General features: G+C 71.3%; 39 protein-coding genes, 1 tRNA gene and 4 pseudogenes (1 of these 44 running past the window's edge). 18 read left to right on the top strand and 26 right to left on the bottom strand.

Annotated features, from left to right (window positions below):
- Both ACFYXM_RS29510 and ACFYXM_RS29505 read right to left on the bottom strand, forming a co-directional pair.
- A protein-coding gene (locus tag ACFYXM_RS29510) for a GTPase (protein ID WP_389293913.1) crosses the window boundary here: on the bottom strand, positions 1 to 1,784 show its 5' portion. The gene continues 520 nt to the left of window position 1, outside the view; 1,784 of the gene's 2,304 nt are visible here — the first part of the coding sequence; its start codon is at positions 1,782 to 1,784; its stop codon lies off the left edge, out of view.
- Positions 1,781 to 3,472, bottom strand: a complete 1,692-nt coding sequence (locus tag ACFYXM_RS29505) for an ATP-binding protein (protein ID WP_389293912.1) — start codon at positions 3,470 to 3,472, stop codon at positions 1,781 to 1,783. Before ACFYXM_RS29505 ends, ACFYXM_RS29510 begins: the two co-directional genes overlap by 4 nt.
- 327 nt (positions 3,473 to 3,799) lie before the next feature.
- Between ACFYXM_RS29505 and ACFYXM_RS29500 the strand changes: the two genes are divergently transcribed.
- Positions 3,800 to 3,872, top strand: a tRNA-Arg gene (locus ACFYXM_RS29500).
- 183 nt (positions 3,873 to 4,055) lie between these two features.
- Here the strand turns inward: ACFYXM_RS29500 and ACFYXM_RS29495 are convergent.
- The 5 genes and pseudogenes from ACFYXM_RS29495 to ACFYXM_RS29475 form a co-directional block, all read right to left on the bottom strand.
- Positions 4,056 to 4,359: pseudogene (locus ACFYXM_RS29495) on the bottom strand (helix-turn-helix transcriptional regulator); the annotation flags it as partial.
- Between the two features lie 144 nt (positions 4,360 to 4,503).
- On the bottom strand, positions 4,504 to 6,018 hold the full coding sequence (locus ACFYXM_RS29490) for an FG-GAP repeat protein (protein ID WP_389293887.1): 1,515 nt from the start codon (positions 6,016 to 6,018) through the stop codon (positions 4,504 to 4,506).
- A gap of 101 nt (positions 6,019 to 6,119) precedes the next feature.
- Positions 6,120 to 6,323 carry a hypothetical protein gene (locus tag ACFYXM_RS29485; protein WP_389293886.1) on the bottom strand — a complete coding sequence of 68 codons (204 nt, stop codon included), beginning with the start codon at positions 6,321 to 6,323 and terminating at the stop codon, positions 6,120 to 6,122.
- Between the two features lie 79 nt (positions 6,324 to 6,402).
- Entirely contained in the window at positions 6,403 to 7,281 is an 879-nt protein-coding gene (locus ACFYXM_RS29480; RefSeq protein ID WP_389293884.1) for an ABC transporter permease, read from the bottom strand.
- A 104-nt stretch (positions 7,282 to 7,385) separates the two neighbouring features.
- The gene (locus ACFYXM_RS29475; RefSeq protein WP_389293883.1) at positions 7,386 to 10,187 is read right to left on the bottom strand and encodes an alpha/beta fold hydrolase; all 2,802 of its coding nucleotides are present in this window, start codon (positions 10,185 to 10,187) and stop codon (positions 7,386 to 7,388) included.
- 197 nt (positions 10,188 to 10,384) lie between these two features.
- Here ACFYXM_RS29475 and ACFYXM_RS29470 point away from each other — a divergent pair, with 197 nt between their 5' ends.
- The gene (locus ACFYXM_RS29470) at positions 10,385 to 10,939 is read left to right on the top strand and encodes a hypothetical protein (protein ID WP_389293881.1); all 555 of its coding nucleotides are present in this window, start codon (positions 10,385 to 10,387) and stop codon (positions 10,937 to 10,939) included.
- A 234-nt stretch (positions 10,940 to 11,173) separates the two neighbouring features.
- Here the strand turns inward: ACFYXM_RS29470 and ACFYXM_RS29465 are convergent, their stop codons facing one another.
- Both ACFYXM_RS29465 and ACFYXM_RS29460 read right to left on the bottom strand, forming a co-directional pair.
- The gene (locus ACFYXM_RS29465) at positions 11,174 to 11,818 is read right to left on the bottom strand and encodes a DUF4291 domain-containing protein (protein WP_389293880.1); all 645 of its coding nucleotides are present in this window, start codon (positions 11,816 to 11,818) and stop codon (positions 11,174 to 11,176) included.
- Between the two features lie 130 nt (positions 11,819 to 11,948).
- A complete protein-coding gene (locus ACFYXM_RS29460) occupies positions 11,949 to 12,440 on the bottom strand; it encodes a transglycosylase SLT domain-containing protein (protein ID WP_389293878.1) in 492 nt (163 codons plus the stop codon).
- Positions 12,441 to 12,883: 443 nt separating this feature from the next.
- Between ACFYXM_RS29460 and ACFYXM_RS29455 the strand changes: the two genes are divergently transcribed.
- Complete coding sequence (locus ACFYXM_RS29455; RefSeq protein WP_389293877.1) at positions 12,884 to 13,330, top strand: hypothetical protein; 447 nt, start codon at positions 12,884 to 12,886, stop codon at positions 13,328 to 13,330.
- A 177-nt stretch (positions 13,331 to 13,507) separates the two neighbouring features.
- Here the strand turns inward: ACFYXM_RS29455 and mmsA are convergent, their stop codons facing one another.
- The 4 genes from mmsA to iolC all read right to left on the bottom strand — a co-directional run bounded on the left by mmsA (position 13,508) and on the right by iolC (position 19,150).
- Positions 13,508 to 15,007 (bottom strand): CoA-acylating methylmalonate-semialdehyde dehydrogenase, encoded by a 1,500-nt coding sequence (mmsA, locus tag ACFYXM_RS29450; RefSeq protein ID WP_389293875.1) that lies wholly within the window; start codon positions 15,005 to 15,007, stop codon positions 13,508 to 13,510.
- Positions 15,008 to 15,125: 118 nt separating this feature from the next.
- Positions 15,126 to 17,015 carry a 3D-(3,5/4)-trihydroxycyclohexane-1,2-dione acylhydrolase (decyclizing) gene (gene iolD, locus ACFYXM_RS29445; protein ID WP_389293873.1) on the bottom strand — a complete coding sequence of 630 codons (1,890 nt, stop codon included), beginning with the start codon at positions 17,013 to 17,015 and terminating at the stop codon, positions 15,126 to 15,128.
- Entirely contained in the window at positions 17,012 to 17,896 is an 885-nt protein-coding gene (gene iolB, locus ACFYXM_RS29440; RefSeq protein WP_389293871.1) for a 5-deoxy-glucuronate isomerase, read from the bottom strand. The genes iolD and iolB overlap by 4 nt, the downstream gene beginning before the upstream one ends.
- Before the next feature lie 117 nt (positions 17,897 to 18,013).
- The gene (iolC, locus tag ACFYXM_RS29435; protein ID WP_389293869.1) at positions 18,014 to 19,150 is read right to left on the bottom strand and encodes a 5-dehydro-2-deoxygluconokinase; all 1,137 of its coding nucleotides are present in this window, start codon (positions 19,148 to 19,150) and stop codon (positions 18,014 to 18,016) included.
- 138 nt (positions 19,151 to 19,288) lie between these two features.
- Between iolC and ACFYXM_RS29430 the strand changes: the two genes are divergently transcribed.
- The 3 genes from ACFYXM_RS29430 to ACFYXM_RS29420 all read left to right on the top strand — a co-directional run bounded on the left by ACFYXM_RS29430 (position 19,289) and on the right by ACFYXM_RS29420 (position 23,318).
- Complete coding sequence (locus ACFYXM_RS29430) at positions 19,289 to 20,302, top strand: sugar phosphate isomerase/epimerase family protein (protein ID WP_389293867.1); 1,014 nt, start codon at positions 19,289 to 19,291, stop codon at positions 20,300 to 20,302.
- A gap of 226 nt (positions 20,303 to 20,528) precedes the next feature.
- Positions 20,529 to 20,840, top strand: coding sequence for a heavy-metal-associated domain-containing protein (locus tag ACFYXM_RS29425; protein ID WP_389293866.1), 312 nt, complete (start codon positions 20,529 to 20,531; stop codon positions 20,838 to 20,840).
- A gap of 123 nt (positions 20,841 to 20,963) precedes the next feature.
- Positions 20,964 to 23,318 (top strand): heavy metal translocating P-type ATPase, encoded by a 2,355-nt coding sequence (locus ACFYXM_RS29420; protein ID WP_389293864.1) that lies wholly within the window; start codon positions 20,964 to 20,966, stop codon positions 23,316 to 23,318.
- Between the two features lie 615 nt (positions 23,319 to 23,933).
- On the opposite strand, the gene ACFYXM_RS29415 is transcribed toward ACFYXM_RS29420, so the two are convergent.
- From ACFYXM_RS29415 to ACFYXM_RS29405, 3 genes and pseudogenes are all read right to left on the bottom strand, one after another.
- The gene (locus tag ACFYXM_RS29415) at positions 23,934 to 25,232 is read right to left on the bottom strand and encodes a citrate synthase (RefSeq protein WP_389293862.1); all 1,299 of its coding nucleotides are present in this window, start codon (positions 25,230 to 25,232) and stop codon (positions 23,934 to 23,936) included.
- A gap of 129 nt (positions 25,233 to 25,361) precedes the next feature.
- A complete protein-coding gene (locus ACFYXM_RS29410; RefSeq protein WP_389293861.1) occupies positions 25,362 to 27,662 on the bottom strand; it encodes an ATP-dependent RecD-like DNA helicase in 2,301 nt (766 codons plus the stop codon).
- Between the two features lie 247 nt (positions 27,663 to 27,909).
- Positions 27,910 to 28,797, bottom strand: a pseudogene (locus tag ACFYXM_RS29405) (RNA repair domain-containing protein); the annotation flags it as partial.
- Between the two features lie 234 nt (positions 28,798 to 29,031).
- On the opposite strand from ACFYXM_RS29405, the gene ACFYXM_RS29400 reads away from it, so the two are divergent.
- Entirely contained in the window at positions 29,032 to 29,331 is a 300-nt protein-coding gene (locus tag ACFYXM_RS29400) for a hypothetical protein (protein ID WP_389293860.1), read from the top strand.
- Positions 29,328 to 29,798 (top strand): hypothetical protein, encoded by a 471-nt coding sequence (locus ACFYXM_RS29395; RefSeq protein ID WP_389293858.1) that lies wholly within the window; start codon positions 29,328 to 29,330, stop codon positions 29,796 to 29,798. Before ACFYXM_RS29400 ends, ACFYXM_RS29395 begins: the two co-directional genes overlap by 4 nt.
- A 10-nt stretch (positions 29,799 to 29,808) precedes the next feature.
- Here ACFYXM_RS29395 and ACFYXM_RS29390 read toward each other — a convergent pair whose 3' ends face one another.
- Complete coding sequence (locus ACFYXM_RS29390) at positions 29,809 to 30,153, bottom strand: hypothetical protein (RefSeq protein WP_389293857.1); 345 nt, start codon at positions 30,151 to 30,153, stop codon at positions 29,809 to 29,811.
- A complete protein-coding gene (locus ACFYXM_RS29385; RefSeq protein ID WP_389293855.1) occupies positions 30,150 to 30,473 on the bottom strand; it encodes a hypothetical protein in 324 nt (107 codons plus the stop codon). Before ACFYXM_RS29385 ends, ACFYXM_RS29390 begins: the two co-directional genes overlap by 4 nt.
- Positions 30,474 to 30,623: 150 nt before the next feature.
- Between ACFYXM_RS29385 and ACFYXM_RS29380 the strand changes: the two genes are divergently transcribed.
- Together ACFYXM_RS29380 and ACFYXM_RS29375 are read left to right on the top strand one after the other, a co-directional pair.
- Positions 30,624 to 31,448, top strand: coding sequence for a Scr1 family TA system antitoxin-like transcriptional regulator (locus tag ACFYXM_RS29380; RefSeq protein WP_389293853.1), 825 nt, complete (start codon positions 30,624 to 30,626; stop codon positions 31,446 to 31,448).
- The gene (locus ACFYXM_RS29375; protein ID WP_389293851.1) at positions 31,435 to 31,659 is read left to right on the top strand and encodes a DUF397 domain-containing protein; all 225 of its coding nucleotides are present in this window, start codon (positions 31,435 to 31,437) and stop codon (positions 31,657 to 31,659) included. Before ACFYXM_RS29380 ends, ACFYXM_RS29375 begins: the two co-directional genes overlap by 14 nt.
- A gap of 770 nt (positions 31,660 to 32,429) precedes the next feature.
- Here the strand turns inward: ACFYXM_RS29375 and ACFYXM_RS29370 are convergent.
- The 5 genes and pseudogenes from ACFYXM_RS29370 to ACFYXM_RS29350 form a co-directional block, all read right to left on the bottom strand.
- On the bottom strand, positions 32,430 to 32,711 hold the full coding sequence (locus tag ACFYXM_RS29370) for a hypothetical protein (protein WP_389293849.1): 282 nt from the start codon (positions 32,709 to 32,711) through the stop codon (positions 32,430 to 32,432).
- Positions 32,712 to 32,737: 26 nt separating this feature from the next.
- Positions 32,738 to 37,423 (bottom strand): putative T7SS-secreted protein, encoded by a 4,686-nt coding sequence (locus ACFYXM_RS29365; RefSeq protein ID WP_389293847.1) that lies wholly within the window; start codon positions 37,421 to 37,423, stop codon positions 32,738 to 32,740.
- A 3-nt stretch (positions 37,424 to 37,426) separates the two neighbouring features.
- Positions 37,427 to 38,071 (bottom strand): hypothetical protein, encoded by a 645-nt coding sequence (locus tag ACFYXM_RS29360; RefSeq protein WP_389293846.1) that lies wholly within the window; start codon positions 38,069 to 38,071, stop codon positions 37,427 to 37,429.
- Positions 38,068 to 38,649: an SseB family protein gene (locus ACFYXM_RS29355; protein WP_389293844.1), complete on the bottom strand. Its 582-nt coding sequence runs from the start codon at positions 38,647 to 38,649 to the stop codon at positions 38,068 to 38,070. The genes ACFYXM_RS29360 and ACFYXM_RS29355 overlap by 4 nt, the downstream gene beginning before the upstream one ends.
- Before the next feature lie 382 nt (positions 38,650 to 39,031).
- A pseudogene (locus ACFYXM_RS29350) lies at positions 39,032 to 39,487 on the bottom strand (TIM barrel protein); the annotation flags it as partial.
- Between the two features lie 149 nt (positions 39,488 to 39,636).
- Here ACFYXM_RS29350 and ACFYXM_RS29345 point away from each other — a divergent pair.
- From ACFYXM_RS29345 to ACFYXM_RS29325, 5 genes are all read left to right on the top strand, one after another.
- On the top strand, positions 39,637 to 40,896 hold the full coding sequence (locus ACFYXM_RS29345) for a LacI family DNA-binding transcriptional regulator (protein WP_389293842.1): 1,260 nt from the start codon (positions 39,637 to 39,639) through the stop codon (positions 40,894 to 40,896).
- A gap of 357 nt (positions 40,897 to 41,253) precedes the next feature.
- Positions 41,254 to 44,331, top strand: a complete 3,078-nt coding sequence (locus ACFYXM_RS29340; RefSeq protein WP_389293841.1) for a type 2 lanthipeptide synthetase LanM family protein — start codon at positions 41,254 to 41,256, stop codon at positions 44,329 to 44,331.
- A 205-nt stretch (positions 44,332 to 44,536) separates the two neighbouring features.
- Positions 44,537 to 44,728 (top strand): hypothetical protein, encoded by a 192-nt coding sequence (locus ACFYXM_RS29335; protein WP_389293839.1) that lies wholly within the window; start codon positions 44,537 to 44,539, stop codon positions 44,726 to 44,728.
- A 75-nt stretch (positions 44,729 to 44,803) separates the two neighbouring features.
- Entirely contained in the window at positions 44,804 to 47,794 is a 2,991-nt protein-coding gene (locus ACFYXM_RS29330; RefSeq protein WP_389293838.1) for an AAA family ATPase, read from the top strand.
- Between the two features lie 311 nt (positions 47,795 to 48,105).
- Positions 48,106 to 50,214, top strand: a complete 2,109-nt coding sequence (locus ACFYXM_RS29325) for a BTAD domain-containing putative transcriptional regulator (RefSeq protein WP_389293836.1) — start codon at positions 48,106 to 48,108, stop codon at positions 50,212 to 50,214.
- A 64-nt stretch (positions 50,215 to 50,278) separates the two neighbouring features.
- Here the strand turns inward: ACFYXM_RS29325 and lanKC are convergent, their stop codons facing one another.
- The 3 genes and pseudogenes from lanKC to ACFYXM_RS29310 form a co-directional block, all read right to left on the bottom strand.
- Positions 50,279 to 52,885 (bottom strand): class III lanthionine synthetase LanKC, encoded by a 2,607-nt coding sequence (lanKC, locus tag ACFYXM_RS29320; RefSeq protein WP_389293834.1) that lies wholly within the window; start codon positions 52,883 to 52,885, stop codon positions 50,279 to 50,281.
- Between the two features lie 407 nt (positions 52,886 to 53,292).
- Positions 53,293 to 54,493 (bottom strand): annotated as a pseudogene (locus ACFYXM_RS29315) (MFS transporter); the annotation flags it as partial.
- Positions 54,494 to 54,713: 220 nt separating this feature from the next.
- Positions 54,714 to 54,905: a hypothetical protein gene (locus tag ACFYXM_RS29310; RefSeq protein ID WP_351521917.1), complete on the bottom strand. Its 192-nt coding sequence runs from the start codon at positions 54,903 to 54,905 to the stop codon at positions 54,714 to 54,716.
- Positions 54,906 to 55,390: 485 nt separating this feature from the next.
- Between ACFYXM_RS29310 and ACFYXM_RS29305 the strand changes: the two genes are divergently transcribed.
- Genes ACFYXM_RS29305 through ACFYXM_RS29295 form a run of 3 tightly spaced genes read left to right on the top strand, consistent with a single transcriptional unit; the run spans position 55,391 to position 57,581 of the window.
- Complete coding sequence (locus tag ACFYXM_RS29305) at positions 55,391 to 56,590, top strand: radical SAM/SPASM domain-containing protein (RefSeq protein WP_389293833.1); 1,200 nt, start codon at positions 55,391 to 55,393, stop codon at positions 56,588 to 56,590.
- Entirely contained in the window at positions 56,587 to 57,384 is a 798-nt protein-coding gene (locus tag ACFYXM_RS29300; protein ID WP_389293832.1) for an iron-containing redox enzyme family protein, read from the top strand. Before ACFYXM_RS29305 ends, ACFYXM_RS29300 begins: the two co-directional genes overlap by 4 nt.
- Positions 57,381 to 57,581 (top strand): aroma-sacti cluster domain-containing protein, encoded by a 201-nt coding sequence (locus ACFYXM_RS29295; RefSeq protein WP_073783162.1) that lies wholly within the window; start codon positions 57,381 to 57,383, stop codon positions 57,579 to 57,581. Before ACFYXM_RS29300 ends, ACFYXM_RS29295 begins: the two co-directional genes overlap by 4 nt.
- The last annotated feature ends 90 nt before the right edge of the window (positions 57,582 to 57,671 follow it).

The raw sequence follows: 57,671 nt of genomic DNA, 5'->3' as shown, positions 1-57,671 counted from the left end.
CTCCCCTCACCCACACGGCCGCCCCCGCTCGCACCGTCCGACGGATCACCCGGACCAGCAGATTCAGCCGAACCACCTCCATCGCCGCCACCTCCATCGCCGCCACCCCCATCGACGCGGCCCGCACCGTCCGTACCATCCACCCCGGCCACGCCACCAGAGCCGCCCAGCCTCTCCTCCCCCGTGACGCTCGTAATGCTCGTAACGCCCGTGACACTCGCGACACTCGTGACCAGTTCGTCCAGCGCCTCCGGCAGACCCTGCGCGCCGGTCACCGCCGCCTCGCGTACCGCCTGTGCCCAGGGGGCCGGAAGCCCGCGGGCGGCCTCGTCCGCCAGGATCCGTACCGCCTGCTCGACACCCTGCCGGGCGGTGAACCGCTCCTCCGGCGGGACGGGCCCCTCCGGGCGCTCCGGACGTCCCGGCCGCCGCGTGGACTCGTACCGGCGCCACAGCCGCAGCCACGGCGTGCCGCATGCCCGCCCCGCGTTCCCGCGCCACTCCCGCTCGGCCGCCTGGCCCGCCGCTGCCGCCCCGACGGCCTCCGCGAGCCGGTCGGCGAACTCCTCCCGCGCGCGTTCCCCGAGACCGGTCCGTCCCTCGGCGACATACAGCGGACGGAGTCTGGCCGCGGCGGCGTCCAGGTCCGCGGAGAGGCGGAGCGCCGCCGCCCTGCGCTCCTGGACGAACCGGCCGAGCAGGTCACGCAGTTCGCCCACGCCCTCGCCGGTGAGCGCGGACAGGGGCATGACGGTGGCACCCGGTTCACCGTGTTCGCCCAGTGCCATGCCGTCCTCGTCCAGCAGCCGGCGCAGATCGTCGAGGACCTGATCGGCGGCGTCGCCGGGCAGCCGGTCGATCTGGTTGAGGACCACGAAGGTGACCTCGGCGTGCCCGGCGAGCGGCCGCAGATAGCGCTCGTGCAGGGCCGCGTCCGCGTACTTCTCCGGATCGACCACCCAGATCACCGCGTCGACCAGGGCAAGCACCCGGTCGGCCTGTTCGCGGTGCCCGGCCGCTGCGGAGTCGTGGTCGGGCAGGTCGACGAGGACGAGTCCCTGAAGCGACTCGTCCGCGCCCGCGGCGCCCTGTTGCGGGCGCCGCCTGAGCCGGCCGGGAATGGCGAGCCGGTCGAGCAGTCCGGCGGCCCCGTCGGTCCAGGAGCAGGCAAGGGGGGCGGAGGTGGTCGGCCTGCGCAGCCCGGTTTCGGAGATCTGGGCGCCCGCGAGCGCGTTGAACAGGGTCGACTTGCCGCTGCCACTCGCCCCCGCCACGGCGACGACCGTGTGCCGGGAGGAGAGCCGACGCCGGGCCGCCGCCTCGTCGAGCACCCGCCCCGCTTCGGCGAGGGCGTCCGCGTCGATCCGGGCCCTGGACAGGCCGACGAGTTCGCGCAGCGCGTCGAGCCGTGGCCGCAGCGTCCCGCCGGACGGTACGTACGCCTCGACCTGAGGTGCCCGCATGCCGTCGTCCGGGCCGGTGCCGAGCTCGTCGGACACCGTCCTGACGACCGCGCGCCGGGCGATGAGCCCGTCGTTCCAGCCCGCCGTCGCCTCCGGGGCGTCCACGCGCCCCTCGACCGGACGGCCCGGACTCGACCGGTCCTGGTCGCCGCCCGGCTGGTCCTGGTCGCCGTACGGGCGCTCCCGATCAGGATCCGCGTCATGAGAACGGTCGGGACGGGGACGGCCGGGACAAGAACGGTCAGGGTGAGAACGCTCGTGGTCGTCGGGAGACACGGTACCGGCGCCCCGGCTCGCCCCCTCGTCGATGACGGCAGTCAACGCTGCCACCTCTCCTTCTGCAGTACGGACAGCGCGGCGATGAGTTCGGCCTGTGGGTCCGGGGCGACATCGAGGGCATCGAGCGGCGCGAGCCGCCGGTCGCGTTCCCCGTCGAGCACCCGGCCGAGGCAGTCGGTGAGCAGTGCGCTGCCCCTGTCGCGCAGCCGCAGTGCGCCCTGGGCTCCGATCCGCTCGGCGAGCCGCTCCCCGGCGGCTCTGGTGCGCCGACCGCCGAGGAGGGCGGCGGCCAGGAGCACCGCCACCGTCTCGGCGTCGGGTGCGGTGCTGCGTTCGAGCCGGCGCACCTCCTCCTCCGCCAGTTCCTCCAGCACGCGCCACCACCGCCGTACGGCCACGGCGATCCGGCCCTCGACGTCCTCGGCCGGCCCCCACCCCCCGGCCGCCCGGTCGGCGTCCCCGTGGCCGAACGCCCCGGCCGCGGGTTCGCGCAGCCAGGCCGTGCGGATCTGTTCGTCGGCGGCGGCGACGGCGCACCGCAGAAGCGCGCCGAGGCTTTCCACCAGCGATTCGAGGAGTTCCTCGGAGGTGCTGTACAGGGGGTATCCGCGCCACCGGGTGCGGGCCTCCCCGGCGAGCACGCCGCCGTTGCGCAGCCGTCGTTCGACCCGGTCCGCCTCGGCGCGGTACGCGTCCTCGACGACCGCGGTCAGTCGTACCGCCGCCGCGTACTGTGCCGCGACGGCCCCGGCCAGCGCGGGCAGCCGTACGTCCAGCGAGGCGATGACCCCGGCCGCGGTACGCCCGACAGCCTGCCGGCGGGCCGCCGGGTCCTGGGCGCGGTGGCTGAGCCAGGCCCGGAGCGGGGCGACGGCGGTGGTGGGCAGCAGCCCGCTGCCGCCGCCCGCCGATTCGGGCAGTTCCGGGATGGTGAAGCGCGGCACCTCGCCGAGGCCCGCCCGGGTGAGCAGCGCCCCGTACTGCCGCGACACCTCGGCGATCACCTGGTGCGGCACCCGGTCGAGGACGGTGACGAGCGCGGCGTCGTACTCCTTGGCGGTCCGCAACAGATGCCAGGGCACCGCGTCCGCGTAGCGCGAGGCCGTGGTGACCATCACCCACACGTCCGCGGCGCAGAGCAACTCGGCGGCCAGCACCCTGTTCCGTACGACGAGCGAGTCGATGTCGGGCGCGTCGAGCAGCGCCAGCCCGCGCGGCAGCCCGGTGGCGGTCTCGACACGCAGCGTGGTCCCGTCCTCCTCGTCATCCTCGTCGTCGAACCCGTCGAGGTCGTCGGCCCCGCCGAGACCGCCGAGTCCGCCGAGACGTTCGCGTCCGCCGATGCTCCGCGCCTCCTGGGGCGGCAGCCAGACCCTGGTGAGCTGTGGCAGCACGCGGGTCCCCGCGAACCAGTGGTGATCGTCCGGGTGGCAGACGAGCACGGGCGTGCGCGTGGTCGGCCGCAGCACCCCGGCCTCGCTGACCAGCCGCCCCACCAGCGAATTGACCAAGGTCGACTTCCCGGCCCCGGTGGACCCTCCGATCACGGCGAGCAGGGGCGCTTCGGGATCCTTGAGCCGGGGCAGCAGATAGTCGTCGAGCTGGGCCAGCAACTCGCTCCGGGTCCGGCGGGCACGAGCGGCCCCCGGCAGCGGAAGCGGAAGACGCACGGCGGCGACACGGTCGCGCAGGGCGGAGAGTGCGTCGATGAGCTGAGGCCGTACGTCCAAGGTCACCACATGCGAAGAATGCCCAATTTTGGAGCCTTTTTGAAGCGTATAGCGACCCCTGCGCGCCGGTTCCTCCACAGAATTACAAGTCAGGGCAGAGGGGGCGAGTGGGGCGCAGGCATAACGAGTGCACAACACCCGGGGCGCGAGGCGTAAAAAGCGATGCGCAAATCCGGTCCACCTGCGATTATCGGTTCGCTTCACCGAACCTCCACATCGTGCCACGCAGGTGAAGCAACCGGTACGAGGCGATCGGGGCCCTATCCTTGTTCCGGCAGGTCACTGACCGGCCCGGCCCAGGGCTCCAGGCCACCGAGGCCACCACCGGCCCCCGTAGCTCAGTGGATAGAGCAGGTGCCTTCTAAGCACTTGGCCGCAGGTTCGAGTCCTGCCGGGGGCGCACAGCGCGAGACCCTCCTTCGGGGGGGTCTTTTTTTTGTCGGTCAGGAGCGATTTTCGGTCGGGGACGGGGCCGGCGGGGCACGAGCCACGGGTGGCTGAAAACATACGGCTGAAACCGGTTGTGGACGGCCCTGGCAGGCCCCGGCGACCATTCGGCCCGAAAGCGGCCCGGCGGTGATCCGCGCCGGGGCGTGATGCCGATGGCACGGCGGAAGGCGGCGAGGAAGGCGCTGGGGCGCATAGCCGACGGCATGGGCCACTTGGGCGGCCGATCGGCCGTCGGCGAGCGGCGGCAGGGCGGCGCACAGTCTCAGCAGGGTGCGCCAGTGGTCGAAGCTCATCCCGGTGTCCTGGACGAAGAGCCGGCTCAGAGTCCGGCGGCTGGTTCCGACCGCACGCGCGAGCGCGTCCAGCGTGCGTGAGTCGGCAGGATCGTCCAGCAGCAGTGCGGCTACCGTCCGCGCACGGTCGTCGACGGGTTCGGGGCCATGCAGCTCAAGTCCGGCGTGGTCAAGAAGGCCTGATCGTGGTCAAGAAGGCCTGATCTCGATACGTGACCGGTCCCGCCGAGGAGTGGCGGGACCGGTCGCATCCAGGGGACGGGGCCGGTCACGTCGACGGGCGGTCGGTCAGCGGTTGAACGACGAGCCGAGCCCCGCTTTCGTCGGGGTGGTGCCCAGCGTCCCGTGGCCGAAGGTGAACGACCCCTTGGCGGTCGGGCCGGAGGCCGTGGTCGGAAAGACCCAGAGGGAGCCCGCGTCGGCGTTCTCGCCGGGGGCGCCGACAAGCAGTTCCGCGCGGCCGTCGCGGTTGGCGTCGACCAGGGTCGCGGCGGCGCCGAAGCGGTCGTCCGGCTCGGCGACGCCGGGAACGTCCGCCGCGTCCTGGTTGAAGCCCACCGTGCCCTTGCCGGTGGGGCCGGACGCGGTGCCGGGGAGGACCAGGACCGAGCCCGCGTTCTTCGTCGTGCCCAGGTCCTCACCGGGTACGCCGACGGCGATGTCGCCGTAGCCGTCGCCGTTGGCGTCCCCGACGGAGACGGAGGCCCCGAATCCGTCGGACCGTTCGGCGGCGCCCGGGACGCCGGGGCTGTCCTGGTTGAGGACCTGGGCCCGGTCCCCCCGCGGGCCGGTGGGACCGCCCGGCACGTAGGTGATCATGCCGCCCTTGGCGAGCGGGAGGTCCACGTCGCTGTCGTGGCCGTCGACCGGGCGGCCCACGACGAGGTCGGCGTACGTATCGCCGTTCACTCGGCCCGCAGTGATGGTCTCGCCGCCCTGGAGACGGAAGCCGTCCGCGCGGTTGACGACGGTGTACTCCTCGCTCGGGCCGGTGGCACCGCCGCTGCGGATCAGGATGCGCCGGGCGTCGTATTCGTCGCCGTCGTGGACCACGGCGGCCAGGTCGTCGCGGCCGTCGCCGTCGAAGTCGCCCGCGGTGATGTCGAGGTAGCGCAGGTCGTCCATGTCGCGGATCACCCTGACGGGGGCCGCCGGACTGCCGTCGCGCCCGAACGGGCCGGACAGGACGTGCGTGTCGCCCTGTCCCCTTCCGAGAGTGACGACGTCGACGGCCCCGTCGCCGTCGAAGTCGCCCACGGCGGCCCTGGTGCCCATCCCCTGATACTGCTCGTCGCCGGTCAGCAGCGTGGCACCGCCGGACAGACCCCGCGCGCCGCCCCAGATCACGGTGAGCGAGCCGGCCTCCTTCGTGGTGCCGGCCGACTCCCCGGGCGTGCCGATCACGAGGTCGTCGTACCCGTCCCGGTCCAGGTCGGCGGAGACCAGCGAACTGCCGAACGCGTCACCGGCCTCGGCCCCGTCCGGGACGCCGGGCGAGTTCTGGGTGAGGACCTGCTTGGTGGAGGTCGTCGGACCGCTCGCGGATCCGTACACCACGCCCACGTAACCGGCCCCGGCCTTGCCGTCGACGGTGGCACCGGGCGCGGTGAACGCCACGTCCGGGTAGCCGTCCCCGTTGAAGTCGTTCCGCCCCGGCGGTTGGGCGGGGGCGGACCCGCCGGGCGCGGATGCGACGGGTGCGGCAGGTGCGGCGGTCGCGGTGGTCGCGGCTGCCGCAGCCGTGACGGCGAGGACGACGGTGGTTCCGAGAACGGCGGCGGTTCCGAGGACGCGGGATGTCACGTGAATTCCTTTGTTCGGCGTGAATATCGGATGTGAATACCGGCACTCCACCAACTCGGACGGGCGGTCGGACGCGTTGGTTGCCCGGCCCGCCGTGACCGTCACAGCTCCTCCACCCGTACGCAGCACCTCGCCCACAGAACGGCCGTCCGAAAAGGCGGAACGGCCATCGCGGACAGTAGGACGAACGCCGCGAGGGAGAGTGCGGTCCGGATGCGGTGGAGGCCTTTCCAGCAGGCCGCGAACGCCGCGCGGGCCGCCCCGTCGTCGCCGTCGCCCTCGGATTCCGCGAGCGCCTTGTTCAACGGGATGTTCCCGGCTCCCGATCCCGGCTTCCGATGCCGGGTTCCGGCTCCCGAACCCTGTTGCGGTACCGGCGAGGGCTCAGGACACCACGTCCTTGCGGCCGAACCCCCTGAACGCGAGCGCGAACAGGACCAGCGCGTAGGCCACCGAGACCGACGTCCCCTTCAGCATGCCGCCCCATTCCAGTTCGGGATGGAGCGCGTCCGCCCACGCGAATTGCCAGTGCGCGGGCAGGAATTCGCGCCAGGAACCGAGTGCGGTGACGGCGTCCAGCACATTGCCGACGATCGTCAGCCCGACCGCCCCGCCGACGGCGCCCAGCGGGGCGTCGGTCCTCGTCGAAAGCCAGAACGCCAGCCCGGCGGTGACCAGTTGGGACACGAAGACGAACGCGACGGCGAGCGTCAGCCGTGACATCGCCGTCGTGGCGTCGAGCGCGCCGCCGGTGGGGAGCTGGAGCGGCCCCCACCCGTACGCGACGGTTCCCGCGGCCAGCGCGACGAGCGGCAGCAGCACCATCGCGGCCAGGCTGAAGCCGAGGGCCACGACGAGCTTGCTCCACAGCAGCCTGGCCCGGGGCACGGGCGCCGCCAGCAGATAGCGCAGCGAGGACCAACTGGCCTCGGACGCCACCGTGTCGCCGCAGAACAGTGCCACCGGGATCACGAGCAGGAACCCCGCGGACACGAACAGACAGGTCGCGGCGAAATTCGCGCCGGACGCGGTCGCGGTGTCCATCAGGGTGATCCGTCCGCCACCGCCGTCCCGCGAGGACGGCGTGCCGCCGATCGCGAACGCGGCGATCAGGACGAACGGCAGCAGGGCCAGCACCGCGCCCATGAACAGCGTGCGGCGCCTGCGCAGTTGGCGCACCGCCTCGACGCGCAGCGGAAGGGTGCGCCGGGCGCGGTAGCCGGGCGCACCCGCCCCGCCCCCGGCACCCCGCGCACCGGACACACCGGATGCACCGGATGCACCGGATGCACCGGATGCACCGGATGTTTCGGACGCGTCCGGCACGTCGATCGTCGCGCCGGTCTCTGTGGCATCGCCTGTGGCACTCATGCGGAGCCTCCGGAAATCAGGGTCAGGAACGCGTCCTCCAGGCGGCGGTGCGGCCCGACACCGGTCAACGGCACGTCGAGCCGGACCAGTTCGGCGATCAGACCGGACGTCGTGGTGCTGGTCCCGTCGAGGCGTACCAGCAGTCCCCGCCCGTCGTCCGTACGCGTGGCCGAGCCGATCCCCGGCAGTGCGGCGACCTTCTCCACGAGGGAGTCCGGCAGTTCGCATGCGGCGGTGACCAGCAGCACATCGCCGGAGCCGGTGATCTCGGCGACCGGGCCCGCCTGGACGAGCCGGCCCCGGTCCATGACCACGAGATGGGTGCAGGACTGTTCGACCTCGGAGAGGAGATGGCTGGAGACGATGACGGTACGGCCCCCGGCCGCGTACCGGATCATCACATTGCGCATCTCGCGGATCTGGGGCGGGTCGAGCCCGTTCGTCGGTTCGTCGAGGATGAGCAGGTCGGGCATTCCGAGCATGGCCTGGGCGATGGCCAGCCGCTGCCGCATGCCCTGCGAGTACGTGCGGACGGCGCGGGCGATGGGGTCTCCCCTGTTCGAGCGAAGTCGAGAACGCGGGGAAGCGTCGCCGAGCCCGGCGATCTCCAGGGCCTCGTCGATGCGGGAGTCCTCGGCGGGGCGGCCGGTGGCCGCCCAGTACAGCTCCAGATTGGCGCGCCCGGACAGGTGCGGCAGGAATCCGGGTCCCTCGACGAACGCCCCGACGCGCGACAGCACGGGCGCGCCCGGCCGGACGGTCTGCCCGAACACGCGGATCTCGCCGTCGTCCGGTGTGATCAGGCCCATGAGCATGCGCAGGGTGGTGGTCTTGCCCGCGCCGTTGGGGCCGAGGAGTCCGAGCACCTGCCCCTTCTCGACCTGGAAGGACAGGTCCTCCACGGCGAATGGGGGCTCCCCTGCTCGAACGAAGTTGAGAGCTCGGGGAATGACGGGCGACTCGGCGTACCTCTTCGAGAGGCCGGTGATATGGAGGGGGACGGCGGCGAGCGCCGGGTCGGGCGCGGCGCCGGGCGCCGGGTGCGCGGTACGCCGGGCGCCTGAGCCAGAGGTGCGGCGGGCGGTGAGCAGCAGGGCGGCGATCACCGCGGCGGCTGCCGGGAGCCCCCAGGTCCACCGGGGCAGCGCGGCCGCCGTCGTCCTCAGGGCGGGGGTGGTGGGGACGGTGAGCGGTCCGGTGGTGGTCGCGGTGTACGTCGCCGGTTCGGCCGGTGAGGCGTAACCGAGGTCGGTCGCGGAGAGGACCAGCCGGAGCCGGTGCCCCGCGTCGAACCGGTGGTCGATGGCGGGCAGGGTCAGCTCCACGTCCCGGCCCTGCCGGTCCGGGGTGATCCGGAAGGGGGCGACGAGCTGCGCGGGCAGCACCTGCTGCCTGCCGTCCGGCGATACGTCGTACACCTTGCCGAACAGCACGGCGTCGCCGTGGTCCGCCCTCACGTTCATCCGCACGGTCGGGGAGCCGGTGACGCGCACGGGCCCGTCCAGCGGCGCGGAGTCGAAGCGCGCGTACTGTCCGGGGAAGTCCATGGAGAGGCCGACACCGAGCGAGGACAGCCGGGTCAGCCCGCCGCCGACGCCCGGTACGGCGGAGATGCCGGGCGGGTTGGCCCCGGCAGGGTTGCGGAACGTCTGCGTCCGTCGTCCGAGGCCGATCGTCCTCTCCCCGTCGCCGACCAGTCCCGGGTACGTGGCGCTGCTCGCCCCGCGCGTACGGGCGACGCCGTCGGTGGAGTCGACGCCTCCGGTCCGGGTGACGCGGAAGGCGGGCCCGGTGTCGGCGTTCGTGTCGTCCTTGAGGTAGCGGTCGAACCAGTCGGTGATCCGGCCGTGGATCCGGTCGGCCTCCAGGTCGCCGCCGTCGTGCCCGCCCGCGATCCAGTCGACGGCGACCGGTGCGCCGTTGGCGCGGATCGCACGGGCCATGGCGTCCGCCTGGCCGAGCGGGAAGAGGGAGTCGGACTGGCCCTGCACGATGAGCGCGGGCACTTCGATCCGGTCGGCGACGGCGCTCGGGGACCGTTCGGTGAGCAGTGCGCGCGCGGCGGCGTCGGGTTTCCCGGTGACGGCGACCCGTTCGTACATCGCGCAGATCCGCTTCTCGAACTTCTGGCAGCCGCCGCCCATGGTGACGAAGATCCCGGCCCACAGCTTCTTGAAGACCCCGTCGGGGAAGAGCGCGTCGGCCAGGTTCCAGTACGTGATCTGCGGAGCGACGGCGTCGACGCGCCGGTCGTACCCGGCGGCGAGCAGCGACACCGCACCGCCGTAGGAGGCGCCGGTGACACCGACACGCGGGTCGCCCTCGGCGTCCAGCCGCACCTCGGGCCGGTCCGCGAGCCAGTCGATCAGGCGGGAGACGTCCTCGACCTCACGGTCGGCGGCGTTGAGCGAGATCTCCCCGCCCGACTTCCCGAACCCCCGGGCGGACCAGGTCAGCACGGCGTACCCGGCACCGGCCAGCCGCTCGGCCTGCGCCCGTACGTCGTCCTTGCTGCCGCCGAACCCGTGCCCGATCAGTACGGCCGGGCGGCGTTCCGTGCCGCCGGTGGTGAAGTACGAGGTGTCGAGGGACACCCCGTCGACACGCATCGTCCGGTCCTGGCGGTGCACGGCGGGGGTGCCGTCGTCGGCCATGGCGTTCCACGTCCCGGCGGCGGCCAGTACGGCGAGCGCCGCGAGGCCCGCGGCCCACCGGCCGCGCACGCCCCCGCGCCCTCGCCGGCGGGCCCGGGACAGCGGAAGCCGCCAACGGGGCGTTCGCGCTTCAGGGGTCTCCATGCTTCCCGACCCTAACGACCTGGGGGCAATAGGGAGCGGGCTCCCGACGCCCTGGTCGCAAGAGGTCGCGCGCATGGGTGGGGCGATACGCGGTGCGTGCCGGGGATGCGCGGCAGGTGCCGGTGCGAGGAATCGAAGGGACGCCCGACACGGACGGGCGTCTCGCGGTGGCCTTCGCCAACTGGCACCCTGCCGACATGAATCAGGCGGAGGTATTGCTCATCGGCGGGCGCGCGGGCGTGGGAAAGTCGACCGTGGCCTGGGAGGTGTCGGCGCTGTTGCGGGCGGCGGAGGTGGCGCACGCGGTGCTGGAGGGCGATCTGATGGGGCAGGTCCATCCGGCTCCGCCCGGCGATCCGCATCGGGCGGGAATCACCGAGCGCAATCTGGCGGCGGTCTGGTCGAACTTCGCGGAACTCGGATACCGGCGGCTCATCTACACCAACACGGTGAGCGTGCTGCCGGAGTCGACGGCGATGTTCGAGCGCGCGATGGGCTCGCATGTACGGATCGTCCGCGTTCTGCTCACCGCCACCGACACCACGACGTACGGCCGGCTCCTGGGCAGGGAGATCGGCTCGGAACTGGACCGCGAGGTGGCGAACAGCGTGCGCAGGGCCCGATTCCTGGACGAACACGCACCGGCGGACACGGTGCGCGTGGCGACGGACGGCCGGAAGGTCACGGATCTCGCACACGAGGTGGTGGCCGTGACGGGGTGGGCCGACGCGGTGGCCCCCGAGGCGCCGTAGCACGGAGCCGGTGCCGGGGACCGTGGTCGGGCCCCGGCCCTCGCGCCCTGGGCCCGGCGTCGCGGTCGACGCGGTTGGCGCTGTTGATGTCGGCACCGCGTTTCCAGAGGTGGAGGGCGGCGGCGAGAAGGACGACACCGAAGAGCACCGCCGGTTCGCCGAAGACGATGTCGTTCTGCGGAAAGCCGCCCCTCCCCCGCACCGGCGAACGGCAGCACGGGACTCAAGTGGAACTCAAGAGGCCGTGCGGCCCGTCGCCCCGGGGTAGGGCAGTTCCCTCGGCAGCAGTTGCGTCGCCTCGTCGAGCCGCCCCGCCGTCACGTGTTCGTGGATGCGCCGGGCCAGCGGCGTGACGTCACGGATCGAGACGGTCCACTCGTCCGCGTACCGTCGCGACGCCTCGCCGGACAGGCCGAGTTGCAGCGAACGGTACGGGAGCCGGTCCAGGCGCAGATCGCGTTCCGGGTCCCACTGGACGCGGGCCGGGCTCCGGCGCAGGCTGTCCTGCCAGGCGGCACGGTCGGCGTGAACTCCGCGCACGTAGTGGGAGAGTTCGGAGTGGGCCAGCGCCCAGTCGAATCCCTCGCGGTCGATCTCGACGGCCAGAACGGTCTCCTGGCCCTCCTTCATGGCCCAGCCGCAGCGGTACATCATCCACAGGAAGCTCGGCTTGATCCATGTCATGCGGTCGCGCTTCCACACCTCCGGGAACCGCCCGTCGCGCGCCGCCGGTTGTCCGATGAACGGGGCGTACGCCTGGTAGACGGTGATCGTCGTGTCCGTGTAGAGGGCGCGGATCTCGTGCTGCGGCCTGACCGGAGCGGCCGTGGCCGGGGGGATCGGGGTGGCCGAAGCGGCCGGGGTGATCGGGGCGGTCATGACCCCATCACAGCATCGGCGGGACGCGCGCCGCGAGCGATTTGCACCGTGCCGACGGCGTCGGCACCGAAAGCCGGGGCAGGGGAGCCATGACGGCTCCCCTGCCCCGGTCGTTCTTCGGCCTCCCCGCTCAGTAGGCGGAGTTGACGTTGTCGATGGAGCCGTAGCGGTGGGCGGCGTAGTTCGCGGCGGCGGTGATGTTGGCCACCGGGTCGTAGACGTTCTTGACCGTCCCGCTGACGTGGTAGGCGTTGAACGTCGGGTCGATGACCTGCAGCAGCCCCTTGGACGGAATGCCCTTGGCCGCGTTGGAGTCCCAGTTGTTGATGGCGTTCGGGTTGCCGCCGGACTCACGCATCAGGTTGCGGTGGATTCCCTCGTACGAGCCCGGGATGCCCTTCGCCCGCATGACCTCCAGCGCCTGCTTGATCCAGGCGTCGACGCTGCCGCCGCTCGCCTGGGTGGGGGCGGCGGGAGCCTGGGCCGGCGTGGCGGCCGAGGCGGCCGGGGCTCCGGCGACGGTACCGGCGACAACCGCCGCACCGGCCGCGAGCACGCCCAGAGAAGCCTTCTTGGTGCGGGTCATACGAGCGAAATTCTTGGGCATCGCAGTGATCTGCATTCAGCAATTCCTCTTCGATCGGGGGTGATGCCAAAAATTGTTATGCGAGGAGGAAATGCAAGTCAACGACACCCTTTTACTAAAACGAATCGTACGTGGCAGAGGAAATGATCCGAGAATTCCGTGCGAAGCAGGTGAAATGCGGGCACGCGAATCCGGTACCTTCTACTACTCGGCCTCATAGTGACCGCCGCCACATGACCCACCCCACACGGCAAACGCCCCAAATCGGGACAAGAGTGGCACATATCACGTGGCCCGCGTCACACAAGAGGCCCCTTTTTCACTCGCCGTCACAAGAGAAATGCGCGGCGCATTGACGCACATGACCTCCGAGGTAATTGAGCGGGTGCCGCGTGCGTCCGTACCTTCCTCGTGCGGCACACGCCTTCGCCGAGGGCACGACACGACAGACCGCGTGACAACGACAGGAGGACCCAGTGATGGCGTACCGGAACGCGAGTACGGCCCCGGCACCGGGAACGAAGGACACGGCGGGCACGACGGGCGTCGCCCGCACCGACGGACTGCTCCGGACGGCCCTCATGGCGGACGTGGTCCTCACCGGCGCCAACGGCATCGGCTATCTCGCGCTCGCCGCGGTCCTGGACTCGTTCCTCGGTGTGCCGCGCCCGGTGGAGTACGCGGTGGGCGTGTTCCTCACGGTGTACGCGGCGTGGCTGCTGTCCGTCTCCCGCCGGGCCGAGCTCCACCGGGGCGCGGTCGCCTTCGTCATCGCCCTGAACACCGCCTGGGCCGTGGCGAGTGTCGTCACCGTGCTCGTGGACGCGCTGACGGCGACGGGGATCGGCAACGGCTGGATCGTGTTCCAGGGGCTGACCGTGGCAGGCATGGGGGCGCTCCAGTACCTGGGGCTGCGGCGCATGTGAGCCCCTGGGACGCCATGCGGTCCGCCCGGGGCCCGTGGTCCGCCCGACCGCGGAAGAGGACGACGGCCCGCCCGGGCACGGAACGCGGCGACGGCCCGCCCGGACACGGAGGGGGTGTGTCCGGGCGGGCCGTCGGGTCGGGGCGGTGGATCGGGGCCCGCGGGCGGGGCAGCGGGATCAGTGGTTGCGGGGGAAGCCCAGGTCCACACCGGCCGGTGCGTCGGCCGGGTCCGGCCAGCGGGTGGTGACGACCTTGCCGCGGGTGTAGAAGTGCACGCCGTCGTTGCCGTAGATGTGGTGGTCGCCGAAGAGGGAGTCCTTCCAGCCACCGAAGGAGTGGTAGCCCACCGGCACCGGGATCGGCACGTTGACGCCGACCATGCCGGCCTCGATCTCCAGCTGGAAGCGGCGGGCGGCGCCGCCGTCACGGGTGAAGATCGCGGTGCCGTTGCCGAACGGCGAGGCGTTCATGAGGGCCACGCCCTCCTCGTAGGTCTCCGCGCGCAGCACGCACAGCACCGGGCCGAAGATCTCGTCCTTGTACGCGTCCGAGTCGGTGGACACGTGGTCGAGGAGGGAGAGGCCGATCCAGTGGCCGTTCTCGAAGCCCTCGACGGTGAAGCCGGTGCCGTCCAGGACGACCTCGGCTCCCTGGGCCGCCGCGCCCGTGACGTAGGAGGCGACCTTGTCGCGGTGGGCGGCGGTGATCAGCGGGCCCATCTCGGAGGACGGGTCGTCGCCCGGGCCGATCTTGATCTTCTCGGCGCGCTCCTTGATCTTGGCGACGAGTTCGTCGCCGACGGAGCCGACCGCGACGACCGCGGAGATCGCCATGCAGCGCTCACCGGCGGAGCCGTACGCGGCGGAGACGGCGGCGTCGGCGGCGGCGTCGAGGTCCGCGTCCGGCAGCACCAGCATGTGGTTCTTCGCCCCGCCGAGCGCCTGGACGCGCTTGCCGTTGGCGGAGGCGGTGGCGTGGATGTAGCGGGCGATCGGGGTGGAGCCCACGAAGGAGACCGCGGCCACGTCCGGGTGGTTCAGCAGACCGTCGACGGCGACCTTGTCACCGTGCAGGACGTTCAGCACACCGTCCGGGAGACCGGCCTCGGCGGCCAGCTCGGCCAGCAGGTTGGCGGCCGACGGGTCCTTCTCGCTGGGCTTGAGCACGAACGTGTTGCCGCACGCGACGGCGAGCGGGAACATCCACATCGGCACCATGGCCGGGAAGTTGAACGGGGTGATTCCGGCGACGACGCCGAGCGACTGGCGGATCGCGGCGACGTCGACCCGGCTGGACACCTGGGTGGACAGCTCGCCCTTGAGCTGGGTCGTGATGCCGCAGGCCAGCTCGACGATCTCCAGACCGCGGGCCACCTCGCCCAGGGCGTCCGAGTGCACCTTGCCGTGCTCGGCGGTGATCAGGCGGGCGATGTCCCCGCGGTGGGCGTCGAGCAGCGCGCGGTAACGGAACAGGATCGCGGTGCGGGTCGCCAGCGAGGACGTGCCCCAGGTGGCGTAGGCCTCCTTCGCGGCGGCGACCGCGGCGTCCACCTCGTCGGGGGAGGCGAGCGCGACCCGGGTGGTGACCTCGCCCGTGGCCGGGTCGGTGACCGGGCCGTAGTTGCCCGACGCACCCTCGACGGTCTTGCCACCGATCCAGTGGTCGACGGTCTTCATGACAGAGCTCCTTCGATGGCGTTCGGTGGGGGTTCGATGGGGTTCGGTGGCGTCTTCGGCCGGCTGGACGGTGCCTGCGGGAAGGGCGGTCTCCGCGCACCGAGCGGCGGTCGTCGCTTCAGAGGTGATGGCGTCGGGCGGCGGCATTCCGGTCGTACGTCTCGCGGGCTTTCACGGCCGACGGCCGGGTGGCCGTCTCGGCCACGGGAACATCCCACCACGCCTGCGCCGGAGGGGGGCCCGACACTGTGTCTGCCGTTTCGGTCTCGACGTAGACACAAGTGGGAACGTCCGAGGCCCGCGCCTCGGCGAGGGCTTCGCGCAGGTCGCGCACGGTCCTGGCACGCAGCACCCGCATGCCGAGCGAGGCCGCGTTGGCCGCGAGGTCGACGGGCAGCGGCGGGCCGGTGAAGGTGCCGTCGGCGGCGCGGCGCCGGTAGGCGGTGCCGAAGCGCTCGGCGCCGACCGTCTCGGAGAGGCCCCCGATGGACGCGTAGCCGTGGTTCTGGAGCACGACGAGCTTCACGGGCAGCTCCTGCTGCACGGCGGTGACGATCTCGGTGGGGTTCATCAGGTACGTGCCGTCGCCGACGAGCGCCCAGACGGGGCGGTCGGGGGCGGCCAGCCGGACCCCGACCGCGGCCGGGATCTCGTAGCCCATGCAGGAGTAGCCGTACTCGACGTGGTACTGGTGCGGGGAACGGGCCCGCCAGAGCTTGTGCAGGTCACCGGGGAGCGAACCGGCCGCGTTGATCAGTACGTCGTCCTCGGTGACGAGCGCGTCGAGGAGGCCGAGGACCTGGGCCTGGGTGGGGCGGGCGTGCGGGTCGTCGGCGGTGAACGCGGCCGTCACCCGTCGTTCCCACTCCTCCTTGGCCTCGGTGTACTGGGTCTCGTAGGCCGGGTCGACGCGATGGTGATGCGCGGCGAGCTCCGCGTCGAGCGCCTTCAGCGCGGTACGGGCGTCGGCGACGAGCGTGAGGGCGCCGAGCTTGTGCGCGTCGAAGCCGGTGATGTTGACGTTGAGGAAGCGGACCGCCGGGTTCTGGAAGAGGGTGGCGGAGGCGGTGGTGAAGTCGGAGTAACGGGTTCCGACCCCGATCACCAGGTCCGCGTCCCGGGCCAGCGCGTCGGCGGTCGCGGTGCCGGTGTGGCCGATCCCGCCGACGTCGGCGGGGTGGTCGTGGCGCAGGGACCCCTTGCCCGCCTGGGTGGAGGCGACGGGGATGCGGGTGGCGGAGGCGAACGCGGCGAGTGCCTCCCCGGCCCCGCTGTGGCGCACCCCGCCGCCCGCCACGATCAACGGCCTGCGGGCACCGCGCACGGCCCGTACCGCCCGCTGAAGTTCGCACGGGTCGGGGGCGGGGCGGCGCACGTACCAGACGCGCTCGGCGAAGAACTCCTCCGGCCAGTCGTGCGCCTGGGCCTGCACGTCCTGCGGCAGCGCCAGCGTGACCGCGCCGGTCTCCGCCGGGTCGGCGAGGGTCCGCATGGCCTGGAGGGCGGCCGGGATCAGGGCCTCGGGGCGGGTGATCCGGTCGAAGTAGCGGGAGACGGGGCGCAGGCAGTCGTTGACGGAGACATCGCCCGCGTACGGGACTTCGAGCTGCTGGAGCACGGGGTCGGCGGGCCGGGTCGCGAAGATGTCGCCGGGCAGGAGCAGGACGGGGAGGTGGTTGATGGTGGCGAGGGCGGCTCCGGTGACGAGGTTGGTGGCGCCGGGGCCGATGGACGTGGTGACGGCGTGCGCGGAGAGCCGGTCGGACTGGCGGGCGTAACCGACGGCGGCGTGCACCATGGCCTGTTCGTTGCGGCCCTGGACGTACGGCATGGACCGGCCGGACTCGACGAGCGCCTGACCGATCCCGGCGACGTTGCCGTGGCCGAAGATGCCCCAGGTGGCGCTGATCAGCCGCTGCCGGCGGCCGTCGCGCTCGGTGTACTGCCGGGTCAGGAAGGTCACCAGGGCCTGGGCGGTGGTGAGCCGGCGGGTGGCTGACGCGCTCACGAGGCCGCCTCCGGTCCGTACAGCGGAAGTCTCGGGTCCACGGGTTGTGAGGACCAGGTGTCGCGGATCCACGCGTGGTCGGGGTGGTCGGTGATCAGCCACTCCCGCTCCCCCTGGCCCGCCATGACGTTGAGGTAGTACAGCGTGCGGCCGGGCGGGGCGATGGACGGGCCGTGCCAGCCGTCGGGGATCAGGACCGCGTCGCCGCTGCGGACCTCGGCGAGGACGTCCGTACCGCCGGGCCGGGACGGCGACACCCGGTGGTAGCCGATGCCGTCGCGCTCCACCTCGAAGTAGTAGATCTCCTCCAGCACGGACTCGGCGCCGGGGCGGTGCTCGTCGTGCTTGTGCGGCGGGTACGACGACCAGTTGCCGCCGGGCGTGAGGACCTCGACGGCGATCAGCCGGTCGCACTCGAACGTGTCGGCGGCGGCGAAGTTGTTGACCTGCCGGGAGCAGTTCCCGGAGCCGCGCAGCTCCACGGGGACCTCCGGCGCGGGGCCGTAGCGAGCGGGGAGTCGTCGCTCGCACTTCGCTCCTGCCAGGGCGAAGCGGCCTCCTGCGCCGGAGGCGATCTGTGCGTGGGCGTCGCGCGGTAGGTAGGCGAAGTCGGATACCTCACTGAACACGCTTTCCCGGCCCAGCAGTTCAAAGATCTCACCTGAGGTATGCACCGTACAGCCACCGGTCAATGGCAGGACGATCCACTCGCTCTCCCCGGTGACGAGCGTGTGGATTCCACCCGGCTCCAATGCGAGCACGCGCAGGCGGGACCGGTCCCAGCCGGCGCGTTCCGGGGAGATGTCGAGGGTGTAGGAGCCGCTCGCCGTGCTGCCCGCTCCGAGGTGGTGGCGAGGTTCGCCGTCGTCATCCGTCGTCATGTCTCTTCCCTGCTCTTCCCTGCTCTTGCCTGCTCGTCCCTGCCCGTCGCTCGCCGACGTGCGGCCCGGTGCTCGGGCCGGTGCGTGACCCGACGCACGGGGTGGTGCGTGACCGCGTCATGGTGCGGCTCCGGTGCGGTGGGCGGTGACGGCCCCCTCGGTCAGGACCGCCTCGACCTCGTGCGGGAACGGCATGGCGGACGAGCAGGAGAGCCGGGAGGCGACGATGGCCCCGGCCGCGTTGGCGTACCGCATGACGCGGGCGGCGTCCCAGCCCGCGAGCAGCCCGTGGCAGAGCGCCCCGCCGAACGCGTCGCCCGCGCCGAGGCCGTTGACGACCTCGACGGGCAGCGGGGGCACGTCGGTGACGGTGCCGTCGCGGTGGACGGCGAGCACGCCCGCGGGGCCCCGTTTGACGACGGCCAGTTCGACACCGGCGGCGATCAGGGCGCGGGCGGCGGCGTACGGTTCGCTTTCCCCGGTCGCGATCGCGCACTCGTCGGGGTTGCCGACGGCGACGGTGGCGAGTGCGAGGGCCTCGCGGTAGCGGATGGCGGCATCCGTCACCCGGCCGGAGGTGTCCGGCACCCGAGCGGAGACGCCCGGCACCTGGTCGGAGGCGTCCGACGGCCGACCGTGAGCGTCCGGCACCCGGCCGAATTCGTTCGGCCGGGCGGCCGCGTCCGGTGGAGTGGCCGCATCCGCCGCGGCGTCGCCCCAGAACATCGGGCGCCAGTCGAGATCGAACACGGTGATGCCGGACCGGCCGCGGGCGCGCAGCGCGGCGAGGGTCGAGGTGCGGCTCGGCTCGGCGCACAGGCCGGATCCCGTCGCCCAGAAGACCCGCGCGGACCGGATCGCGTCGAGATCCAGTTCCTCGGTCCGGATCTCCAGGTCCGGGGCCTTGGGGCGGCGGTAGAAGTAGAGCGGGAAGTCGTCGGGCGGGAAGACCTCGCAGAACGTGATCGGCGTCGGATACGCGTCGATGGGCGTCGCCCACCGGTCGTCCACCCCGAACTCCCTCAACCGGTGGCGCAGATAGTCCCCGAAGGCGTCCCGCCCGGTGCGCGTCACCACCGCGGTCCGCCGGCCGAGCCGCGCCGCCGCGACGGCGACGTTGGAGGGCGAGCCGCCGAGGAACTTGCCGAACGTCTCGACCCGGGCCAACGGCACACCGATCTGCAGGGGGTAGAGATCGACACCGATCCGGCCCATGGTGATCACGTCGTACGGCTCGGACTTCGGCTCGGGCATGGGCGTGCACATCCCTTCGACCGGCGGCGCTGACGGCTGTTCAAGGTCTAACGGCCCCCTGACCCCCCTGTCAACGCTATGTCCGGACATAAGGACGAATGATTGACAGGGGTTCCGGGGGCCGGAAGTCTGGACCGCATGGTCTCTCCCTCCCGAGCACCTGCTCCGTCGCGCATCCGCATCGGTTCGGCACCCGACTCGTGGGGGGTCTGGTTCCCCGACGATCCGCGGCAAGTGCCCTGGCAGCGCTTCCTCGACGAGGTCTCCGAAGCGGGTTACGAGTGGATCGAGCTGGGCCCGTACGGCTATCTCCCGACCGATCCGGCCCGGCTCGCCGACGAGACCGGCCGCCGGGGGCTCAGGGTGTCGGCCGGGACGGTCTTCACCGGATTGCACCACGGGCCGGGCGTCTGGGACCGGACCTGGGCGCATGTCGCCGGCATCGCGGCACTCACGCGGGCGATGGGCGCCGGGCATCTGGTGGTCATCCCGGCGTTCTGGCGCGACGACCGGACGGGCGAGGTCCTGGAGGACCGGGAGCTGACCGCGGGGCAGTGGCGCGATCTCACCAGCCAGACGGAGCGGCTGGCCCGGGAGGTACGGGACCGGTACGGGCTGCGCGTCGTCGTCCACCCGCACGCCGACACCCACATCGACGGGGCGGAGAACGTCGGCCGCTTCCTCGACGCCACCGATCCCGACCTGGTCTCCCTCTGTCTCGACACCGGTCATTACGCGTACTGCGGCGGCGACAGCGTCGAACTGATCGAGACCTACGGCGAGCGGATCGGCTATCTGCACCTCAAGCAGGTCGATCCGGAGGTCCTGGCCCGGGTGGTGGCGGACGAGGTGCCGTTCGGGCCCGCCGTGGCGCGGGGCGTGATGTGCGAACCGCCGGGCGGGGTGCCCGCGCTGGAACCCGTGCTCGCCGCGGCCCGCGCCCTGGACGTCGACCTCTTCGCCATCGTCGAGCAGGACATGTATCCGTGCCCGCCCGACAAGCCGTTTCCGATCGCCCGCCGTACCCGGGACTACCTCCGCTCCTGCGGCGGCCCGCCCCGCCTCGGCGCACCGACCGGCCCGCACGGGAGTGACGGACCGGTCGGCCCGCCCGGGAACGGCGTACCGGCCGGACCACGCCGGGCCGGCTGACACGCCGACCGGCTCCGGGGGCGGCTCTCCCACCGGTGACACTCGCCCAGCGCCGCGGAAACTCGCATTCATACCCCCTAGGGGTATAAAGTGGCGAGTGTCGGAGCCCACCGGACCCGCCGGGTTCCCGACGCCATGCCGTTTCGCGCTCGCCGCGACCGGAAAGCCGTGGCCGGAGCGTCGCGGCCGAGGAGTGGCAGTCGAAGAGTCGAAGAGGAGAACACCCATGACCGTCGAGACCCAGCTTCCCCAGGCCACCGGCTCCTGCTGCTCGCCGAGCGGCTCCTGCCACGACAGCGCCGGCGGCGACTCCGCGTCGGGCGCGGTGACCACCGTCTACCAGGTGTCCGGCATGACCTGCGGACACTGCGAGGGGGCGGTCTCCGAGGAGATCTCCGGCATCAAGGGCGTCACCTCGGTGAAGGCGGTGGCCTCCACCGGCCGGGTGACCGTCGTCTCCGACGCCCCGCTGTCCGAGGAGGACGTGCGCGCCGCGGTCGACGAGGCGGGCTACGAGCTCGTCGGCGCCACGGCCTGACCCACGAGCCCGGGACGAAGCCGCTCCCCGGGCCGACCCGCATCACCCGCGTTGTCGCCGGGCCGGACCTGCCAGCAGATACTGGTGGGGTACGGCCCGGTCTGCGTTTCAGGAGTTTCGGACATGCACAGCGCGACGGAAGCCGGGGCACCGGCGACCGAAATCTCCCGGGCCGAACTCGCTATCGGCGGGATGACCTGTGCCTCCTGCGCGGCCCGGGTCGAGAAGAAGCTCAACCGCATGGACGGCGTCACCGCCACGGTCAACTACGCGACCGAGAAGGCCCGGGTGTCGTTCGGTCCGGGCACCGGGATCGCCGATCTGATCGCCACGGTCGAGAAGACCGGTTACACGGCACAGCCCGCATCCGGCCCCGCACCGGCCCCCTCCTTCCCTGCCCCGGCACGGACCCCCGCACGACCTCCCACGCCCCTGGCCGGCACCGAAGCCGACCAGTCCGCCGACGTCACCGAGCAGCCCGCGGACGCCGCCGAACGGGAAGCCGACGCCGCGCTCGCCGCACTGCGGCGGCGCCTGACCGTGTCGGCGGTCCTCGCCGCCCCCGTCGTCCTGCTCTCGATGGTCCCTGCCTTCCAGTTCGACAACTGGCAGTGGCTCTCCCTCGCTCTCGCCGCGCCCGTCGTCGTCTGGGGCGGGCTGCCCTTCCACCGCGCCACCTGGACCAATCTGCGGCACGGCGTGGCCACCATGGACACCCTGGTCTCGGTCGGCACCCTTGCCGCCTTCGGATGGTCCTTGTGGGCCCTGTTCCTCGGTGACGCGGGCGTGACCGGGATGCGGCACGGCTTCGACCTCATCGCCTCGCGCCACGGGGCCTCCTCCACCATCTATCTGGAGGTCGCGGCGGGCGTCATCACCTTCATCCTGCTCGGCCGCTACCTGGAGGCCCGCTCCAAGCGGAGGGCCGGTTCCGCCCTGCGTGCGCTGATGCACCTGGGGGCGAAGGACGTCTCCGTCCTCCGCGACGGTACGGAGGTGCGCGTTCCCGTGAGCCGTCTCGTCGTCGGCGACCGCTTCGTCGTACGGCCCGGCGAGAAGATCGCCACCGACGGCACGGTCGTCGAGGGCACCTCGGCCGTGGACGCCTCCATGCTCACCGGGGAGTCCGCCCCGGCCGACGTGGGCGTCGGCGACTCCGTCACGGGGGCCACCGTGAACGCCTCCGGCCGGCTGGTCGTCGAGGCGACCCGGATCGGCGCCGACACGCAGCTGGCCCGGATGGCCAGGCTCGTCGAGGACGCGCAGAACGGCAAGGCGGCCGCACAGCGCCTCGCGGACCGGATCTCGGCCGTCTTCGTCCCGGCCGTCATCGCGCTCGCCCTGGCCACACTGGTCGCGTGGCTGCTCGTCACGGACGACGTGACGGCTGCGTTCACGGCCGCCGTGGCCGTACTGATCATCGCCTGCCCGTGCGCCCTGGGCCTGGCCACCCCGACCGCCCTCATGGTCGGCACCGGCCGCGGCGCCCAGCTCGGCATCCTGATCAAGGGCCCCGAAGTCCTGGAGACCACCCGCCGCGTCGACACCATCGTCCTGGACAAGACCGGCACCGTCACCACCGGCCGCATGACCCTCCTCGACCTCCACACCACCACCGGCACCACCCGGACCGAAGTCCTGCGCCTCGCCGGCGCCCTGGAACACTCCTCCGAACACCCCATCGCCCAGGCCGTCGCCACCGGCGCCACCGAACGCACCGGCAGCCCCCTCCCCACCCCCGAGGACTTCACCAACGTCCCCGGACTCGGCGTCCAGGGCATCGTCGACGGCCACGCCGTCCTCGTCGGCCGCGAACAACTGCTCGCGAAGGCGGGCATCGGGATCCCCGCCGAACTGGCGGGCGCCGTGGCGCACGCGGCGGGCCGGGGCCGTAGCGCGATCGTGGTCGCCTGGGACGGCGAGGCGCGCGCGGTCCTGGAGGTCGCCGACGCCGTCAAGAGCTCCAGCGCCAAGGCCGTCGCCGAACTGCGCGCGCTCGGTCTGCGTCCCGTTCTGCTGACGGGCGACAACCGGGCGGTGGCCGAGGCCGTCGCAGCCGAGGTCGGGATCGACACGGTGTACGCGGAGGTCATGCCCGAGGACAAGGTCGACGTCGTCAAGGAACTCCAGTCCCAGGGACGCTCCGTCGCCATGGTCGGCGACGGGGTGAACGACGCGGCCGCCCTGGCCACGGCCGATCTCGGGCTGGCCATGGGAACCGGCACGGACGCGGCGATCGAGGCGAGCGATCTCACGCTCGTTCGTGGAGATCTCAAGGTGGCGGCCGATGCGATCAGGCTCTCCCGACGCACCCTGACCACCATCAAGGGCAACCTTCTCTGGGCATTCGGTTATAACGTCGCCGCCCTGCCCCTTGCGGCATTTGGGCTGCTCAACCCTATGATTGCCGGAGCGGCGATGGCGCTCTCATCGGTCTTCGTCGTGACGAACAGCCTGCGATTGCGTGCCTTCACGTAACTTCCACAAAGAGACTTAGATCACATCGATTTGAGGGTAACCATCCGATGGGTTCGCGAGTCTAAGAGTGCGATGCCAAGGATGTCTTGGGGGACGTCCGGCGAAGCGTCTTGGGGGACGCTTCGGGCAAGCGTTGGCCGGGGCACGTGCACCGGGGAGCTATGAGCGGCCCTCCCGTGCGTACGTACCCCGGCAGATCGCACCGGAAGTACAAGTGAAGAACGCAGTCCGCAGTGGGCGAGAGTATGCCCAGGAGCCTCTGCTCCCGCAGACACCCGGCCGGATCCCGTGGGGGGAATCCGCTCCGGGATATGGGAAGCGCCTCGTTGTCGGCCCGTGGGGGGATCGACGGCGAGGCGCTTCTCCCTTGCCCGCCACCGTCCCCGCGCACCACCCCGGAACGCGTACCGCCCTCGCAGCGCCTACCGTCCACGGGCTTCCGCCTTCCCCGGAACGCGAATCGCCCCGTGCTCCGCGCTCTGTGCGACAGCGCGGTACACGGGGCGAAGACCCACCGGCCGACGGGCGGCCGGGATGGTGCGAGGCGCCACGAGCCTCAATGGCCCGGGCTCAGTCCGTCCGGGCTCGATCGGCTCGGGCTCGGTCCGCTCGGACTCAGCGGCTCTCGACCGGGACGAAGTCGCGCAGGACCTCGCCGGTGTAGATCTGGCGCGGGCGGCCGATGCGGGAACCCGGCTCCTTGATCATCTCGTGCCACTGGGCGATCCAGCCGGGGAGGCGGCCGAGCGCGAACAGCACGGTGAACATCTCGGTCGGGAAGCCCATGGCCCGGTAGATGAGACCGGTGTAGAAGTCCACGTTGGGGTAGAGGTTGCGCGCGACGAAGTACTCGTCGGAGAGCGCGTGCTCCTCCAGCTTCAGCGCGATGTCGAGCAGCTCGTCGGACTTGCCGAGCGCGGACAGCACGTCGTGGGCGGCGGCCTTGATGATCTTGGCGCGCGGGTCGAAGGACTTGTAGACGCGGTGCCCGAAGCCCATCAGCCGGACGCCGTCCTCCTTGTTCTTCACCTTGGTGATGAAGGAGTCGACATCGCCGCCGTTGGCCTGGATGCCCTCCAGCATCTCCAGCACCGACTGGTTGGCGCCGCCGTGCAGCGGGCCCCACAGCGCCGAGATGCCGGCGGAGATCGAAGCGAACATGTTCGCCTGCGAGGAGCCGACCAGACGCACGGTGGAGGTCGAACAGTTCTGCTCGTGGTCCGCGTGCAGGATGAGCAGCTTGTCGAGCGCGGAGACGACGACCGGGTCCAGCTCGTACTCCTGGGCAGGGACCGAGAAGGTCATGCGCAGGAAGTTCTCGACGTACCCGAGGTCGTTGCGCGGGTAGACGAAGGGGTGGCCGATCGACTTCTTGTACGCGTACGCGGCGATCGTCGGCAGCTTGGCCAGCAGCCGGATCGTCGAGAGGTGGCGCTGCTCCTCGTCGAACGGGTTGTGGCTGTCCTGGTAGAACGTGGACAGCGCGCTGACCACCGAGGACAGCATGGCCATCGGGTGGGCGTCGCGCGGGAATCCGTCGAAGAACCGCTTGACGTCCTCGTGCAGCAGCGTGTGCTGGGTGATCTCGTTCTTGAAGGCCGACAGCTCGTCGGCCTTGGGAAGCTCACCGTTGATGAGGGTGTACGCGACCTCGAGGAACGTCGAGCGCTCGGCGAGCTGCTCGATGGGGTAGCCGCGGTAGCGCAGAATGCCCTGCTCGCCATCGAGGTAGGTGATGGCGGATTTGTAGGCAGCGGTGTTGCCGTATCCGCTGTCCAGCGTCACCAGACCGGTGTTGGCGCGGAGCTTCCCGATGTCGAAGCCCTTGTCCCCGACGGTGCTCTCGATCACCGGGTAGGTGTACTCGCCGTCGCCGTACCGCAGTACTACAGCGTTGTTGGTGTGCTCGCTCACGTCATCCCTCACCGACGTAGTGCCTCTTCTTCGAGGTTCCCTGACTATCTCCACCCTCCCCCATTCGGCCCAGGAGAGTGCACTCGAGGTCGTCCATTGGACCTACTCGCGGCACTGAGTGCCGCGAGGCTACTCATCCTGCCCCGTCCGTTCCGGTTCCGGAAGGGCTGCGTGATGTTTCCCACCGCTTTGATCGATCATTTTTTCCGAGGACCCTCCGCCGGAGGGTCCCGCCAGCCGGAAATCCAGCGCCGTACAGCGTCTTCCCGCGGAAACCGTGCGGACCGCCTGGCCGATCGCCTGCCGTGAGCCGACCAGGACGACGAGCTTCTTGGCCCTGGTCACGGCGGTGTAGAGCAGGTTCCTCTGGAGCATCATCCAGGCGCTCTTCGTGACGGGGATGACGACGGCGGGGTACTCGCTGCCCTGGGAGCGATGGATCGTCATGGCATAGGCGTGGGCCAGCTCGTCCAGCTCGTCGAAGTCGTAGTCGATCTTCTCGTCCTCGTCGGTGAGGACCGTCAGCTTCTGTTCGTCCTGGTCGAGGGCGGTGACGACGCCGACCGTGCCGTTGAAGACGCCGTTCTCGCCCTTGTCGTAGTTGTTGCGGATCTGGGTGACCTTGTCGCCGACCCGGAAGACCCGGCCGCCGAAGCGCTTCTCCGGCAGGTCGGGCCGGCCCGGCGTGATGGCCTGCTGGAGCAGCCCGTTGAGCACGCCCGCGCCGGCCGGTCCCCGGTGCATCGGGGCGAGGACCTGCACATCGCGCCGCGCGTCCAGGCCGAACTTCGCCGGGATACGGCGGGCGGCCACGTCCACCGCGAGCCTGCCCGCGTCCTCGGTCTCGTCCTCCACGAAGAGGAAGAAGTCCTTGAGGCCCTGGGTGAGGGGCGGCACCCCGGAGTTGATCCGGTGCGCGTTGGTGACCACCCCGGACTGCTGGGCCTGGCGGAAGATCGTGGTCAGCCGGACCGCCGGAACGGGGCCGCCGCCGGCGAGGAGGTCGCGCAGCACCTCCCCGGCGCCGACCGACGGGAGCTGGTCGACGTCCCCGACGAGCAGCAGATGGGCACCGGGTGCCACCGCCTTCAGCAACTTGTTGGCGAGCAGCAGATCGAGCATCGACGCCTCGTCGACGACGACGAGATCGGCGTCCAGCGGCCGGTCCCGGTCGTACGCGGCGTCGCCGCCCGGCTTGAGCTCCAGGAGCCGGTGCACGGTCGACGCCTCGGCCCCGGTCAGCTCGGAGAGCCGTTTGGCCGCCCGCCCGGTGGGCGCGGCCAGCACCACCTTGGCCCGCTTGACCCGGGCCAGCTCCACGATGGACCGGACGGTGAACGACTTCCCGCAGCCGGGTCCGCCGGTCAGCACGGCGACCTTGCGGCTGAGCGCGAGCCGTACCGCTGCCTCCTGCTCCGGGGCGAGCGCCGCCCCCGTGCGCGTCGCGAGCCAGGCCAGGGCCTTGTCCCAGTCGACGTCCTGGAAGGCCGGCAACCGCTCCTCGGGCGTCCGCAGCAGCCGCCGCACCTGCGCGGCGAGCGAGACCTCGGCCCGGTGGAACGGCACGAGGTAGACGGCGGTGACCATCTCGCCGCCCTCGGGCGACGGCACCTTCTCCCGTACGACGCCCTCCGGGTCCTCGGCCAGTTCGGCGAGGCAGTCGATGACCAGTCCCGTGTCGACCTGGAGCAGCTTCACCCCGTCCGCGATCAGCCGTTCCTCGGGGAGGAAGCAGTGCCCCTGGTCGGTGGACTGCGACAGCGCGTACTGCAGTCCCGCCTTGACCCGCTCCGGGCTGTCGTGCGGGATGCCGACGGCCTGGGCGATCTTGTCGGCGGTGAGGAAGCCGATGCCCCAGACGTCGGCGGCCAGCCGGTAGGGCTGGTTCTTCACGACGGAGATCGAGGCGTCCTCGTACTTCTTGTAGATGCGCACGGCGATGGAGGTGGAGACGCCGACGCCCTGGAGGAAGACCATCACCTCCTTGATCGCCTTCTGCTCCTCCCAGGCCGCCGCGATCATCTTCGTCCGCTTCGGTCCGAGTCCGGGCACCTCGACCAGGCGCTTCGGCTCGTTCTCGATGATGTCGAGGGTGTCGACGCCGAAATGCGTGGTGATCCGGTCCGCCATGACCGGGCCGATGCCCTTGATCAGGCCGGAGCCGAGATAGCGGCGTATGCCCTGGATGGTGGCGGGCAGCACGGTCGTGTAGTTCTCGACCGTGAACTGCTTGCCGTACTGGGAGTGCGAGCTCCAGCGCCCCTCCATCCGCAGGGACTCACCGACCTGGGCGCCGAGCAGCGAGCCGACCACGGTCAGCAGATCACCCGCGCCGCGACCCGTGTCGACGCGGGCGACGGTGTACCCGTTCTCCTCGTTGGCGTACGTGATGCGCTCCAGCACACCTTCGAGGACGGCCATGTTGGACATGCTTCGACGGTATCGGGCGGCACCGACATCGCGGGACGGGGGCTTCGGCCGGCGCCCGGGGCCGGGATGGAGACCACCCTCCACGGCATCAAGACGCTCGCCGAGAAAGGCGGTCGGAGCGGCTGGGAAGCTGTTGCCCGGTGGCGCTTTGCCCCAGCCGGCCATGGCCTCATCTGTCGGTGATCCCGGAGAGCCAAGCCGTGTCCTCCGGGCCCGGCGCTCCGGGGCCGGGCGCGGGCAGCCGGCGGACCTCGCCCGTTCGCAGGGCGACCGTGGCCCGTGGCCGCATCGGCCCGTCACCCCTGCGTGAGAGCAGGACGAGTTCCCAGACCGTCGCCGCCATGGTGTCGAGCCGGGTGACACAGTCGGCGGTGACTCGCCGCGGATCCCGGGTCCGGCCCAGGGACAGATGTGGGGTGAAGTTCTTGGCGGGCCCACTGCAGCGCGGAAACCGCTGCTGCAGCAGGCGGTGCAGGTGGGCCCACGGCGCCTGGCCGGCTGCCGTCGGGTCGAGCCACACGGTGAAGTACGCCCTGTGCCGAAAGGTGCGCACCCCGTCCAGCCGGGCGGTGAAGACCGGCGTCTCTGCCGTCGCCGCGGCGAGCAGCGGGGCAGCCCGCTCGAAGTCGGACTCCGGCACGAAGCCGAAGAGCACATTGACGTGCGGCGGCCACCGGTGGATCTGCGGATCGTAATCCCGGCGGATATCCTGGATCGGCGGCCACAGCTCCGCAGGCGGGATCCAGGCCACCGCCGTGCGGGCTGTCGGGGGCACGTCGAGAACGGCCGACGTCGCGGACACGTCGAGGACGGCTGTCGGTGACACGTCGAGGATGCCGGCGGGCTCGCCGCTGTCGGAGTTCACGCCGAAGCTCAGGTCGGCTTGCGGGTCCCGCACCCGGCCGGCGTCCGACGCGTCGATGCGGTCCACGCCCGTGGCCCGGTCCCAGACCACCTCGCCGTCCGCCTCGATGAACACCACCCGGTGCCACGGGATGTCGCCCCCGGGCACGAACGAAGGCAGCGGAATGCGTGTGCAGGCATCCCCGCGCTGACTGATCCCCAGCACGAACCGGGCCGGGTCGAACCGCGGGTCCCACAGGACCCGGTGATAGATCTCGTCGCTGGTGCGCATCACGCCTCCTCGCCCACTCACGCCGCGACCGGCCGGACCGCCGCATCAGTGCCGACCGAACCGCCCGCCGCATCAGTGCCGGCCGGACCGCCGCTTCAGTGCGCCTTCACATACTCCACCTTCACCACGTCCGGCACGGCGTCAGAGATGCCGCCCGTTCCCCGCCGCCCCGCCTCTCGACCTCGTTGCGCTTCCCACACTCCACCCGGTAACACCGAGTGTTACCGTGGTGTCATGGCAACGGAGCGCTTCTCGATCAGCATGCCGGCAGAGGTCCGCGACCGGATCAAAAAGCACGCCGCAGACGCCGGACTCGACGTTTCGACGTTTCTCACGATCGCCGCCCAGGCACAAATGGACCAACAAGACCGGGTCAAGCGGATCTTCGAGCCCTTCGAGAGAGCCCGCGCGGAGGCCGAGGAACAGGCGGGCACCGGCATCTGGGCAGGTGACGAGGTCGAGCTGACCAGGGAGGAACAGGCAGAGGTGAACACGATCCTCGGACGCCCCTCACGCGACGAGGCCGCCGCGTGAACGTCGTCGTCTACGACACCGGAATGCTGATCGCCCTGATCGGCCAGGACCGCCGGGCACACGTTCTGCACAAGGGCTTCATCGCGGCCGGAGGTCACAAGCCGATCGTCCCCGGCCCCGCCCTCTTCCAGGCATGGCGCACGAGCTCAAAGACGGCCTATGCCTGGAATCGCCTTCTTGCCGACGTCTTCGTATTCCCTGCCGACAGATCCGCGCACCGCGAAGGGCTCTCGCCGCGATGCCTCCCCTGTGCGGGAGGGATGAAGATCGAGGACTGGAAGACGATCGGAGACATGATTGGCTCAGCCGCTCTCCCGCCCAAGAAGAGACCCGATCCCGTGGATGCCCTCGCCGTCCTCATCACGGCCTCCCACGGAGGCGGCAGCGTGCTCACCTCGGACCGCGCCGACATCGAGGCATACGCTGCCACGCTGCCCGGAGCAGGCGTCTCAGCAGTGGCCGTCTGACCCACGACCGCTATCGCCGTTCCGGTACGTGCGCCTCCGGCCCCTGCCCGGTCACCTGCGCCAGCCGGGCGCCCCGGCTCTCCGCGACCCGTTTGACGTCACGCAGGGACTCGGCCAACCGCGAGGCGAGGTAGTGCAGTTCGCCGCCGGTCACTCGCCGCTCCGCCAGCAGGTCGTCGGCGTGGCCGAGAAGATCGTCCGCCATGCCGAGCTGAATACTCTCGACGCGGTCGGCCATCCGCGACACATAGCCAGTGCCGTCACCGACGACGTAACACGGCCTGCCGTCCGGCCTGGCCCAGGGCAGCAGCCGCACGGTGCCGGAGCCGTCCGCCTTCCCCGTCCTCCCGGTCACGCGACGACCCCCGCCGCCCGGCGCACGTAACGCACCCCGCTGCCCGCACCACGTACGGCGACCCACAGCGTGCGTCGCCGACGCCGCGCCTCGGCCAACTGCCGCTCGTGCGCGATGACATACGGGCGGACCAACGGACTGTCCTCCCCGCGCACCGCACGCTCACCGGTACGGCGCACGGTGGGGCCGACCACGTAGGCGCAGGCATACGGCTGGACGACAGCAGGCACCGGACGCACCGGACGCACCAGCCGTGCCGGGCGGACCAGCCATACCGGGCGGACCAGCAACTCGGTGAACCGGCGGACGAGATCCTTCATGTCGACGTGCTCTCCCTCTGGCTTGCCTCGAAGACTTGCCTCATACGGATGCGTTCTGTGGCGAACTCATCACAGATTGCGGTCGCCCGTGGCTACGCTCCAGAGGTTCGGGCTTGACAGCCCGCTGGTCAGACGAGGGAGTTGGGCCGCATGGCAACGGACCGCAAGCCGCTCACGCCGAGGGAGAAGTACGGGGAGGAGCTGAGGCTGCGAAGGGTGACGGCAGGGCTGACCCAGGAAGCACTGGGCGAACAGGTGGTGTGCTCACCCACGCTGATCAGCCACTACGAGGCGGGGAGGCGGCTACCGAAGCCGGATGACGCGCAGCGGATCGACATCGCATTGGAGACGGATGGCTTCTTCGCCCGCTGGCTCAATGACCTGGACTCGAAGTTCGCCCAGTACTTCACGGCGGTGGCCGAGCTGGAGCGTGAGGCAACGGAGATTCGCCAGTACGGCGCTTCCCTGATTCCCGGTCTCCTCCAGACGGAGCCCTACGCCCGTGCCGTATTCCAGGCGTATCACCCCAACTACCGCCCGGAGAAGCTTGACGAATTCATCGTCAACCGCTTGGAACGGAGCCGGCTGCTCAGCGGGTCATCGACACCGGTTGCCTGGACGCTGCTCGACGAAGCGGCGCTCAGACGCCGCGTGGGCGGACCGCACGTCATGGCGGAGCAGTTGCGCAAAATCGCGGACATGGCGGAAGCTGGCCGGCTGCGCCTGCACGTGATGACCTTCGCCTCAGGAGCACACGCACTCCAGGAAAGCATGCTCTATCTGCTGAACTTCGCGAATGCCGCGCCGATCGCGTATGTCGAGGGCCTTCGCACGGGGCATCTCATGGACGATCCGGCGTTGGTAGCGGCGTGCCACACCTCCTACACTCTCGCCCTGGGCGACGCGGCCCCGCACAAAAGGTCAGTGGCCCTCATCAGAGCCATCGCTGAGGAGCATGAACATGCACTGCACTGAGCCCGTCATCGCCGACTCCGGAACGCTGACCGGGTGGCGCAAGTCCAGCCACAGCGGAGGCTCCAACGGCGAGTGCCTTGAGGTGGCCGTTGGCTACGCCACCGTCCCCGTCCGCGACAGCAAGACCCCGAACGGCCCGGCACTCGTCTTCTCCGCCGACGGCTGGTCGTCGTTCGTCGCGGCGGTCAAGGGCCACCGCATCAACATCTGAGACCGACTGTGCCTCGCAACTGGTCAGCAATAGCTGACGAGTTGCGAGGCATTGTCACGCGCGCAACAGAAATCTCTCACGCAGGTCCGGGTCGCGGAGCAGTTCGAAAGTCTCTTCCTCACCGCCAAAGAGCAAGGCCGCGACGACAAACCGCCACCACCAGCTTGAAAAAGGATCAGTTCGCGCCGAGAGAAATCCTCCGCGCCAGGACAGCTTCAATAAATTCCCGAGACGGCAGGTATTTGTGATCCTCGACATAGTGGTAAGCGAGATCCGGCGCGATTAGCAATTCTCCGTCTGCGGAGTAGACGCGCACTTCCGAGGCCCCCAGTGCAGTCCCGGCTCCATCCGCTTCGGCGTGATAGGGGTATGAGGGTTTACCGTTCTCGTGAGGCAACAGGCATGCCACCCTCGCGTCCTTGCGGAGGAATTGTCACGGGCAAGGAGAATGAAGGGGGGTCAAGAAAGCCTTCGAGCGTATCAGCCCTCGGGGAATCTTTGCCGCCTCCGAGCCATCCGATATTCAGCGCATTTGCGCCAGGCGGGATAGTTTCAGCCGCATAAGCGTAAGGGGATGGATCGCTATACGTGGTCGCATCGTCGCCTCATCCTCCAAGAATCACAGTTCGGCATGCCGCCCAGTGGGTATTCTCCATGTTGGGTTGGGTCTCAATAATTCAGAGAGGTTCACTGGGCATGTCACAGTAACATTCCTGGGTACCCTGAGAATCTTTAGCCCATCAGGCTTGAATGGGGTGCGGTTTGGGGCGTCACTTACCCCCAGGATCATTGATCCACTCGGCGAGGAGGTCTGTGAACTCCTCGTCCGAGATGACGCTTCCGCCGAAGTCGAACCCTTGCCAGGCGAGCGCCCGCTGAAGAACATCTATTGGAATTCCAAATGCGCTGTGGAAGGCTCCCACGAAAGAAACCGGACCGAACGCAGGGCCGAGGACCTCCCTCGCTAGCCTTCCAAGGTCCGTCGCACCCAATCCTTGATTATGTGCCGCCCGGAGATTGCCAGTGGCGCGCTGCATGAAATCGTTTCCCATGGATATGCCTTTCTTTTTTGGAATGATTAACGAGAAGGTGGTCTGAATATTACACCGACGTTGCTATAGTCTCCATGCGGTCCTCTCAGCTCCACTATTTCGACGTCGGTGAATCCATGACGCGCAGCCATCTTACCGGTAAAGGTGTTTCGTGCAGCATTCTCAAGGGCCCGCATGTCGCCGGGTGGTGCATTTCGGGCGGCGGAATTGAAAGAATCCAAATTGTCTCGTAGTGTCCCGCCATTCTGCCAGTAACCCTTGACGCCCTGCACGTCATTTCCGAAGCTTCTTATGGCGTTGTCGAACATCTCTGAACCACGTGGAGTGTCCGGGCCCTTCTCGATGACCAAGCTCATGATTCCCTTGGAGTCCAGATCGGCCACGATCCCCTTCCCGCTGGGATAGATGTCCATGTATGGGCAGGGCGCAAGTCCGAGAGGATCGGACCACGCATGTGGATTCTTGACGTACGTAATCGGATGAGGGCTGGGTGACAGGCCGAGAGGGTCGGATGAGAGATAGCGTGCGGTTTCCGGGTCGTAATATCGAAAAAGATTATAATGCAGACTCGTCTCTGCGTCGAAATACTGCCCTGGGAATCGCAGCGGTGTGTAAGTTGAACTTGCACTATTCCAGGTGGTCGTTCCCCATAGCGTGGCACGCGTCCACCACGCCAATTGCCCTGAGTCGTCGATAAGTTCCTTTGGGGTTCCGATGAAATCTGTGACGATGGAGAAGAAGCGTTCGTCTATGATTTGCTGAGGATCGTCGGGAGAAATTATCCGCTCAGTTTGTGTGAGTGGGTGAAGGTCGTTGTGTTCCCAGGTCAATGTGACTGCGTATGGCATGTTCTGGCTACGCGTCACTTGCTCGCAAAGGGTGCTGTCATCCCAGGCGAAGGTGACTTCCTCCCAAAGAAAGTTTCCGTCCGCGCCGACGCGCTGCTTGCAGATACGGCGTCCCAGAGGGTCGTACCTGTAGTGCCATTTTGTGCCATCTGGCGTGGTAACAGAGGTAAGGCGGTCTTCTGCATCCCATTCGTATCGCCAGGTGTCAGGTTTGCGGGAGAGGCGGGTCTTCTGGCGGAGGGTGATGCGGCCGAGCCCGTCGTGTTCGTAGCGGATGGTGCCGGCGCGGGTGATGGCTGTGCCGGAGTAAGTGCGGGTGCCGACGGCTTCTTGGCCCGGGTGTGATGTGGGCCAGGAGGCTTCGGTCTGGTTTCCGGCTGCGTCGTAGGCGTAGCGCTCCGTCCAATTCGCGGCGTGAACGGCGGTGACACGGCTGGCGGTGTCGAGGTCGAAGGTTTTGGGGCCGGAGAGTTGGTCAGTGAGGCCGGTGAGGTGGCCGTCGGCGCGGTAGGTGTAGTCGCGGCGTTGGAGGCTGCGGTTGTCCGGGCCGGTGATGCGCTGAGCGGTGAGGCGGCCTATGAGGTCGTACTGGTTGGCCAAGGTGAGGGTGTCGCCGATGTGACGGGCGGTTTCCTGGCCTGCTGCGTCGTGTTCGAAGGTGAGGTTGCGGCCGGAGGCGGTGAGGGAGGTGCGTCGGCCTGCGGCGTCGTAGGTCCAGGTGCTGTAGGCACCGCTGGGTGTTCTGCGGCTGGTACGTCGGCCGAGGGCGTCGTACTCGTACGACATGGTGCGGCCATCGACGGTTTCCGATTTGAGGCGGCCGTGCCGGTCGCGAAGGTAGGTGAGGGTCGTGTCCGGGCCGGTCGCCTCGGCGAGTTGGTCGAAGATGTCGTATTCGAAGGTGGTGACCGCGCCTGCGGCGTCTTTGGAGATGATGCGGTCGAGGTCGTCCCGCTGGTAGCGGATGGTCTGGCCGAGCGCGTCGGTGCGTGCGCTGAGACGGCCCGCCGCATCGCTTTGGTAGGTGATCGTGCGGTTGTCGAAGTCAGTCTCGGATATGAGATGGCCAGCCGCGTCGTAGGCGTATTGCCAGGTCAGACCTTGAGGGTTGAGGACCTGGGTGAGTCGGAGTTCGTGGTCGTGGGCGAACTCGTAGCGCACGCCGTCCGGCCCGGTGCGGGCGGTCATGAGATCGAAGTGGGTGTACTCAAAGTGGGAGACGGAACCCATGGCATCGGTGTGCGTGAGGCAGTTGCCCTCGCCGTCGTACGCCCATGACTGCGTGGTGCCGTCTGCGTCGGTACGGTGGGACAGTTTACCTTCGACCGTCCATTCGAGGCGGGTGGTCGCGCCGAGAGGGTCGGTGAGGATGGCGGGATGGCCGAGAGCGTCCCGGACGACACGGGTGGTGGCGCCCAGTGGGTCGGTGATCTCGAAGGGAAGACCGACCGCGTCACTGCTGATACGGGTGGAGTTGCCGAGTGCATCCGTCACGGATGTGAGGTGTCCGGCCTCGTCGTACGAATAGGTCGTTGTCGCACCCGAGGCATCGGTGATCGACGTACGGTTGCCCCGCTCGTCGTAGGTCTGCCGGGTGACCAGGCCGTCTGTTCCCCGCATTCGTACCGGTAGGCCGAGGGCGTTGTATTCGGCGGTCAGTTCCCGCCCGTCCGGGCGGATCACCGAGGTGAGGTGGCCGTGCTCGTTGTAGGTGGAGCGGGTGACGTGTCCGAGCGGGTCGGTGACGGACAGCAGCCGGTGGTAGCGGTCGTACTCGAAGCGGGTGACGGCGCCCAAGGCATCGATCTCGGCGATGACCTGGGAGCGGTCGTTGATCACGTATCGCGTGGTGTGGCCGAGGCCGTCGGTCATGGACGTCATGCGCAGGCCGGTGGCGGGGTCGGTGTCGTCCCAGGTGAAGTGGGCTTCGAGGTGGCCGTTGGTGCCGGCCTGGTGCACGCAGCGGTCGTGTTCGTCGTAGACGTACTCGTACCGGCTGCTGTTGGTGTCCGTCCATGAGGTGATGCGGCCCTGCTCGTCGTAGCCGAACCGTAGGGGCTTGCCGGAGGAGTTGGTGACTTCGGTGAGGTGGCCGTGGGTGTAGCCGTAGCGGAGGATTTCCTGGTCGGTGCCGTCGGGGGCTGCGCCTGCCAGGTGCAGGGCGGTGATCCTGCCGTCGTTCGTGGTGAGCTTCAGGTGGTAGCCGCCGTGGTGCACGATCGAGGCCGGGGCGCCTGTCTCGTCGTATTCGAAGGTGATCCAGCGTCCGTTGCGGTCGTCGATCTGGGCCAGGAGTGCCAGTTCCCCGTCGGGTTGGTCGACGAAGTGCCGGACCCGGCCGGTTTCCGGGTCGGTGATGGTGTAGCCGTCATCCACCCGGTCCAGGGGCCAGCGGCGTCCGTGCGTGGGCATGACGGGAACGCCGGGCGCGGGATGCGGGTAGGAGAGCAGGCTGCCTTCGTCGCAGCTGAAGACCACGCCTTCCGCGTCGATCTCCAAACGCTGGTCGACCGTGCTCGACCACCCGGTACCGAACCAGCGGCCGGCCCGGTACGAGGAGTCGAAGACTCGCTCGAACACGAGCGGCAGCGAGCCGGGCAGCGCGATGTCCGTCTGCGGGAGCAGCATGCGTCCGGTGGCGATGTCGACGGGGTCTCCGGCGCACTTGACCTCGCTGCACTTCTTGGCGCTGGAGTCGGGGTTCTTCTCGTGTCCGTGCCGGTTCTTGCCCGTGGGGTGTTTGAGGGCGTCCTTCGTGGCCGCCCGCAGGCCGCCCTTGACCAGGCCGCCGCCCTTGGTGCCGATCATTTCGGGAACGAGTCGGCCGATGAATTCGGAGGGGTCGCCCTTGGCCTCGTCCCAGGCGCCCTTCAGTGCCCGGTCGGGACGGGCGCCGGTGGAGACGAGCCCAGCGAGCGTCATGTGGACGCCCTTGAAGTACTCGGCCGGGTGGGTCAGGTTGTACGGGTCCGTCGGGGTGACCGACCGGACGAAGTTGACGAGCCCCGCGCCACCCTTGACGACTCCGCCACCGAAGTGGGCGAGCTCGATGCCCTGCCCGACCACGTGGTCGTAGACCTCGTTCTTGAGCCGGTTCAGGCCGGTGGGTTCCTTCGGTGCGTGTGCCATGGCGGTGGTTATCGCGCTCTTGGCCGCTTCGGCGGCCTCGTCGCGCGCCTGCCGGGCGTGTTCCAGGATCTCCTGCGCGTGCTGTCGCTTGGCCTGCCCTGGATCGGAGAACTCGCCCGGGTGCGGGAGCGGATGGTCGGTGTTGCGGGCGGTGTTGTACGCCTCGGCCTTTTCCTGGAACGCGGCGGCGGCCGTCTCGTAGTCCTGCTTGCCTTCCCTGTACAGGGCGATCGCCTCGCGGGCCTTGCCCTGCGCGCTGGTCACGCTCTGCGCGTACGTCTCCAACGCCCCGGCGGCGTCCTCGAACGCATCCGCCGCGCGCAGCCAGTCCGTCGGCAGGGTCTCGAACTTCCGCCGGAAGGCGTCGGCCGCCACGCCCTTCCAGTGGCCGGAATCGAGCCGTTTCATCCCGCTGCCGACCAGATCGAACGCGCGCTGGAAGTCGCGGAGGTTCTTCACCGTCGCGGTGATCTTCTCCGGCCTGCCGTGGATCAGCTCATCCGCTTCCTCGCTCTGCCCGAGCTGACGCTCCCCGACCTCCGCTCCCAGCGAGGACGCGGTCGAGTCCCCCCAGTCCTCGACCCCGTCCGCCCAGTCGTGCGCACCGACCTTGTCCAGTCCCGCGCCCACCACGTCGGTGCCGACGTCGATCGCCTTCCCGGCGAGTTCCTTGCCCTGGTCGACCACACGGCCGGCCCCGTCGATCAGCCCGTCGCCGAGCTTCCCCCAGTCCACGCCTCAGTCCCCCTGCCCCGACCCTCGCGGTGTCTGCGCGGTCGTCTCCGGCGACGTACCCGAGTGGCCCCTGAGCCGCTCGGCCGCCCGGTCCAGCACCTCCGAATCCATCACCCCGGAGTCCTCGGCGGGGTCCGGCGGTCCGATTCCCAGGTCACGGCCCGTGTCCCGCCAGGTCTGCTCCATGTCTCCATACGCCTTCAGGGCCGACTCGCGGCTGAAGTCCGGGTCGTCATACGCGGACTGTCTGCTGATCGTGTCCCAGCTCATGTTCTTGACCTCGTCCTCGGACAGGTGCGGATTCCCGTTCAGGGAGTTCACGCCGATCTTGAACGAGTCCTTGACGTACTGTTCCTGCTCCGCGAAAGCGCCGGCCGACAGCCCGACTCCCAGGGCGAAGTCGTTGCCCTTCCGCGTCAGGGCCCGCACGCCCCACTCCCAGCGGTCACAGAACGTCCGGAACTCCGACGCCAGCCCGCCATGTCCCAACTCCAGTCCAGACAAACCGAGATCCGAGAAGCCACGCCCCGTCGACGCCTCACCGACCATCCCGAGATCCTTCAACTCGGAATGCGCCAGATCGATCCCTTTGGCGATCGCGGCCAGCGCGTCGGGCGGCACATGCAGATCGGCTCCGTCCTCGCTCACACCGCACCTCCGAGATCCACCGCCACCGCATCCGGCACGATTCCCGCCACCGGCGGGAACAACATCCCGCCCTCACTGCCCGCGTCCAGCGCCACCCCCGCCGGTCCCGGCAGCATCGGCACCATCACGTCCAGCAACCGCGCCCCCAGGACGGTCCGATAGGTCCACTCCCGTTCGCCGTCGCCACGGGCGACGGCGAATCTGGCGAGTGCCTCCTCGTCCGAGAACGCGCAGATCCAGCGCACCCCGTTCTGTTCCGCGGACCACAGATCCCCGTCCGCGTCCAGTGGGACCAACACCGCCGTGCGTCGAAATTCGCCGAGCAACACAGCAAACTCGCGCCGAGCGACCGCCGCCGGATCGCCTTCGGACGTTGCTGCGGAAGGCGAGACGGACGCCTCGCGCGAAGTCGAAGTACCGTCATGCGGAGGACGTTCAGCCCACTCGGCGAGCTTCGAGCGGCGTACAGTCGGCTCTGACACATGATCCCCGTTTTCGAACACGCGTCGAATGCTGCCATGCCGCACTTCCCGGAAGCAACGAACAAAAGCAGCCAGCCGGACGGGCTTCGACGTCATTCCTCGCACCGCTCCGAGGAGAGCGAGCGAGGCCCCAGGAGGCCGTGGTGGGGGCGGGCAGCCGGATTCGCGTCGACTCGCGCCGGGTACCGGCGTGCTCGACGACCCGAGGGACTGTCAGTGGCCACCGCCGCCGTCGGGCCGGGGAGGTTCGGGGGCGCCGGGGAGGTTCCGGGGCGCCGGGGAGGTTCGGGGGAGGCTCCACGGACTCTGGGGAAGGGAGCCGCACAAACGAAACGGGGCCCGGTCGAAGTGACCGGACCCCCCTCGCTTTCCCCCTCCGTCAGGGCTTCCCGATCCCCCCAGATCCCCTCCCCGGAAGCGCCCGACGCCAGATACGACTCGGCGGTCCCCGAAACGGTTGCACGCCTTGACGATCTCTTTACCTTTGAGGCAAACGGAGCGTCAGAAGTGCTTCCCGGCAGGCGTGTTCGGCGTAGCGGTCGGCGACCTCCGCGAGAACTTCGGCGCCGTCGCGGGCCCAGAGGGCCTCGTTGAAGATCCCCACCTCGATCGGGCCATCGAAACCGGTGGCGTCGACGAGCGAGCGGAACGCGTGGAAGTCCACGGCTCCGTCGCCGATCCGGCCGCGACCGAGCAGGACACCGGCCGGGAGCGGGGTGATCCAGCCGGCCAACCGGAAGGAGTGGATGCGGCCGGTCGCGCCCGCGCGGTCGATCTGCGCGGGCGCCTGGTCGTCCCGCCAGATGTGGTACGTGTCGACGACCATGCCGACCTGGTCGGCGGGGAAGCGTTCCGCGATGTCCAGGGCCGGGGAGAGCGTGGAGACGACGCAGCGGTCCGAGACGAACATCGGGTGCAGGGGCTCGATCGCGACATCGGCGGCGACACAGCCGTGCAGCAAGCGCTTTCTACCTGGCATGACGCTAGCCTGCCGACAGCAGCCCGGACAAGAGGGGGCACGCTGACGGCTTCTTCCATCCCTCGCCTCTTGCCTCTCACCGTGTCGCACCTCGGAGGAAAGTGTTGACAGTCACCCTGGCGGACGTGGCGGCCCGCGCCCGGGTGTCCGCGGCCACCGTCTCCCGCGTGCTGAACGGCAACTACCCGGTGGCCGAGGCCACCCGGGAGCGGGTGCTGCGCGCGGTGGACGAACTGGACTACGTGCTCAACGGGCCCGCGAGTTCGCTGGCGGCGGCCACGTCGGACCTGGTCGGGATCCTGGTCGACGACATCGCCGACCCGTTCTTCGGGATCACGGCCGGCGCGGCACAGACAGAGATCGGCGAGCCGGGGGCGGGAGGCGACGCCGGGTGGGCGGGGGCCGGGAGCGGCTCCGGGCGGACGGGCCCCTCCGGGCGGGCGACCTCCTCCGGACGGACGGGCGCCTCCGGACGGACGGGCGCCTCCGGGCGGGCCGGGGGCGAGAAGCTCTCCGTCGTCTGCAACACCGGCGGCTCCCCCGAGCGCGAACTGACCTACCTCACGCTGCTCCAGCGTCAGCGCGCCGCGGCCGTGATCCTGACCGGGGGCGCCGTGGAGGACCCGGTCCATCAGGCGGCGATCTCCGCCAAGCTCACGAAGCTCGCGGACGCGGGGACCCGGGTGGTGCTGTGCGGGCGGCCCCCGCTGGCGGGCGGCGAGGCGGTCGTGGCCGCGCTGGCCTTCGACAACCGGGGCGGCGCGCGCCGCCTCACCGAGCACCTGCTCGCGCTCGGCCACACGCGGATCGGCTACGTCGCGGGCCCGGCGGAGCGCACGACGACCCGTCACCGGCTGGAGGGCCACCGGGACGCGATGCGGGCGGCCGGACTCGGTGGCGGACCAGGCGGCGGACTGGGCGGTGGTGAACGTGACGGTGACGGACTCGGCGGTACGCGGGGGGCGTGCGACGAGGAACGGCTGACCGTCCACGGCCTCTACGACCGCCGGTCCGGGTACGCCGCCACCCTCGAACTCCTGCGCCGCGAACCGGAGGTGACCGCGATCGTCGCCGCCAACGACACGGTGGCGCTGGGCGCCTGCGCGGCGATCCGGGAGCGCGGGCTGCGCATCCCCGAGGACGTGTCGGTGGCGGGCTTCGACGATCTGCCGTTCTCGGTGGACGCGGTCCCGGCGCTCACGACCGTGCGGCTGCCGCTGTACGAGGCGGGCGCGCGGGCGGGGCGGCTGGCCATGGGCAAGGAGACGCCCCCGCCGGGCGGCATCGCGACGATCGGGGCGGAACTGATGGTCCGGGGGTCGACCGCCCCGCCACGCGTCGACGCGGCGACGCCGGAACGGTGAGCCGCGAACGGTGAATCGCGAACGGTGAATCGCGAACGGTGACCGGGAACGGTGAGGCGCGAACGGGGCGGGCCGGAAGCGAGGTGGGCCGGAGGGCCGCATCGCGGGCTGTGCTCGTTCCCCTGCCCCGTGCTCGTGCTCCGTACCCGCGCCCCGCACCCGTCATCCGTGCCCGTGCAGTGCCTCGTCTCCCAGGCCCGTACCCGTGCGCTGCGTTCGTGCCTCGCACCCGTCATCCGTACCCCGCGTACGGCCGGGGCAGAAAGATGGGGGCGCTGCCCCCATGCCCGCCGGGCCTCGCGTCGGGAGTATGGACGCGGCGGACCGGTGACACCGGCGCCGGACCGAGGAGGTGCGATGACGGGTGACGAAGCGAGGGGCGGCGCACGGCTGTGCGTCTCCCCCATGACACGTCCGTCAGGTGCGGACCGGACCGGGGCTTCCGGGTCCGCCCCGCTGGACGGACCGTGGTGGCGGCCCGCGCTCACCGCCGGTGAACCGCATTCCGACCACACGCCGGACTGGGCGGTGTTCGTCCGGGAAGCGGTCCTCGCCGCTCCCGAGAAGGCGGTCGTCGACGACGGGGACGGCTTCCCGGGACTGCGCGGCTTCGCGTGCGCCCTCGCCCCGCTCACGGCCCGCGCGGCGGAACGCATGCTGGAGGGGCTGCCGCAGCGGCCGTACGCGTACGCCGAACTCGCCTCCGTGCGACGCGACTTCGAGCAGCATCTGGCCAGGCGGCTGGCCCGGCTCGCCGCCCGCACCCTGGTCCTGGAACTGCATCTGGCACGCAAGGACGGACGGCTGGCCGGAGAGAGCCCCGAGGACCGGTTCGCGGACTTCGTGCGGCTGACCGGCTCCCGGGACGGACTGGCCGCGCTGTTCGCCACGTACCCCGTACTCGCCCGCATCCTGGCGCGGGCCACGCTCGACGCCGCGGCGGCACTCACCGAGATGCTGGTCCGGTTCGCCGCCGACCGGCCGGTGCTGCCGGGCACGGCGGTCGATGACGGAGCGGCCGGCGGCGGAACGGACGGCAGCGGAACAGCCGATGACCGGGCGGCGGGTCCCGGGGCGGCCGACGACCGCCGGGGAGGGCGGCGCGGACTGCTGGTGGGGGTCGAGCCCGGTGCCGGGGACGGCCACCGGGGCGGGCGGACCGTGATGCTGCTCCGGTTCGAGGACGGCTCCCGGCTGGTCTACAAGCCCCGGCCGCTCGCCGCCCACCGGCACTTCAACGAACTCGTCCGCTGGTTCAACGCACTGCCCGGCACCCCCGGGCTCCGGGCGCTCGCCGTGCTGGACCGGGGGGACTACGGATGGGTGGAGTTCGTCGCGGAACGGCCCTGCCGCTCGGCCCGCCAGGTGGAGTCCTTCTACCGGCGCCAGGGCGCGCTGCTGGCACTGCTGCACATGCTGGACGGGACCGATCTGCACTACGAGAACCTGATCGCCGACGGGGAGCACCCGGTGCTCGTCGACATCGAGACACTGTTCCACCCGCCGCTGCCCGCCGCGGAGTCGGACGATCCGGCGGCCCGCGCCCTGCACGACTCGGTGCACCGGGTGGGGCTGCTGCCGCAACTGCTCGTCGGGGACGAGACGGCCCTCGACATGTCCGGCATCGGCGGCGGGCAGGCCGCCTCCTCCCCGGTCCGCACCGCCGACTGGGCCGATGCGGGGACGGACCGGATGCGGCTGGTACGGCGGCCGGGCCGCTTCGGCGAGTCGGCCAACCGGCCCCGGCTGACCGGGACTCCGGCCGATCCGTCCGCGTTCACCCGGTCGCTCTGCGCGGGATTCCGTGCCGGATACACCGCGATCAGCCGCTCCCGCTGCGAACTCCTGCACCCGGGCGGGCTGCTGGAACAGTTCGCGCAGGACGAGGTGCGGGTGGTGGTCCGGCCGACCTGGGTCTACTCGACGCTCCTCGACGAGTCCACGCACCCGGACCTGATGAAGGAGGCGGGCGAACGGCACGAGGTGCTGTCCCTGTTGGGCACCGACGTGCTCGGCCCCGCCGTGCTGCCCGGTCTGCTGGACGAGGAACTCACCCAGTTGTGGTCGGGGGACGTGCCCCTGTTCACCACCCGGCCGGAAGGCACCGGCCTGTGGAGCGCGACGGGACGGGCGCTGCCCGGAGTCCTCACCCGGACGGGTCTGGCCCGGGTCCGGGCGAAGCTGGCCGCCATGGACACGGTGGACCGTCAGGACCAGGAACGGATCATCCGGGCCGCGATGGTGACCACCTCGCGCGAGCCCGCCCACGGCTCCGGAGCCGGGCCGCGCAGGGTCCGTACGGCGGCGACCGCCCCGGAGCCGGAACACCTGCTCGCGGCGGCCCGGTCGATCGGCGACGGGCTGGTGTCCCAGGCGTACTCCGGGCCCACCCGGCTGAACTGGATCGGTCTGGAACTGCTCGGCGAACGCTACTGGCGGCTGGGGCCGATGGCCGCCGACCTGGCGGGCGGCTACACCGGTGCCGCGTACTTCCTCGCCCAGCTCGCCGCGCTCACCGGCGCGGACCGTTACGCCACGGCCGCCCGGGAGGCGCTGACGCCTCTCGCCGGGCTGCTGGACGCGCTGCACAACCGTCCGGACGACCTCGGCCCGGTGGGCTCGGGCGCGTTCGCCGGGCTCGGCGGCATCGCCTACGCGCTGGGACACGTCGCGGAGACGCTGGACGATCCGCGCCTACGCGAACTCGTCGTCCCCGCACTGCGGTTGACCCGTGCCGCGGCCGTCGCGGAGAGCGAGTACGGGGTGCGCGGCGGCACGGCCGGCGGACTGGTCAGCCTGATCGCCGGTTACCGGTCCACCGGCCGGGCCGATGTCTGGCGCGGCGCCGAACACTGCGCCGGACTGCTGCGCGAGGCACCGCTGCCGGACAGCGCGGGGTTCGCCGACGGGGCCGCCGGAATCGGCTGGGCGCTGCTGCGGTTCGCGGAGGCGGGCGGCGGTGAACCGTACCGCGCCTCGGGGCTCGCGGCGCTGCGGTCCGCGGCCGGCACCGTGGACTCCGGCGCCTCCTGGTGCCGGGGCCGGACGGGCGTCGCACTGGCGGTACTGGACAGCCCCGCCGCGCGGGCCGACCCACGGCTGGCGGCCTGGGCGGGCGAGGCGCTGGCGGACATCGCACACGCGGACCCGCCGCTCGACGACAGCCTGTGCCACGGCGAGCTGGGGGTGCTCGAACTCCTGCGGCTGGGCACGACGGCGGGCGCCCGTGCCCGCTGGGTGGAACGGGCGGGGGCCCTGCTGGCGGCGGCCGACCGGGCCGGGCCACGCTGTGGAACCCCCGGTCAGGCGCCGCACCCGGGGCTGCTGACCGGGCTCGCGGGGATCGGGCACGGACTGCTGCGGGCCGGCTTCCCCGACCGGGTGCCGTCACTGCTGCTGCTCGCCGAACCCGCCGCACCGACCTCCCCGGGGTGACTGCGTGTCACACCTGTGGCAGCGCGCTCGCGGCGATGCACCTGACACGGCGTACCTGTCGTGGGACTCGCCGTGTGCCGCCGGTCACGATCCATCGCTCCACGCACTCGCACTCGCACTCGCACTGGATCGGAACTGTTCCTGAACCGTCCGGGCACCACTTCGGAAACCACCTCGGAACCACTCACGAGAAGAGGCAGGAATCATGCAGACGAACGACGTGTCGGCCCTCCACACCATCGAACTCCTCAACGACGGCGCCGCCGAGCACCCCGCGGGCGGGATCGCGCTCGGCGGGCACGGTGGTCTCGGGCTGCGCAGCAGACTGCTCAGAGTCTCGGAGAGCGAGTCCGTCTACACCAACGACCTGCCGTTCACCACGATGACCATTATCTGATCAGACCCAAGTGCTCGGCGGATCAACATGTTTCACATACTCCCCCGGCGGATTCGGCTCAAGTAGCCTGCGTCCATGCGTGCCACTTCGTCGGTGATTGTCGGGAGAGTCGCAGAGACCTGCCTGTTGGGCAACGCCCTGGACGACGCGTCGCGACGTTCGGGGCGTGCGGTTTTTTTTGTCGGGGACGCGGGCATCGGCAAGTCCCGGCTGGTCGGTGAGTGCGCGTACCGGGCGTACGCGCGGGACATGCCGGTGCTGCGCGGCAGGGCCACGTCGACCGGGCTCGTCGTGCCGTTCCGGCCGTTGATCGAGGCGCTGTCCTCGCGGTTCCGGGCGGCCGGACCGCCCACCGACCCGGAGCTGGACCCGTACCGTCCGGCGCTGGCCCGGCTGGTGCCCGAGTGGCGCCAGGGCTCCTCGCCCGGCTACCCGGAGACGGTGGTCGAGCTGGCGGAGGCGCTGCTGCGGCTGCTGTCGGTGCTCGGGAAGGAGCACGGGTGCGTGATCCTGCTGGAGGATCTGCACGACTCCGACACCGAGACGATCGCGGTGGTCGAATACGTCATCGACAACGTGGCGGAGCTGCCGGTGCTGCTGCTGGGCACACTGCGCCCGGAGCCCGGCGCCGCCCTCGACCTGGTGCGTTCCGCCGAGCAGCGGCAGGTCGCCACCGTGCGGGAGCTGACACCGCTCGGTGAGGCGGAGGTGCTGGAGATGACCGCCTCGTGCCTGGAGACCACCCCGGAAGAGGTGCCGCAGGCCACGCACGAGCGGCTGGCCGGGCGGGCCGGTGGCAATCCGTATCTGGTCGAGGTGTTGCTGGCCGATCTGCTCGACTCCGGGCAGCTGCGGCGCTCCGGGGACCGGTGGCAGGCGCACTGCAGCCCGGACGCGGCGGTGCCGACCGGGGTGGTGCGCAGCTGGGCGCGGCGGCTGGACCGGTTCGACGCACCGGTGCGCGAAGTGCTGTTGTGCGCGGCCACACTGGGCAGTCAGTTCTCCGTCACCGTGCTCCAGACCGTCACGGGGCTGGACGACCGGACGCTCTTCAGCCATCTGCGCTCCGCCGTCGAGGCGAGCATCATCGCCCCCGACGGGGCGGACCCCGACCGCTACACCTTCCGGCATGCACTGACCGCCGAGGCGCTGGTGGCCTCCCTGGCCCCGGCCGAACGGGCCGCGATGGCCCGCCGCGCGGCGCACTCCCTGGAGGCGGTGGCGCAGCAACTCGGCGACGAACAGCTCCAGTTGATGGCCTCTCTCCAGATGGCCGGGGGCGACAGGCACGGCGCGGCCCGGCAGTTCGCCGCCGTCGGGCGGCGGATGCTCGCGGCGGGCGCGTCGGGTTCGGCCGTCATCCTGCTGGACCGGGCCCGTTCGCTGGCCCACACGTCCGACGTGCGGGCCGTCACGGAATCGCTGGCGGTCGCCCATGCCGAGGCGGGCGAGCTCGACACCGCCCTGGCGCTGGCCGGGGAGCTGCCCCCGGTGCCGGCGCGTTCGGAGGCCGCCGAGCAGCGCGGTGAGACCCATGTCCGGATCGCGTGGGCGGCCGTGATGGCGGAGCGTACGGAGGAGGCGGCCGGTCAGATCAGGGCCGCGCGGAGCCTGCTGGGCGCGACACCCCCGCCGGAGAAGGAAGCGGCGCTCGACGTGGTGGAGGGGCATCTGGCGCTGCTGCCCGGCCAGTCCCGACCCGAGCAGCCCCAACCCGGGGGAACCCACCTTGGGCAGTCCCACCCCGGCCAGGAGAGGGCGGCCCGGGAGGGGGAGGCGCGGCAGGCCGTACGAGACGCGGCGCGGCGGGCCGCCGCCGTGGCGGAGGAGCGGAACCTCCCCGTGGTCGCCTGCCAGGCATGGCAGTTGCTGGCGCTGCTGTCCCGGGAGCACGGCTTCGACGAGGCCGATTCCTGTCTGGAGCGGATGCTGTCCGTGGCCGAGCAGCACGCCCTCCCCGTGTGGCGGGTGGAAGCGCTGGTCCGGCTGGGAGCCAACACGTTCATGCGGACCGGTGACCCGGCCCGGCTGGAGACGGCCCGCACCGCCGCGGAGTCGCTCGGCGCGCTGGTGCCGACCCAGACCGTGGACGGGCTGCTCGCCATGAACGCGGTGATGCGAGGCGAGTGGGACGGGGCGCAGGAGATCATCGAACGGTCGGTGGCCGCCAGCGCCCGGACCCGCAACCTGGGGGCGCACCGCTACCTGCTGCTGGCCTCGGCGACGCTCGCGGCACACCGGGGCCGAAGACGGGACCTGGACCGGGCGTTGGTCCGGTTCCGCCGGGCGGGCGGTGAGGAGTCGCTGCTCGTCCCTCTGCAACTGGGGCTGTGCCGTGCTTTCGCCGCGCTGCTGGAGGAGGATCGCGGCCAGGCACTGGCCGATCTCGATGCCTCGCTGGCCTGGGAGAGCGAGCACCCCAGTTTCTTCTATCTGAGCGGGCGCCACGGGCTGCGCCCGCTGCTGCGGACCATCGAGGGGCTGGACGGACGGGCGGAACTCGCCACCGTACTGGGCAGTCCGGGCGCCGACCTGGCCTGGAACCAGCTCTTCCTGCGGCTGGCCGATGCCGTCCTGCGGGGCAGGGAGGGCGACACGGAACGGGCCGCGCGGATGGTCCGTTCGGCCGTCGCGGACGCGGCCGCGTTCCCCCTCGCCCGTCACCTGGGGCTGCGGCTGGCAGCCGGCGCGGCGCTCGCCGAGAAGTGGGGCGAGCCGGTCGCCTGGCTGCGTGCGGCGGAGGAGTACTTCTACGCGGCGGGAATCCAGCCGGTCGCCGCCGCCTGCCGTGCGGGACTGCGGCAGGCAGGGGTCAGCGTCGGGCAGCACCGGGGCGGCTGGGACCGCATACCGGCCCGGCTGCGGACGAGCGGGGTGACGCCGCGCGAGTACGAGGTCTTCGTGCTGCTGGCGGAACGGCCGGGGAACCAGCAGATCGCCCGGCGGCTGTCGATATCGCCGCGCACGGTGGAGAAACACATGGCGAGCCTGCTGAGCAAGACGGGGCGTTCGGACCGGGCGGCGCTCTGCGAGTTCTCCGCCGAGTGCGCGGCGGAACACGACTGACAGGTACGGCGTGCGAACGACTGACACGTACGGCGTGCGGACGCCTCGGGCACGTGCCGAGGCGTACCGGGCCACGCCCGTCGCGTACGGACGCACGCACGCACCTGCCCACCCACCTACGAATCACCCGCATGAAGGGCGGCTCATGGGGGTCCGGGTGTCCAACATGGGGGCACGGGGCGGGTTTGGTCGTGCTCCGGTACGGAACATGCGGGAACGGCACCGATGTGGTGGTGGTCACCCCCGGCGGACCATCCAGGTGTGTGACCGGCAGACAGCCGTCCGTCCCCCGGTTCTTCGGAGGCCCGTCCATGATCCCACCCCCCACCCGCACATCGCCGCCCGGCGCGCTCAGCCTCTCGCTCCTCGGCCCGCTCTCCGCAAGCGTGGGCGGGCGGCCGTTGCCGCTCGGCCCCCGTAAACAACGGCTCGTCCTGGCCATGCTGCTCAGCCGGCCCAACACCCCGGTGCCGGTGGACGTCCTGACCGACGCGGTGTGGCCGGACGCCCCGCCCCGTACGGCACGCAAGAACCTTCAGGTGTACGTCAGTTCGGCTCGGGCGCTGCTGGGCGGGCGATGTTCCGGAGGGGCGGACGGCGACGGCCGGGAACGGCTGGTGCACTCCTGCGGCGGGTATGTGCTGCGGGTCGGCGAGGAGGAGTTGGACACCCTGCGCTTCCGGTCGCTGGCCGCGGCGGGGCGGCGGGCGGCCGACGAGGGTGACCCGTCGGCCGCCGCCGGGCTGCTGCGTCAGGCACTGGATCTGTGGCTGGGGCCGCCGCTGCACGGGCTGTGCGACTCCCCGGAGGTCGCCGCCGAGGCGGAACGGCTGGAGGCCCGGTGTCTGACCGTGCACGAGGACTGGGCCGAGACGGAGATATCCCTGGGGCGGGCGTCCGCGGTGGTGGACGGGCTGCGGGACCTCGCCGAGCGGCATCCGCTGCGCGAGCGGATCCGTACCGCGTGGATGGACGCGCTGCACCGGACCGGGCGCCGGGCCGAGGCGCTGGCCGTGTACGACGACTACCGCCAGTTGCTGGCACGGGAGTTGGGGCTGGAGCCGGGGGCCGCCATCGCCGCCAGGCACCGCGCGATACTCACCGGACGGGGCGGCGGCGACCGCCCCCGGTCGGCGTCCGGCTCGCGGACGCCTGCGGCCTCGGGCCACGCCTCGACACCGATGCCGGTACCGATACCGGGGCAGGCGCATGCGCAGGGGCAGGGACCGGGGCAGGGAGTGACACCGGCACCGGTGTTCGCACCGGTGTCGCGGACCGCGCTGCCCGCCGTCGTGCCCGACTTCACCGGCCGGGGCGAGCAACTGCGCGAACTGCTGGACGTCCTGGACGGGGAGAGCGGTCAGGTGGTCGTGGTCACCGGGGCCGCGGGAACGGGGAAGACGGCTGTCGCGGTCCGGGCGGCGCGTCTGCTGGCGGAGCGCTATCCGGACGGTCTGATCCACATACGGGTGCGCGACGAACGGGGGACGGTCCGCCCGCCCTCGGAGCTGATCGGGGAACTGGTCCGGCGGACGACCGGTGTCGCGCGCCCGGCGGAGCCGGCGCCGGACGCGGAGCAGTGGCGGCACTGGTCGGCCGGGCATCGCTCGCTGGTCGTGTTCGACGACGTACCGGACGAGGGAACGGTGCGTGAGCTGCTGCCGGGCACCGGCCGCGGCGCGTTCGTGCTGACCGCGCGGGGCCAGCTGGCCGGACTGGCCCCGGTGCACCGGATGGCGCTGCCCCCACTGGCCCCGGCCGAGGCGCTGGAGCTGCTCGGCCGGCTGATCGGGCCGGGCCGCGTGGGCCTGGACCGGGCCGCGGCACTGCGGATCGCCGAGTCCTGCGGGTATCTGCCGCTGGCGGTGCGGGTGAGCGGGATGCGGCTGGCGGTGATGCGCCATCTTCCGCTCGCGGAGTACGCGGAACGGCTGGCCGATCCGGACGGGGCCCTGGACGAGCTGGTGGCCGGTGACGTCTCGGTGCGGGGCCGGCTGGCCGTCGGCTGGCAGGACCTGCCGCCCGGGAGCCGGCCGGCGCTGGCCCGGCTGGCCCGCGCGGTCCGCGAGGGGCCGTTCACGCTGCCGGAGGCGACGGCGGCGTTCGGCTGCGACGAGCGCCGGGCACTGCGGACGGTGGAGTCGCTGATCGCCGCCGGGGCGGTGACGTGTCCCAGCGGCGAGGTCACCGCGCACGCGGTGCTGTACGAACTGCCGCGCCTGACCGCGCTGTACGCCCGCGAGCAGTCGTCCGCCCCGGTCGGGGCCGAAGCCCCCGACGTGCTCGGAGTGCCCCACGTACCCGAGGTCCCCGGTGTGCCCGAGGGTTTCGAGTTGCCCGGAGTTGCCGGGGGTTCCGGGGTCCCCGGGATCAGCGACCCGGCGGTCACGGTCCCCCGTACCGCGCTGCCGGTGGGTTGAGTCCGCGTCAGTACGACGCGGCGGGCCGCCCCGTACCTCCCGGGGCGGCCCGCCGCGTCGCTGCTCACCCCAGCGTCAGCACGTCCAGCAGGTCGGGCCGCTCGTCGGGGGCGGCGAACATCGTGTGCAGGGCGAGCAGCACCCCCGCCGCGCCGGTCGCGAGGTCGGCGGAGAACCTGCGCAGTCGCGCTCCCGGCACCAGCAGCCGGTCCTGTTCGGCGACCAGATGCCAGGAGAGGTTCCGCACCGACTCCAGCAGTTCGGGGCGCCACGCATCGACGCCGCCGTTCCCCTGGCGTGCCGGCCGGTGGCCGGGACGTGCCAGCTGATGGGCGGTGGCCGCCAGTCCGCTGCGGCCGGTGACGAGCCCCGGTTCGCGGACGAACTCCAGGACGCACCCCTCCTCGATGCCGGGCAGCAGCGCGGCGAGCGCCGGGTCCTCCCGGTGGGCCAGGTAGCGCTGGGCGACCAGCGCGATGCCGCCGCTGCCCTGGTCCAGGTAGAGGAGATGGCGCTTGCCGTCCTTCACCTGCACGCTGCCGCCGGGCATGTCCACGCAGTGCCCGGCCTCCCGGGTGAGGGCCGCCCCGGCGGCCCGCAGCAGCCAGTCCTCGCCGGTGAGCGCGTACAGCTCCAGCTGGAGCAGCGCGGCTCCGGAAAGCCCGCGCAGCAGGCCCGCCGAGGGCGGTGCGGGCGGGCCGTCGGTGGCCTCGCCACGGACCAGCGAATCGAGTTCCCAGGCGGTCCGCAGGGCCCGGTCGAGGAGTTTCGCGTCGAGGAGTTCCGCGTCGGGCGCGGCGAGCCGCAGGGCGGCCAGCGCCGTCCCCGCCGTGCCGGTGCGCAGATCGGCGGAGGTGGCGGCGGGTGCCCGCAGGGCCCGGTCGAGCAGTTCGCGGCCCTCCTCGCGGCGGCCGAGCCGGGCCAGCACCACGGCGATGCCGGGCAGTCCGTCGTACAGCCCGCCCGGGGCGTCCGGGTCGCGCCGCAGGGCCGCCCGCGCCAGCCAGTCGACGTGCTCGTCGGGAACCGGGGCGCCGACGCGGTGCAGCGCGTACAGCACCCCGGCGGCACCATGGGCGGCGCAGGCACCACCGGTGGCGAAGCCCGCCAGGTCGCCGGGGTAGAGCCGGTCGGTGCGCTCGGGGGTGGCCCCGGCGCGGATGCCGGCGAGCAGCCGTTCACGGATGCCGGGCCAGTCGGGTACCGGACCGCGCAGCAACGCGTCCACCGTCGTCTCGCCGCTGTCCGCCGGCAGGCCGTGGGCGAGGGCGGCCGGTCGCGGCGGCCCCGCGTCGGGCCCCAGCCGGTACCGGGCACGGGCCCAGCGTTCGATGGTGAGGGCCTTGCCCCGGTCGTGGTCGGTCACCTCCATCAGCGGCATCAGGGTGTGCAGCCAGATCGCCCAGAGCGCGTAGGCGTCCGCCTCGGCTCCCCTCTTGACGCCGAGCGGCGCCTGGAGTCCGGGGGCGCCGGCGAGCGGCGTGTCCCGGTCGTCGAGATCGGTGGCGTACTCGAAGTCGATCAGGACGACCCGGCCGTCGGGGCGGAGGATGACGTTGGCGGGGTGCACGTCCGCGAACCGCAGCCCTCGGGCGTGGATCCGGTCGAGGGCCTCGGCGAGCCCGGTCGTCACGGATTCGGCCCAGCGGGAGTAGGCGTCGAGTTCGGCGGGGGTGCGTTCGCCGCGTACCAGCGGGAAACGCTCGACGATCTCGTCGAACAGGGTGGTTCCCTCGATGTACTCCTCGATCAGGAAGTGGTGTTCCCAGACCGTGCGGACGCCGTACACCTCGGGCACGCAGTCGAGTCCGGCGAGCCGGGTCAGGGCCCGGTGCTCACGGTGCAGCCGGGTGACGGCGTCGTCCCCGGCGGGGTCGAGACCGCAGTGCGGCCGGGCCTCGCGCAGCACCACCTGCTGCCCGGTGGTGCGGTGCTCGGCCAGGTAGATGCCGCCCGCGTTGGAGAACTGGAGTGCCTTGGTGACCTTGTACGGGAAGTCGTCGTCGCGGGCCGCCGCACGGGCGGCGAGATGGGGGCGCAGCGGCTCGGGGACGGTCACCCACTCCGGTATCCGGAAGACCACGCCCCGGGTGTCGGGGACGAGTTCGCCGGACGGGTGGCGCATCGCGCGGACCCGGTTCCCGTCGGCGTCCCGGCACCAGTGCTCGACGAACGCGCCGTAGCGGACGTGGACGGGAGAGTTCCCGATCCGCAGATCGCTGAGGATGTACGGCCCGCTGCGCCCGTCCAGGGCCCGGGTCAGGGCGTCCAGCACCCGCAGGAACGCGGCTTCGCCGTCGGGGTAGAGGGTGAGGAACTTACCGGCGCCGGACCGGTTCATATACTTGGCCGACATCAGCCGCAGGGCGCGTGCGCTGCGCAGGAACTTGAACGGCACCCCCTGTTCCAGGCAGATCCGGGCGGTGTCGGCGAGAGTGCGTTCGGCCTCGTCGGGGAGGGTGGAGATGTGGATCTTCCAGCCCTGCTCGGGCAGTTGGGCGGAGGCGGGGTGCAGCGCGGTCCACAGGCCGGTGGTGCCGCGCCGCCAGCCCTCGGGCGGTTCGGCACGGTCGAGCGGGTAGCGGGTGTCCTCGTCGGGCAGCCGGGCCGGGGTCTCGTAGTAGCGGCGGTCGGCGAGGCAGTACAGCTGGGTCTCCTGGATGCCGGGCACGGCATACCTCCTGGGCTGGTCTCCTGTGACGCGTGGTCAGGGGCGGGGGCTGCCGGCCCCGGTGCGGTCCGCGCGGATCTCGTGCGCGACGGCTCCGTTCGCGGGGGTCCGGTTCGCGGGGGTTCCGTCGCCGGCGATCGCGTCCGCGCGGGTCTCCTCCTCGTACGGCGCGGAGGGTGCCGGGCTCCCGTCCTCGGCCGGGACGGCGGAACCGGCCGACCCGGAAGGCTCGGCCGGGACGGAGGACTTGGCCGTTCCGGAGGGTTCGGTGGCCCTGGAGGCTTTCGTGGCCCCGGAAGGCTCGGCCGGTCCGGAGGACTCGGTGGACCCGGAGGACTCGGTGGACCCGGAGGACTCGGTGGACCCCGGAGAGGCGCCCGACCTGGAAGAGGCGGCCGCCGCGACCACCGCCGGGCCCGGCCGGGCGGACGGGGCGAACGTGACGACGGCGGCGGACACGGCGAGGACTGTGGCGATCGCCCCGAACGTCGCCCGGCTGCCGAAGGCGGTGAGAAGCGCGCCCCCGGCCAGCGGCCCGAACGGCTGGACCAGTGAGGAGAGGAACCCGGCGGCGCTCTGCACCCTGCCCACCCGGTCACCGGGGGTGACGGCCAGCAGGGTGGAGAGGAAGCCGATGCTGGCCACGGTGGACAGGCACATGCAGGCGGCACAGAGCAGACCGGCGAACAGCGGGACCCGGACCCAGGCCATGGCGAGGGCGCTCGCCACGCAGAACCAGCAGGTGGCGGCGATCAGCGCCCAGGTATGACGTTCGGGGCGCAGCCGAGGGGCGAGGAGCGCACCGGTGAGCGCCCCGACCGAGATGAAGGTGACGACGGTGCCGCCGCCGAGCCCGGACCTCCCGCCGCCCGAGAAGACGGTCAGCGCGGTGAACGTCAGGGCGCCGAAGGCGAAGTTCATGCCGAGCCCGAAGACGAGGAGCACGGTCCGCAGATAGGGCAGCCGCCACAGGAACGAGAGCCCGGCCGTCAACTCGGCCTTGCTGAACGCCGATCCGGCCTTGGTCTCGGACCTGGACCGGGTGCGTACCAGGGCCACGCAGATCGTGGACAGCAGCAGCCCGATGGCCTCGGCGAGGAACGGCAGGACCGGGTGCAGTCCGAACAGGGCGCCCCCGACCATCGGCCCCACCAGCCGCGCGGTGGCGGTACGGGCCTGGAGGCGGGCGGTCGCGGTCCCCATGTCCTCGGGGGGTACGACGCTCCGCATCAGCCCGAAGGCGGCGGGCCCGTAGAGGCTGCCGATGACGGCGCCCGCGCCCGCCACCAGCAGCACCAGCGGCAGCGGGACGTGCCCGGTCCACACGGCCACGACGAGGGCGCCGACGACACAGAAACTGCCCAGGTCGCACAGGCGCATCAGCCTGCGGCGCTCCACCCGGTCGGCCATCACCCCGCCGGGAAGCATGGTGATCAGGACCGCGGTGACGGACACCGTGCTGATCGCACCGGCCTGCACGGCCGATCCGGTCTCGCGGAGCACGAGGAGAGGCAGGGCCAGAGCGCTCATCTGGGTGCCGAGAACGGCGAACAGGCCGCTCATCCACAGCAGTCGGAAATCCCGGTTGGTTCGTAACGTGGCGGCCATCGTCGGCTCCCGGTCGGTGATTCGGGGACAGGGCTCGGCCGGTGGCCCGGCGAAGGCGACGGCCTGGCAAGGGGGCGGGGACCCGGTGAACGGGCGGCCGGCCCGGGAAATCGAGGCGGGGCGGTCTCCGTGACACGGAGCCGCCCCGTTTCGGCCGGCCGGGCGCCACTGGGGGAAGACGTTCCTTCCCCGGGTGGCGCCGCGGCCCGGTCATCAGCCCTTACTGCTCCGACAGAACGAGGCTCACGGTGCTGACGCAGCTGCCGTCGATCTCGCGCTCGTGGTTGACGGCGGTCTCCTGGAGGTCCAGCACGGAGTGCGCCTCGACCTCGGGGGTCTCGTTGTTGTCGTCGGCGACGGGCTTGGTGTTCTCGGACATGGTGGTCTCCGTCCACTCGTCTATCGCGGTCATCTCCGGTCGTCCCGGGCGAGGCCCGGTCCTTCCGGTGCGGCCGGCGGGTGCCTGCCGCTGACCAGAAAGTTAGGAGCCCCGGCCTGGCAAACGGCTCGACGCCGGTATGGGGGCGGTATCGCGGCTGCTCACCGGGGATGGACGGACGACGGACGGGGGCGGGCAGCGGTACGGGGGCGCCCACCGGGCCGGGCGGCGGCCCGCCGGACGGCGTCCGGCCTGCGGCCATACCGGTTCCGGGCCGGTTCCGGACCGGTGCCGAACCGTCCGGCCGGAGGCTGTGTACGCGCACGGTCACCGCGCGCCGCACGTCCAGTACCTCTCGCACGTTCCGCGCGTCCCGTGCCTCCCGCATCTCGCGTGGTTCCCGCATGTTCCGCACGTCCCGTACCTCGCACATGTCCAGTAGCTCCCGCACGTACCTCCCGTACCTCCCGCACGACGCGCGCACGGAGACGCCCTCTACACCCGAAGGAGACGGCCGGATGGAACTCGCCGAACTCATCGGACTGCGGCCGGTCCCGGCCGGCGGAGTGCTGGTCACCCTGACCCGGCGCTGCCCGTTGCGCTGCGCCCACTGCTCCACCGGCTCCGCGCCGGAGGTACGGGAGGAACCGGGGGCGGAGGCACTGGAGCGGTTCGTCTCCTCGTTCACCGCCGCGGACCGGCCCGAGGTGATGATGCTGACCGGCGGTGAACCGCTGCTCCGGCCGCGCCTGGTGGCCGCGCTCGCCCGTTCCGCACGGGCCGTCGGCACCCGGACCGCGCTGCTCAGCGGGATGTTCTTCGCCCGGTCGGGCGGGCTCCCGGAACCGGTGCGGCGGGCGGTGCGCACGCTCGACCACTTCTCCGCCAGCCTCGACCTGCACCACGAGCGGGAGGTGCCGCGGGCCGCGGTGTTCCGGGCGGTGCGCGAGGTCCGCGGGCTGGGGGTCGCGGTCAGTTTCCACCTCACCGGGACCGGCGAGGACGACCCCTATCTCGCGGACGTGACCGCGGACATAGAGCGGACGTTCGGCGGTACGGTGCCGTCCCTGGTCAACGAGGTGCGGCCGTTCGGCCGTGCGGCGTCCTGGGCCCGCCCGGCGCGTACCGCTCCCGCCGCCCGTGACGAGCCGGGCGGCGGGGGCGCGCTGCCGTGTGCGATGGCCGCCTGGCCGGTGGTCGCCTTCGACGGGACGGTCCTGGCCTGCTGCAACCAGGACACCGTGGACCGACGCCCCGCCCCGCCCCATCTGCGGCTCGGTCATGTCGCGGAGGACGACTGGGCCTCCGTACGGGCGCGGACGCTGCGGTCCCCGCTGCTGCGGCTCGTCCGCACGGTCGGCCCTGCCCACCTGCGACAGCGGTGGGCGCCGGGCGCCCCGGCCGGTTCCTACTGCGGGGACTGCCGGGCGCTGGGCGAGCGGTCGGAGGTGGTCGCGGCGGCCGGCGCCCTGGCATCGGGCGCCGCGGGCGCGCTGCTGGACCTGACCGCGGCCCGGCAGCAGCACGCCCAGGGGCCGGTGGCCCTGGTACGGCGCCACGGCTGCGCGGCGTACGCCGACCTGGTGGCGGCCCCGGGCGGCGGTGAGCAGACCCCCGGCCGGACTCCGCCCCCGGCCCCGTCGCCGAGTCCGTCACCGAGTCCGTCATCGGCCGCTTACCCGGCTCCGCACCAGGTGACGGGAGGCACCCGGACATGAGTGCCGTCGAACCGACCGCGCCGTCCGTCTCCGAGCGGCCTTCCGCCTCCGAGGGCCCATCGGCGGCCCACCGGCTGTCGGCCTCCGAGCGGCTACGCGTCAAACTGTCCCTCGCCGAACCGGTGTTGCGGACGGCCCTGGCCGGACTGTGGCGTGCCGAAGGCCTGTTGCCCCGCTACCGGGCGTACCTGGGCACGATGCACGCGTTGATCCGCGCCTCCGTACCACTGATGGAACGGGCCGCCGAACGGGCCGCGCTGCTGGGGCGGTACGGCGATCCGCTGAGCGCCTCGCTCGTCCCCTATCTGGACGGTCACATCCGGGAGGAGGCGGACCACGACGCCTGGCTGCTGGAGGACCTGGCCGCGGCGGGCGGCGACCCCCGGGACGCGGTGGACCGAGTGCCCGATCCGCTCGTCGCCTCACTGGCGGGTGCCCAGTACTACTGGATCGAGCACCACCACCCGGTGGCGCTGCTCGGTTACATCGCCGTTCTGGAGGGCCACGCCCCGGCCGCCGGACTCGCGCCCCGGCTGGCCCGGCTGACCGGGCTGCCCGCCCCCGCCTTCCGTACCGTGCACGAGCACGCACGCCTCGACGACGGCCACTCCGCCGAACTGCACGCGCTGCTCGACCGACTGCCGCTGTCGCGGGGGCAGGAGACCGCGGTCACCGTCAGCGCCCTGCACACCACCGACGCGCTCACCCAGTTGTTCGTCCGGCTCGGGCGCGCCGTACCGGACCGTCCGGTGCGGGGGGCCGGACGGTCCGTCTCTATGGGAGGCCCGTCATGACCGAACCACCGGACCGGCTCGCCGTGCTGTACGGCGCCGGGTTCGCCGTCGATCTGCTCACCGATGAACAGCGCCGGGTACTGAACGACCTCGCGCCGGAGGAACTCACCGTGCTGCTCGACATCAAGTCCCGGCTGGACGCCGTCGGACCCGAAGTGGAGGCGCACGGCGAGATCGCGGGCGGCGCGCTGTTCTAGTGCCGCGGCAGGCAACGTTTGCCCGTCAAGGAGCGGCGTGGGGTGCGTGCTCTCGGTGTGCCGGCCGGAAGTCCTTGTACTGGACGTACT

The sequence above is a fragment of the Streptomyces sp. NPDC002476 genome (genome assembly GCF_042889785.1).
Lineage (GTDB): Bacteria > Actinomycetota > Actinomycetes > Streptomycetales > Streptomycetaceae > Streptomyces.
Note: the sequence above shows the minus strand (reverse complement) of the source record. Positions and strands in the feature narration are given on the sequence as shown.

What these genes read in the sequence shown, in the direction of transcription:
- ACFYXM_RS29475 (WP_389293883.1), bottom strand. Translation starts at nt 10,187, where the DNA reads ATGGAGACCCCTGAAGCGCGAACGCCCCGTTGGCGGCTTCCGCTGTCC.
- ACFYXM_RS29470 (WP_389293881.1), top strand. Translation starts at nt 10,385, where the DNA reads ATGAATCAGGCGGAGGTATTGCTCATCGGCGGGCGCGCGGGCGTGGGA.
- ACFYXM_RS29465 (WP_389293880.1), bottom strand. Translation starts at nt 11,818, where the DNA reads ATGACCGCCCCGATCACCCCGGCCGCTTCGGCCACCCCGATCCCCCCG.
- ACFYXM_RS29460 (WP_389293878.1), bottom strand. Translation starts at nt 12,440, where the DNA reads ATGCAGATCACTGCGATGCCCAAGAATTTCGCTCGTATGACCCGCACC.
- ACFYXM_RS29455 (WP_389293877.1), top strand. Translation starts at nt 12,884, where the DNA reads ATGGCGTACCGGAACGCGAGTACGGCCCCGGCACCGGGAACGAAGGAC.
- mmsA (WP_389293875.1), bottom strand. Translation starts at nt 15,007, where the DNA reads ATGAAGACCGTCGACCACTGGATCGGTGGCAAGACCGTCGAGGGTGCG.
- iolB (WP_389293871.1), bottom strand. Translation starts at nt 17,896, where the DNA reads ATGACGACGGATGACGACGGCGAACCTCGCCACCACCTCGGAGCGGGC.
- iolC (WP_389293869.1), bottom strand. Translation starts at nt 19,150, where the DNA reads ATGCCCGAGCCGAAGTCCGAGCCGTACGACGTGATCACCATGGGCCGG.
- ACFYXM_RS29430 (WP_389293867.1), top strand. Translation starts at nt 19,289, where the DNA reads ATGGTCTCTCCCTCCCGAGCACCTGCTCCGTCGCGCATCCGCATCGGT.
- ACFYXM_RS29425 (WP_389293866.1), top strand. Translation starts at nt 20,529, where the DNA reads ATGACCGTCGAGACCCAGCTTCCCCAGGCCACCGGCTCCTGCTGCTCG.
- ACFYXM_RS29420 (WP_389293864.1), top strand. Translation starts at nt 20,964, where the DNA reads ATGCACAGCGCGACGGAAGCCGGGGCACCGGCGACCGAAATCTCCCGG.
- ACFYXM_RS29410 (WP_389293861.1), bottom strand. Translation starts at nt 27,662, where the DNA reads ATGTCCAACATGGCCGTCCTCGAAGGTGTGCTGGAGCGCATCACGTAC.
- ACFYXM_RS29400 (WP_389293860.1), top strand. Translation starts at nt 29,032, where the DNA reads ATGGCAACGGAGCGCTTCTCGATCAGCATGCCGGCAGAGGTCCGCGAC.
- ACFYXM_RS29385 (WP_389293855.1), bottom strand. Translation starts at nt 30,473, where the DNA reads ATGAAGGATCTCGTCCGCCGGTTCACCGAGTTGCTGGTCCGCCCGGTA.
- ACFYXM_RS29380 (WP_389293853.1), top strand. Translation starts at nt 30,624, where the DNA reads ATGGCAACGGACCGCAAGCCGCTCACGCCGAGGGAGAAGTACGGGGAG.
- ACFYXM_RS29375 (WP_389293851.1), top strand. Translation starts at nt 31,435, where the DNA reads ATGCACTGCACTGAGCCCGTCATCGCCGACTCCGGAACGCTGACCGGG.
- ACFYXM_RS29370 (WP_389293849.1), bottom strand. Translation starts at nt 32,711, where the DNA reads ATGGGAAACGATTTCATGCAGCGCGCCACTGGCAATCTCCGGGCGGCA.
- ACFYXM_RS29355 (WP_389293844.1), bottom strand. Translation starts at nt 38,649, where the DNA reads ATGACGTCGAAGCCCGTCCGGCTGGCTGCTTTTGTTCGTTGCTTCCGG.
- ACFYXM_RS29340 (WP_389293841.1), top strand. Translation starts at nt 41,254, where the DNA reads ATGACGGGTGACGAAGCGAGGGGCGGCGCACGGCTGTGCGTCTCCCCC.
- ACFYXM_RS29335 (WP_389293839.1), top strand. Translation starts at nt 44,537, where the DNA reads ATGCAGACGAACGACGTGTCGGCCCTCCACACCATCGAACTCCTCAAC.
- ACFYXM_RS29330 (WP_389293838.1), top strand. Translation starts at nt 44,804, where the DNA reads ATGCGTGCCACTTCGTCGGTGATTGTCGGGAGAGTCGCAGAGACCTGC.
- ACFYXM_RS29325 (WP_389293836.1), top strand. Translation starts at nt 48,106, where the DNA reads ATGATCCCACCCCCCACCCGCACATCGCCGCCCGGCGCGCTCAGCCTC.
- ACFYXM_RS29310 (WP_351521917.1), bottom strand. Translation starts at nt 54,905, where the DNA reads ATGACCGCGATAGACGAGTGGACGGAGACCACCATGTCCGAGAACACC.
- ACFYXM_RS29305 (WP_389293833.1), top strand. Translation starts at nt 55,391, where the DNA reads ATGGAACTCGCCGAACTCATCGGACTGCGGCCGGTCCCGGCCGGCGGA.
- ACFYXM_RS29300 (WP_389293832.1), top strand. Translation starts at nt 56,587, where the DNA reads ATGAGTGCCGTCGAACCGACCGCGCCGTCCGTCTCCGAGCGGCCTTCC.
- ACFYXM_RS29295 (WP_073783162.1), top strand. Translation starts at nt 57,381, where the DNA reads ATGACCGAACCACCGGACCGGCTCGCCGTGCTGTACGGCGCCGGGTTC.